The sequence below is a fragment of the Psychrobacter aquaticus CMS 56 genome (assembly GCF_000471625.1).
GTDB lineage: Bacteria > Pseudomonadota > Gammaproteobacteria > Pseudomonadales > Moraxellaceae > Psychrobacter > Psychrobacter aquaticus.
In genome coordinates this window covers 288357-346027 of record NZ_AUSW01000034.1, presented here as the reverse complement: position 1 = coordinate 346027, position 57671 = coordinate 288357, and the positions used below count along the sequence as shown (strand labels likewise).

The 57671-nt window shown below is 42.5% G+C and carries 50 protein-coding genes and 2 tRNA genes (1 of these 52 only partly in view); 42 read left to right on the top strand and 10 right to left on the bottom strand.

All coding sequences use genetic code 11. The features are described 5' to 3' along the window. The 27 genes from M917_RS11035 to M917_RS10910 form a co-directional block, all read left to right on the top strand. Positions 1-807, top strand: partial view of a terminase large subunit gene (locus M917_RS11035; protein ID WP_021814930.1) — the end only. 918 nt of this gene lie to the left of the window's left edge; only the last 807 of its 1725 coding nucleotides appear in the window; the start codon falls outside the window, past its left edge; the stop codon is at positions 805-807. Continuing rightward, on the top strand, positions 804-2063 hold the full coding sequence (locus M917_RS11030) for a phage portal protein (RefSeq protein WP_021814929.1): 1260 nt from the start codon (positions 804-806) through the stop codon (positions 2061-2063). The genes M917_RS11035 and M917_RS11030 overlap by 4 nt, the downstream gene beginning before the upstream one ends. Next, the gene (locus tag M917_RS11025) at positions 2038-2904 is read left to right on the top strand and encodes a head maturation protease, ClpP-related (RefSeq protein WP_021814928.1); all 867 of its coding nucleotides are present in this window, start codon (positions 2038-2040) and stop codon (positions 2902-2904) included. Before M917_RS11030 ends, M917_RS11025 begins: the two co-directional genes overlap by 26 nt. Positions 2905-2979: 75 nt before the next feature. Next, entirely contained in the window at positions 2980-4206 is a 1227-nt protein-coding gene (locus M917_RS11020) for a phage major capsid protein (protein ID WP_021814927.1), read from the top strand. Between the two features lie 125 nt (positions 4207-4331). Beyond that, a complete protein-coding gene (locus M917_RS11015; protein WP_021814926.1) occupies positions 4332-4631 on the top strand; it encodes a hypothetical protein in 300 nt (99 codons plus the stop codon). A gap of 2 nt (positions 4632-4633) precedes the next feature. Then, positions 4634-4942, top strand: a complete 309-nt coding sequence (locus M917_RS11010; protein WP_021814925.1) for a head-tail connector protein — start codon at positions 4634-4636, stop codon at positions 4940-4942. Between the two features lie 30 nt (positions 4943-4972). Then, the gene (locus M917_RS11005) at positions 4973-5215 is read left to right on the top strand and encodes a hypothetical protein (protein ID WP_040642631.1); all 243 of its coding nucleotides are present in this window, start codon (positions 4973-4975) and stop codon (positions 5213-5215) included. A gap of 1 nt (position 5216) precedes the next feature. Beyond that, positions 5217-5573 carry a phage head closure protein gene (locus tag M917_RS11000; RefSeq protein WP_021814923.1) on the top strand — a complete coding sequence of 119 codons (357 nt, stop codon included), beginning with the start codon at positions 5217-5219 and terminating at the stop codon, positions 5571-5573. 2 nt (positions 5574-5575) lie between these two features. After that, positions 5576-6076, top strand: a complete 501-nt coding sequence (locus M917_RS10995; protein WP_021814922.1) for an HK97-gp10 family putative phage morphogenesis protein — start codon at positions 5576-5578, stop codon at positions 6074-6076. A 34-nt stretch (positions 6077-6110) separates the two neighbouring features. Next, positions 6111-6926 carry a hypothetical protein gene (locus M917_RS13750; RefSeq protein WP_021814921.1) on the top strand — a complete coding sequence of 272 codons (816 nt, stop codon included), beginning with the start codon at positions 6111-6113 and terminating at the stop codon, positions 6924-6926. 63 nt (positions 6927-6989) lie between these two features. Beyond that, the gene (locus tag M917_RS10985) at positions 6990-7352 is read left to right on the top strand and encodes a DUF3168 domain-containing protein (protein ID WP_021814920.1); all 363 of its coding nucleotides are present in this window, start codon (positions 6990-6992) and stop codon (positions 7350-7352) included. Between the two features lie 29 nt (positions 7353-7381). Then, positions 7382-7882 (top strand): phage tail tube protein, encoded by a 501-nt coding sequence (locus M917_RS10980; RefSeq protein ID WP_021814919.1) that lies wholly within the window; start codon positions 7382-7384, stop codon positions 7880-7882. Between the two features lie 75 nt (positions 7883-7957). Further along, complete coding sequence (locus tag M917_RS10975) at positions 7958-8308, top strand: phage tail assembly chaperone family protein, TAC (RefSeq protein ID WP_021814918.1); 351 nt, start codon at positions 7958-7960, stop codon at positions 8306-8308. A gap of 14 nt (positions 8309-8322) precedes the next feature. Further along, on the top strand, positions 8323-8595 hold the full coding sequence (locus tag M917_RS10970) for a hypothetical protein (RefSeq protein ID WP_021814917.1): 273 nt from the start codon (positions 8323-8325) through the stop codon (positions 8593-8595). Positions 8596-8661: 66 nt separating this feature from the next. Beyond that, positions 8662-9339, top strand: a complete 678-nt coding sequence (locus tag M917_RS10965; RefSeq protein ID WP_021814916.1) for a hypothetical protein — start codon at positions 8662-8664, stop codon at positions 9337-9339. A gap of 312 nt (positions 9340-9651) precedes the next feature. Next, complete coding sequence (locus tag M917_RS10960) at positions 9652-10380, top strand: BRO-N domain-containing protein (RefSeq protein ID WP_021814915.1); 729 nt, start codon at positions 9652-9654, stop codon at positions 10378-10380. A 154-nt stretch (positions 10381-10534) separates the two neighbouring features. Continuing rightward, positions 10535-11071 (top strand): phage antirepressor N-terminal domain-containing protein, encoded by a 537-nt coding sequence (locus M917_RS10955; RefSeq protein WP_021814914.1) that lies wholly within the window; start codon positions 10535-10537, stop codon positions 11069-11071. A gap of 88 nt (positions 11072-11159) precedes the next feature. Further along, positions 11160-11336 carry a hypothetical protein gene (locus M917_RS14330; RefSeq protein WP_021814913.1) on the top strand — a complete coding sequence of 59 codons (177 nt, stop codon included), beginning with the start codon at positions 11160-11162 and terminating at the stop codon, positions 11334-11336. A gap of 136 nt (positions 11337-11472) precedes the next feature. After that, positions 11473-14628, top strand: a complete 3156-nt coding sequence (locus M917_RS13745) for a lytic transglycosylase domain-containing protein (RefSeq protein ID WP_021814912.1) — start codon at positions 11473-11475, stop codon at positions 14626-14628. Then, a complete protein-coding gene (locus M917_RS10945; protein WP_021814911.1) occupies positions 14625-15107 on the top strand; it encodes a hypothetical protein in 483 nt (160 codons plus the stop codon). Before M917_RS13745 ends, M917_RS10945 begins: the two co-directional genes overlap by 4 nt. Beyond that, positions 15101-15628: a DUF1833 family protein gene (locus tag M917_RS10940; RefSeq protein WP_021814910.1), complete on the top strand. Its 528-nt coding sequence runs from the start codon at positions 15101-15103 to the stop codon at positions 15626-15628. The genes M917_RS10945 and M917_RS10940 overlap by 7 nt, the downstream gene beginning before the upstream one ends. Then, a complete protein-coding gene (locus tag M917_RS10935; RefSeq protein ID WP_040642627.1) occupies positions 15625-15996 on the top strand; it encodes a hypothetical protein in 372 nt (123 codons plus the stop codon). The genes M917_RS10940 and M917_RS10935 overlap by 4 nt, the downstream gene beginning before the upstream one ends. Beyond that, positions 15974-18835, top strand: a complete 2862-nt coding sequence (locus M917_RS10930; RefSeq protein WP_021814908.1) for a host specificity factor TipJ family phage tail protein — start codon at positions 15974-15976, stop codon at positions 18833-18835. Before M917_RS10935 ends, M917_RS10930 begins: the two co-directional genes overlap by 23 nt. A 52-nt stretch (positions 18836-18887) precedes the next feature. After that, on the top strand, positions 18888-21509 hold the full coding sequence (locus M917_RS10925; RefSeq protein WP_021814907.1) for a hypothetical protein: 2622 nt from the start codon (positions 18888-18890) through the stop codon (positions 21507-21509). Positions 21510-21601: 92 nt separating this feature from the next. Then, positions 21602-22048, top strand: a complete 447-nt coding sequence (locus M917_RS10920) for a hypothetical protein (RefSeq protein WP_021814906.1) — start codon at positions 21602-21604, stop codon at positions 22046-22048. Further along, positions 22045-22269, top strand: coding sequence for a hypothetical protein (locus tag M917_RS10915; protein ID WP_021814905.1), 225 nt, complete (start codon positions 22045-22047; stop codon positions 22267-22269). Before M917_RS10920 ends, M917_RS10915 begins: the two co-directional genes overlap by 4 nt. A gap of 65 nt (positions 22270-22334) precedes the next feature. Next, the gene (locus M917_RS10910; RefSeq protein ID WP_040642625.1) at positions 22335-22838 is read left to right on the top strand and encodes a glycoside hydrolase family 108 protein; all 504 of its coding nucleotides are present in this window, start codon (positions 22335-22337) and stop codon (positions 22836-22838) included. Positions 22839-23126: 288 nt separating this feature from the next. Here the strand turns inward: M917_RS10910 and M917_RS14260 are convergent, their stop codons facing one another. The 4 genes from M917_RS14260 to M917_RS10890 are packed head-to-tail and all read right to left on the bottom strand — an operon-like array spanning position 23127 to position 30229. Continuing rightward, positions 23127-23936 (bottom strand): hypothetical protein, encoded by an 810-nt coding sequence (locus tag M917_RS14260; protein WP_021814902.1) that lies wholly within the window; start codon positions 23934-23936, stop codon positions 23127-23129. Positions 23937-23953: 17 nt separating this feature from the next. Then, positions 23954-26473 carry a hypothetical protein gene (locus tag M917_RS10900; protein WP_021814901.1) on the bottom strand — a complete coding sequence of 840 codons (2520 nt, stop codon included), beginning with the start codon at positions 26471-26473 and terminating at the stop codon, positions 23954-23956. Between the two features lies 1 nt (position 26474). Further along, entirely contained in the window at positions 26475-27218 is a 744-nt protein-coding gene (locus tag M917_RS10895; protein ID WP_021814900.1) for a hypothetical protein, read from the bottom strand. 20 nt (positions 27219-27238) lie between these two features. After that, positions 27239-30229: a contractile injection system protein, VgrG/Pvc8 family gene (locus M917_RS10890; protein WP_021814899.1), complete on the bottom strand. Its 2991-nt coding sequence runs from the start codon at positions 30227-30229 to the stop codon at positions 27239-27241. Positions 30230-30440: 211 nt separating this feature from the next. Here M917_RS10890 and M917_RS10885 point away from each other — a divergent pair, with 211 nt between their 5' ends. The 15 genes from M917_RS10885 (at position 30441) to M917_RS10815 (ending at position 51106) form a co-directional block, all read left to right on the top strand. After that, on the top strand, positions 30441-30890 hold the full coding sequence (locus M917_RS10885; RefSeq protein WP_040642622.1) for a hypothetical protein: 450 nt from the start codon (positions 30441-30443) through the stop codon (positions 30888-30890). 60 nt (positions 30891-30950) lie between these two features. Next, positions 30951-31553, top strand: a complete 603-nt coding sequence (locus M917_RS10880; protein WP_021814897.1) for a tetratricopeptide repeat protein — start codon at positions 30951-30953, stop codon at positions 31551-31553. 171 nt (positions 31554-31724) lie between these two features. Continuing rightward, the gene (tssB, locus tag M917_RS10875; RefSeq protein ID WP_021814895.1) at positions 31725-32237 is read left to right on the top strand and encodes a type VI secretion system contractile sheath small subunit; all 513 of its coding nucleotides are present in this window, start codon (positions 31725-31727) and stop codon (positions 32235-32237) included. A 3-nt stretch (positions 32238-32240) separates the two neighbouring features. Further along, positions 32241-33731, top strand: coding sequence for a type VI secretion system contractile sheath large subunit (gene tssC, locus M917_RS10870; RefSeq protein WP_021814894.1), 1491 nt, complete (start codon positions 32241-32243; stop codon positions 33729-33731). A gap of 50 nt (positions 33732-33781) precedes the next feature. After that, complete coding sequence (locus M917_RS10865) at positions 33782-34285, top strand: Hcp family type VI secretion system effector (protein ID WP_021814893.1); 504 nt, start codon at positions 33782-33784, stop codon at positions 34283-34285. 99 nt (positions 34286-34384) lie between these two features. Beyond that, positions 34385-34864 (top strand): type VI secretion system baseplate subunit TssE, encoded by a 480-nt coding sequence (gene tssE, locus M917_RS10860; RefSeq protein ID WP_021814892.1) that lies wholly within the window; start codon positions 34385-34387, stop codon positions 34862-34864. A 52-nt stretch (positions 34865-34916) separates the two neighbouring features. Further along, complete coding sequence (tssF, locus tag M917_RS10855; protein ID WP_021814891.1) at positions 34917-36740, top strand: type VI secretion system baseplate subunit TssF; 1824 nt, start codon at positions 34917-34919, stop codon at positions 36738-36740. Further along, a complete protein-coding gene (tssG, locus tag M917_RS10850) occupies positions 36704-37714 on the top strand; it encodes a type VI secretion system baseplate subunit TssG (RefSeq protein ID WP_021814890.1) in 1011 nt (336 codons plus the stop codon). The genes tssF and tssG overlap by 37 nt, the downstream gene beginning before the upstream one ends. Positions 37715-37804: 90 nt before the next feature. Next, the gene (gene tssH / locus M917_RS10845) at positions 37805-40762 is read left to right on the top strand and encodes a type VI secretion system ATPase TssH (protein WP_021814889.1); all 2958 of its coding nucleotides are present in this window, start codon (positions 37805-37807) and stop codon (positions 40760-40762) included. Further along, positions 40762-41904, top strand: a complete 1143-nt coding sequence (gene tssA, locus M917_RS10840) for a type VI secretion system protein TssA (RefSeq protein ID WP_021814888.1) — start codon at positions 40762-40764, stop codon at positions 41902-41904. Before tssH ends, tssA begins: the two co-directional genes overlap by 1 nt. A 115-nt stretch (positions 41905-42019) precedes the next feature. Beyond that, positions 42020-44713: a contractile injection system protein, VgrG/Pvc8 family gene (locus M917_RS10835; RefSeq protein WP_021814887.1), complete on the top strand. Its 2694-nt coding sequence runs from the start codon at positions 42020-42022 to the stop codon at positions 44711-44713. A gap of 2 nt (positions 44714-44715) precedes the next feature. Then, positions 44716-45588 carry a hypothetical protein gene (locus M917_RS10830; RefSeq protein WP_021814886.1) on the top strand — a complete coding sequence of 291 codons (873 nt, stop codon included), beginning with the start codon at positions 44716-44718 and terminating at the stop codon, positions 45586-45588. After that, on the top strand, positions 45585-48953 hold the full coding sequence (locus M917_RS10825; protein WP_021814885.1) for a toxin VasX: 3369 nt from the start codon (positions 45585-45587) through the stop codon (positions 48951-48953). The genes M917_RS10830 and M917_RS10825 overlap by 4 nt, the downstream gene beginning before the upstream one ends. Before the next feature lie 10 nt (positions 48954-48963). After that, on the top strand, positions 48964-50019 hold the full coding sequence (locus tag M917_RS10820; RefSeq protein WP_021814884.1) for a hypothetical protein: 1056 nt from the start codon (positions 48964-48966) through the stop codon (positions 50017-50019). Between the two features lie 19 nt (positions 50020-50038). Then, the gene (locus tag M917_RS10815) at positions 50039-51106 is read left to right on the top strand and encodes a hypothetical protein (protein ID WP_021814883.1); all 1068 of its coding nucleotides are present in this window, start codon (positions 50039-50041) and stop codon (positions 51104-51106) included. Between the two features lie 226 nt (positions 51107-51332). Here M917_RS10815 and M917_RS10810 read toward each other — a convergent pair. From M917_RS10810 to M917_RS10785, 6 genes are all read right to left on the bottom strand, one after another. After that, a tRNA-Leu gene (locus M917_RS10810) sits at positions 51333-51419 on the bottom strand. Positions 51420-51527: 108 nt separating this feature from the next. After that, positions 51528-51601, bottom strand: a tRNA-Cys gene (locus M917_RS10805). A 317-nt stretch (positions 51602-51918) separates the two neighbouring features. Then, a complete protein-coding gene (gene fdhD / locus M917_RS10800; RefSeq protein ID WP_021814882.1) occupies positions 51919-52953 on the bottom strand; it encodes a formate dehydrogenase accessory sulfurtransferase FdhD in 1035 nt (344 codons plus the stop codon). An 85-nt stretch (positions 52954-53038) separates the two neighbouring features. After that, positions 53039-55396 (bottom strand): FdhF/YdeP family oxidoreductase, encoded by a 2358-nt coding sequence (locus M917_RS10795; protein WP_021814881.1) that lies wholly within the window; start codon positions 55394-55396, stop codon positions 53039-53041. 160 nt (positions 55397-55556) lie between these two features. Next, positions 55557-56351: an ABC transporter ATP-binding protein gene (locus tag M917_RS10790; RefSeq protein ID WP_021814880.1), complete on the bottom strand. Its 795-nt coding sequence runs from the start codon at positions 56349-56351 to the stop codon at positions 55557-55559. Positions 56352-56418: 67 nt separating this feature from the next. Next, complete coding sequence (locus tag M917_RS10785) at positions 56419-57324, bottom strand: ABC transporter permease (RefSeq protein WP_021814879.1); 906 nt, start codon at positions 57322-57324, stop codon at positions 56419-56421. Between the last annotated feature and the right edge of the window lie 347 nt (positions 57325-57671).

The following is a 57671-nucleotide window of genomic DNA, read 5'->3' as shown; positions in this document are numbered from 1 at the left end:
CAGCAAACCAAGGCTATTAATAATGCAAGCCGTCAAAACTCTTTTAAGACCAAGCACCTAAATGTTTGGGTATCTGCAAAATCGGCTTTCTTTAATATGGAACATTGGCGCGCCTGTGCTGATGACAGTTTAAATCTTGATGATTTTTCAACAACACCTTGTGTGATGCCAATTGACTTGGCTTCCAAGATTGATATTGCTGCACGCATCAACTTATTTTATCGCTATGAAGACGATGGGCGACTGCATTACTACTGCATATCGCCATGGTTTTATTTACCAGAAGATACGGTTTATAAGGGCGATGAGAAGCAAGCCATCGAGCGGTACCAGAAGTGGATGAATCAAGGTTTGCTTGAAGTTCATGATGGTGCTGAAAACGACTTGAATGCTATTGCTGATGATCTGGTGGCTGATGCGGGCAACTTCCCATTGACCGAAGTTCCTTATGATGAGTGGGGTGGTTTCCAAGTCGCCGCTACTATTGAAGAGGCGGGTTACGATGCTGTCAAAATACCTAAAACTGTTAAGTCTTTTTCTCCTGCTATGCGTGAATTAGAAGCTGCAATGAAAGGTGGACGGTTTCATCATGATGGCCATCCAGTCTTATCTTGGATGATTGGCAATGTGGTATCGCGTGAGGATGCAAACAACAACGTTTTCCCGCGTAAAGAAACCAAGTACAAAAAGATTGATGGTGCTGTTGCACTGTTAATGGGTATCAGTCGTGCAATGGTGCTGGCTGGTGACAACGGTGCAAATAGCTTAGATAATTTTACAAACAATCCAATTATGGTGGGTTTATGAGAAAGAAAATAGGCCCTATTAGAGCCGCAATATTGGAGTTTATGGGTGTACCGCATCAAATAACAGATTTAACCAGCAGTCAGATACTCAACTTGATGGGTGGTAATAGTACATCAAGTGGAAAGCATGTGACTGTAGACAGCGCATTACAGTTGTCGACGGTATGGGCGTGTACGCGCTTGCTCAGTGAAACAATATCAACGCTACCCATCAAGGTATATCAAAACAATAAGGACGGTAGCCGAACAGTAGCCAAGACTCACCCTTTGCATAAGTTACTTTCGCAAAAGCCGAATGCTGAGTATACACCTAGCCGTTTTATGTTGATGATCATTGCGAGTATCTGCCTATGGGGAAATGCTTATGTTGAAAAGATTTACATTGGTACGCGCTTGGTTTCTCTTGACATTTTATTGCCTCAAACAGTACGTCAAAAGAGATTAGAGAGCGGAGCTCTTGAATACAAAGTTATCAAAAATGGTAAAGAGCGAGTTATATTTGAAGATGCAATGATGCATATTCGTGGCTTTGGTATTGACGGCTTGGCTGGTTTGTCACCAATTGCACAAGGTCGAGAAACCGTTGGTAGCGCAACAGCTGCTGATCAATCTGCAGGTAAGTTTTTTAAAAAGGGCATGCAACCTTCTGGTTTTTTAAGTACTGATATGCAGCTCAAAACTGATCAGCGTGAGCAGATTAGAGACAACGTTACCAAATATGCTTCAAGTGAAAACGCTGGTCGCATCATGGTTCTTGAGTCTGGTATGAAGTATCAGAACATTACGATGAATCCAGAAGCGGCACAGTTGCTACAGACGCGAAGCTTTAATGTTGAAGAGATATGCCGCTTGTTTCGTGTACCGCCATTCATGATTGGCCATATGGATAAGTCATCAAGTTGGGCGTCATCAGTTGATGGTCAATGGCTTCAGTTCTTAACTAATACTTTGCGTCCGATACTAGTCAATATTGAACAAGAGATACGCCGGTGCTTATTAAGTCCTCTTGATGCTGACAATATTACGGTCGAGTTTTCAGTTGAAGGGTTATTAAGAGCGGATAGTGCTGGACGTTCTGCTTACTATAACTCAGCATTAAATAATGGATGGATGAGCCGCAACGAAGTACGACGTCTTGAGAATCTACCGCCTATTGAGGGCGGTGATAAATATACAGTGCAGTCTGCTTTGATTGGGATTGACCAAGTGGGCACAAATTACGGAGCAAAAAATGAACCGACGCAGTCAACTACCTAAGGCGCCAGAACAGAAACATCGTGCACAGGCCCACACAGATGTTACACCCAAAGCGCTTGAGCTGTGGGATGGCACTATTAAAGCCGCGGATACGAGTGAAGACGATAATGTCATCAATATTTTAGATACCATCGGCTATGACTGGTGGACTGATAGCGGTACCACAGCCCAGCGCATTAATGCGGCACTTCGTAGCATAGGGCGTAATAGTGATGTCATCGTCAATATCAATTCACCAGGAGGCGATGTCTTCGAAGGTTTGGCAATTTATAATTTACTACGTGAGCATAAAGGCCGAGTAACTGTCCGAGTTCTTGGAGTGGCTGCTTCAGCAGCCTCGTTCATTGCAATGGCAGCCGATGAGTTGCAGATTGCACGTGCTGGTTTCTTTATGATCCACAACAGTTGGACTATCGCTGGCGGGAACCGTAACGACTTACGCGACATTGCGGACTTCTTAGAGCAAATCGACACTACGATCGCTGATGTTTATCACGTTCGTAGCGGTATTGATGCAGATGAGTTGTCTATTCAAATGGATGCTGAAACATGGATCGGTGGCAAGAAGGCTGTTGAAATGGGATTTGCTGATGGTTATCTCGACTCAGATGTTATTACCAATGACGTAGACAACAAGCACACTTCAAACGCTGTCCGTAAGATTGACCGTATGATGGCCATGCAAGGTATCCCGCGGAGCGAACGCCGTGAATTATTTGCAGAATTAAAACAGGGTACGCCAGACGCTACTCAAAACAGTACGCATGACGCTGCTGACATAAAAAACTTGGTCGAAGATTTGCGCGCTATTGCCGCTAATCCCTACCAGTTGAAAGACTGACCTCAACTCAAACCCAACTTAATTATTACCTCATATTCCACCGTCTGGTGGTTTTTCTGTTTTTGGAGACAGACAATGTCAGATTTAAATATTAAAGCGGAACTTGAAGCTGTCAATAAGCAGCTTAAAATTACCCATGAACAGCTACTACCACAAGCTGAAAAAGCTTTGGAAGAAGCACGTCGACATGGCGAAGTTAGTACAAAAACTAAGAACGCTGCAGATAAAGCATTGACTCTTGCTAACGCATTAGAAGTTAAGCAAAACGCCCTTGAGGCGCAGCTTGGTGATGCTGAGCAGTTGTTCAAGCGTAATGAAAACAACTCTGGTCGTCCATCTGCTAAAACCATTGGACAAACAGTTGCAAGCTTTGAGGGTTTAGCAGAGTTTGCTAAAAATCTACAACATGGCGACAAGTTGCGTATTCCAATACAAGATGCATTAACAACTGCTGATGTGCCTGGTGTTATTGAACCTATGAGATTGCCTGGTATTGATCAGCAGCCTAAACAACGTTTATTCATTCGCGATCTTATCGCACCTGGTACAACCGAGAGCAATGCTTTGTTTTGGGTGCAGCAGACAGGCTTTACTAATGCAGCTGCCATTGTGCCAGAAGGCACTAAGAAGCCTTACAGTGACATTGCGTTTGCAACTAAAATGACGCAAGTTGGCACTATCGCTCATATGTTTAAGGCATCTAAGCAAATTCTTGATGATATGAGTCAGCTCATGTCAACGATTGATGCTGAAATGCGCTTTGGTCTTAAGCAAGAAGAAGAGCGCCAATTGTTATTTGGAAACGGTACCGGTAGTAATTTGACTGGTATCGTGCCACAAGCAACCGCTTTTTCGTCTCCATTCGATCCTGAAGCGCCTGTTACTAATATCGACATCGTTCGCTTGGCAATGTTGCAGGCACGTCTTGCTCGTTTACCAGCAACTGCCACGGTTATGGATTTCTTAGAATGGGCAAAAATTGAACTCACTAAGAATAGCCTTGGTAATTATATTATGGCTAATCCAATGAACCTGGTTGGTAATACGCTATGGAGTTTGCCAGTTGTTGACACAGATGAGCCTGATTTCCGTGGTAAGTTCTTGACTGGCGCATTCGCAAGTGCTGCTCAAATCTTTGACCGTGAAGAAGCAAACGTTATTATCAGTACTGAAAACGATACTGACTTTGAAGACAACATGGTTTCTATCCGTTGCGAAGAGCGCCTTGGCCTAGTCGTCAAGCGTCCTGAGTCGTTCATTTTTGGTGACTTCGCTGCAGCTAAGACTTTGCTGAACGCTTAATCATTTAAAGAAACTTTCTTATTGAAAAAAACAATAAACAAAACTCGTCTAACGGGTTTCGTTTTTTATTAATCCAAAGTTAATTATTTCAGTTAGCTTTGCATTAACAAAAAGGAGTAGTAGCTATGCTTATTCGTACATTGAAATACATGATGGTAGGTCGTACTACCGTCGCAAATGGTAAGACAGTAAAGGTCAATGCTGTAGAAGGCAAAGAACTTGTGGACAAAGGCTATGCTGTCGAGGTTGATAATCTTGATAAAGAAGCTGAAGTTGATGAAAAAAAACCAACTAAAGCTGAATTAGCTAAAGCTGCTAAAGCCGAAAAACAAGCCAAAGCTAAAGCAGATGAAGAAGCAGAAGAGCGTGCGATTGCTGCTGCTGAAGATAAAGATAAAGCGGAAACCGACGGCAAGGCAGATTAATTATGGTGACACTTGAGCAGGTAAAATTTCAATGCCGCATCGAGCATGAAGATGAAGATGCGCTGCTGGCGGGATACATGGCAGCTGCTCGTGATCATATTCAACAACATATTGACCGGACTATTTACGAATTGGCGGTACCAGAAGACGATGAGTATGGTGTGATCGACAATGCTTCTATTGATCAGGCTACCTTACTCATCGTTGGTCACTGGTATGCCCATCGTGAGGCGGTATCTGAATCGTCCATGATTGAAGTGCCAATGGGGGCTAAGGCTCTGCTACAACCTTACCGACGAATGGGAACTTAACAATGACTTGTAAAGGATGCGAGGCACGCCGTGAGTGGATTAAACAAAGAGCCGATGAAGCAAGGGATCGAGCAAAGCGACTTATTGCCAAGCTTAATAAAACTGGTGACCAAGCTGGTCGAACAAAATAGCGTACTAATCCAGCAGTCCAGTGAAAAAGAACAAGTGATATTGCGTTTGATTGAGCAGAATGACGAAATATTAAGCGAGCTCATCGAGCAGCAAGACGACGATGACGAAACAGGGTCTGGCTTTTTAGATATGGATGATTGATATGGCAGTCAATGCAGGCGAGTTAAGACACCGTGTCACTATCCAAAGCTATGTGAAAGGCGGCCGCGATGACGACGGATATGATTTGCCATCCGAGTGGATCGACTACAAAAAGGCATATGCAAAGATCACCCCTCTCTCTACTAAAGACTTGATCAGTGCACAAGCGGCAGACTCTGAAATTACCGCTCGAATGAAAGTGCGATATAGCGCTGGTCTTGATATCGATACGACAATGCGCGTGATTTGGAAGGGTCGACTCTTTGCCATAAGTAGCCAAGGCCTTGATGATAGCGATAGCGGTCTGGAATATACCACGTTTAATCTTTCAGGTGGGGTTGAGCAGTTTAAGGACTAATCATGGCAAACGAAATCACTGGACTTGATGAGGTTCTTGCCAAGATTCGGCAGCTGGGTAAGCCACGCAAAGTTAAAAACGCTGCGACACGCGCATCACGCAAAGCAATGAACATTGTTAAGAAAGACGCTGTGCAAAACGCCAAGGCGCTCGATGACAAACACAGTCCTGAAAAGATTTGGAAAAACATTGTCACTAAGCCTAGTAAAACTAAGGGCGACTTTGTCATGATGAAAGTGGGCGTCAAAGGCGGTGCTAGAAATTACGGTACCAATGCGGACAATAGGCGGGCAGGTCGAATAGGTCGCAGGTATCAAACCCAAGGGGATAAGAAGAACCCCGGTGGTGACACTTTTTACTGGCGTTATTTGGAATATGGGACAGCTACCAACTCAGCCACCCCTTTGTTACGTCCAGCGCTGAATAACAACATAGATGCAGTTCAAGCTGAGTTCAAGCGCTCATTTTTAGAAGAACTGGACAAAGAAATTAGTAAAATGTGAGATAATACAAGGGTTGTATAGCAGAGTAAATATTATGAAAACCTGTACCCGTTGCAAAGAAACGAAATCACTTGAGCATTTCACAAAAGACAAGAATGCAAAAGATGGCTTTGCTATATATTGCAAACCATGCCGTAGCACCATGCGAAAAGAATCATATCCTAGGTATAGAGATAAGGCTGTAGCCAAGTCTAAAGAATACCGCGAAGCGCACCCTGAAAAAGTGGCGTCAGCAAAAAAGCGGTGCTATGAAGCTAAAAAGGATGAATATCTAGCTAAAAGTAAAATGCGTTACATTGAAAATAGAGAGCATACGCTTGAGCAGACGGCAAAATATAGAGCTAAAAATAGAGCTAAAATAAGACAGCGCCATGCTAGGTACTATGCTGAGAATAGAGAGATAATAATAGCCAGACAGGCCGAATATCAAAAACGTGAATCCGAACGGATCAATAAATATTCAAGAGAGTATGTTAAGAAAAGACGAAAAACTGACAAACTTTACGCCTTGCAAACGAATATGCGTGGGCGTTTTAAGTTTGAATTAGCTAAACGTGGTGAAACCAAATGGTTAAAAGTAAATGACTACCTAGGCTGTTCATGGCTTGAGCTTAGAGCGTATCTTGAAGCCCGGTTTACTAATGGCATGAGTTGGGATAATTACGGCGATTGGCACGTTGACCACATTGTGCCACTGGCAATTGCTGAAACTAAAGAGCATTTAATTGAGCTGTGCCATCACACAAACCTGCAGCCATTATGGGAATTTGACAATATATCAAAAGGGGCTAGGCTACCTGATAATATTCCTGAGCACCTAAAACATATCGCTGAGCAGAAAACAGCTTAAAACTTAAAATTAAATCAACGAGCCTTTACTGGAAACAGCAAGGGCTTTTTTAATGGGTGAAATATGAGCTTTTTACCGATATACCGCACACTTAACGCTGATATTGATTTGGCGGCGCTCATTAATGTCGAGAGTAAAGTGTTTGAAGATATTGCGCCACATGACACATCACCGCCATACATCGTCTGGCAAACCATATCAGGACAAGCAAACAATCATTTGGATGAGCCCGCAAATTTTGACGACACGCAGTATCAATTGATGGTTTATGCAACAGATGCAAAGACCGCTTATATTTTACGCGATGCTTGTCGAGCAGCGCTCGAAAAAGAATCTTGGATATCAAATCCATCTATCAGTCTATATGACAGCAAAGCAAAACTTTATGGTCGTGGATTCGATGCAAATTGGATCCTAGAGCGTTAAGAAAACCCACTACTCACAGGAATAGTATTATGGCTAAGATTAAAAAAGGCGTACTGGCGCAAGGCACGAATGTTTGGATTAAACACGGTGAAGATAGTGCGGCGATACTGACTAAGATGGTTTGTATTACTGGTATTGTGCTGGGCGATGACAGTCCAACAGATATCCCTGACACTTGCTTAGAGGAAGAGGATTCAGCAACGTCTACTTATGGGCTGAATACACCGGGCGAAGGATCTATTACGATTAATACTGATCCTGAAAACGCCACTCATATTACTTTGCTGCAGCTTGCTGATGACCGTGAAGGCGTAGAAGTATTCGTTGGTTGGGCTGACGGTAAGATTAGCCCAGAGATTGAGGCTTTGACCGGTGTGGTAACGCTGCCAGAAGGTCGGACTTGGACATCATTTACGGCCCTGCTAAAAAATAGCGCACCAACTTTCGACCCTGATTCACTGGTTAAAAATACTGTATCGATGAAGCGTCAGTCTCGAGCTATCACGGCATACAAGACTGTCACGCCATAAGCCTAAAGCGCTGACAAAATAAACGAACGATGAGCCCCTTAATTGGGGCTTAACTATTTTTAGAGGATTGTAAAGATGGCCAAGTTAAATCTAGCCGATATTAAGTCAGGTAGCCTTGTCTCGCAAGTACGCGATGAAACCGTGGAATTTTTCCACAACGGCGAAGAGTGCAGTGTTGATGTGCGCATCAAGCAGCTACCATTTTTTGAAACTGAGACATTACTGAAGCGTATGCACGATCAAGAAAGCGTAGCTAGTGAGTGGATCAGTAAAGCCTTAGTAGACGACAACGACAAAGTGATGTTTACCAAAAAACAGATAGAAGAAAATTTTGTGCAAGCACTGGCGTCTGCAGTTTTTGATAAAGTGTGGGGCACTGAGAATATAAAAAAGGCGATGCAAGCCAAGAGCAAAAAGGCTTCATAGCAGGTGAAAACGAATTGCTTTTTGAGCTTGCGCTGTCAGGTATCGGCGGAAATACCATTCATCAAGTTAAATCAAATCTGACCATGCTAGAGATTAACCAATGGGCTGAGTATCGCGATATACGTGGCAGTCTAAACATTGGTAGGCGTGTTGAGCAAGCAGCCGCCAATATCATTGCAATGAACATTAACAAAGAGCTTAAATTTGAGGACTGGGTAGAGCCCCTTGAGTTTATGCCGCATGAAGATGATGTTGAGATTGGTTTTGAGGAGCAGTTGACGGATTAAATAATATTGCTAGAGTGTTTCCAATCGGTTATAGTTGACCTTTATTTAACTGTGGCGAACTGTATTATGAAAAAGATACTATTTACATCAATTGTAACGGCTGGCTTTTTGTCTGCCTGCGCGACACCTGCCTACAATTACAAACCCGAAATCAAAGAGATAAGCAAGCCCCCAATCGGACAGGTGACTACTGCGAGCCTTGGCAGTCATATGCTGACGCAGGGAATGATGGTTCAACAAGATGCTATCTATATAGATGACTACTACAATATGTCTGGTAATAAAGTATCACCAGGCTACTTTGCGAAACAAGGTGAAGATGAAAAGTATGAGCAGTATAAAATCTCTAAGGATGTTGACGCTGGCGACGTTACGAAAGGCCTGCTAAAAGACCCACCTGCTTTGTTGGCTATTAGAAAAGAGGACAAAGCTCTTTGCGTCATGACAATTTATAACTATGTCAGCAGTTGTACTACAGACGTTCCGTACCAAAAGACTAATTGGGCGATTGCTAATAAAAACAGCTTTCAACAGACACTACTCTATAACGGCAAGGTAGGTAATAAGATAAATATTGGCTATCGTGAATTTAGCAGCGATACAGCAAGACCGGCTTTTAATAATGATGTTGAATACGACTTATCACAGTCCAAGGAAATTGGGTACAAAGGCGCTTTGATAGATGTCATCGATGCCGACAATAAGCAAATTAAATATAAAGTCACCAAAGGCTTCGATAAATAAAATATGATGATTGAAAATAAACCCACTTGCCAAGGTGGGTTTTTTCATACATAATCATAAACGAGGCGTCGAAACCTCCAATCAAGAAGCGCAATCCACAAGCGTAATCGTGGCTTTTTTATGCCTATGCAAAAGGCAAACTCTCATAATAGCTATCTGTGTCGTTGTGATAAACCACATGTTTCTATGTCGAGAGGGTGGCAGCCATACAATACCTTTCGTGGGGAAAACTGCCCGCCGTTCTTCTTGACGGTTTCGAACCTCTCGGCGCCCTTTATTGGGCAAATTCGAAGAAACAAGAAGGAGTTCATCATGAACGCACTAACCTTTAACGGCACTACTCTTACCACAATTAATAAAGATGACCAAGTTTGGCTGACTTCCAGTGACTTGGCGGCTGCGCTTGGGTATGTAGATTATAAAAGTGTCAACAGAATATTCAGTCGTAACAAAGATGAGTTCGGTACAAATATGACAAAAACTATCGAGGGGGTCAATTTGACCACCTCGTCGAAAACAAAGGGCTTGACGGTAAAAACACGCATATTTTCACTTCGTGGTTGTCATCTGCTCGCTATGTTTGCCCGTACTGATATCGCCAAAGCTTTTAGAGTCTGGGTGCTGGATATATTGGAGCGTGAAGTAAAGACTACATCACATCAACGCACGCCGCTTAGGAAAGCATGTGATCGTCTTGCAGTAGGCAATATGCTTATCAGTGATGCTTATAAGATAGTGACCAGTCATTACAACGTTGAGCACATCGACCAGATACCAGAGTCGAAGCTGCCTGAAGCGGTCGCCTTTGTTTATGATGTGATACTGGCACGGCAGGCAAGCAATGCCAATAACTCAAAGTATATTAACGATATGCACGCTATCGGTAGTCAAAGAGTTGAAGAAACCCGCCACGCTATCGGTGTGATAAAAAAAGCACTGGCATCATTGGATTGCGGTATAGAAGTCATACGCCAGCACAACGAACACCAGTTTAGTGTGTTTGAGAGCTTGAAAAGTGAAACTGCGAGAGAAGTAAGATAATCTAACAAACTAAAAATACTTTAAGAAACCTCAGTCAGCAATGATTGGGGTTTTTTATTATCCGAATTTTACGTTTTAGGGGTTGGCCAATGTTTTCTACCTTGGTTGCCAGCCCCTTCCTATCTCAAGGTAGAAGTCATGAGAGTAGAAACTTATGAGTTATCCAATCAGTATTAGTTTTCATGAAGACCAATTGTCTGTTATCAATCACGAAGGTGAGCCTTACATACCCATGCGCCCAATTGTTGAAAACATGGGGCTGGCTTGGCAGTCACAGCACGAGAAGCTTAAAAGTCGTTTTAGCACCTGCGTCACGGAAATCGTGATGCAGATAGATGGGGATGTTCAGCGACGTGCTTATACTTGTTTGCCGCTACGCAAGCTATTCGGTTGGTTGATGACTATCAGTCCAAACAAGGTTAAACCAGAGATTAAAGATAAGATCATACGCTATCAGAATGAGTGTGATGATGTACTTTGGCAATACTGGACTGGCAAACATCAAAGAATGCAAGATGAGCTTAATAGTGTGCTTATGCAAGAAAATATCTCACAGGCTAAAGGTTCATTTCACGGCAAAGGGCTAAACAGTCGCAAGCAAGAGAAACAGACCAATGAGCGAGCCATAATTTACTTACAAACATTGATACAGCCCCAACTAACGAATTTTGAAAAGCCGCTTATTAATTAAAGCGGCTTTTTTATACCCAAAGCAAAACCCCTAAAGGCAGCAACCTTTAGGGGTTTTTATATTAACCCTTGCGTAATAAGGATTAACAATGAAATTACCGTTTAATTTTAACACATCTAAAACCGACTTAAAAGTAGGAGGCGGTATGAGTCAGAAAGGTGCAGATATAGCAGGAATTATTCTTGCATCGTCAGGGCTTATTGTGGCTCTGGCAGTTGCTGCGGCACTAATTATATTGGCAATTGCTCAATTGAATAGAGCATAAATTGCTGAATTCCGCATTTGAAATGCGTAACCCTGATATTGAAGGGTTAGATTTGAAATCCGACCCTTTGAAATAAATTATTAAATTCAGTGTTTTAAATGCGGAAATATACCACCCAAAATAAGGATTTACCGTCATGGCCTCAACATCACTTGGCACATTAACACTAGATTTGGCAGTACGGCTGAGTGAGTTTACCGACGGCCTAACGCAAGCTGAACGCCAAGCGCGTGATAGTACAAACAATATTAATAGTTCAGTTACTGAAAATCTTGGCAAAGCGGCATTGGCTTTTGGAGCGATGGCAGCAACAGGTGTCGCGGCCGCGGCTGGCGCGTTGATATCATTTACGATGGAATCCGCCAAGGCTGACGCGCAACTAAGTATTATGGCCAATACAGCCAATACAAGCTTAAAAAACTTTCAAGTCTTAAGTTATGCCGCTGCTGGGCTAGGCGTTGAACAAGACGCCCTCGCAGGGATATTGGGCGATGTGCAAGAGAAGTTGGGTGAGTTTAGTGCAACAGGTGGTGGTGGTGCAGCCGATTTCTTTGAAGCCTTACAAAACAATACCAAGATGACAGACGAAGAAATTCGCAACCTTGGCAAGACACTTCAAGGTAAAGACGGCGCAGAGGCCATTCAATTGGTCAAAGATAAAATGGACGCGCTTGGCGCAACATCGCAAGAGCAGCGATTTGTCTTTGAAAGCTTGGCGGGTGACTTGGGTAACTTGATGCCCTTGTTTGCTGATGGCGGCGACATACTAAACAAGTACGGCGTAGAGCTAGAGGCAGCAGGGGTTATTAAGACCGAAGCTGCTATCGAGCAATCAAGAAGATTGACAGCACAAACGCAAGCGGTATCAACTCAATTTGACGGCTTTAAAACACAGCTAGCAGTGCAGATGATGCCAGTATTGAATAATTTAATGGGTTATTTTGTTGAAGGCAAGACTAAAGGTGGTCAGTTTGGCACAACAATGGAGTCTGTGGGTATTATTGCTAAGACGGTAGCGGCTGGCATTGTAGGTGTTGCAGGCGGCATAAAGATTATAATTAGATTGGTTCAAGCATTCGGAGAGCAGGTCGCTAATATCGGCATAACTACAAGTAACTTTTTTGATGCTGAGGGTTTGGTCGCTAAGGCGAGAGTGTTAAAACAAGGCGCTATTGATTATGTGAAGATAGGTGCAAACCTAGGTGGCGACATAATTAGTGAAGTCAAAAATATGCTGACAGCCACTAGCGGTATGTTTGAGTCAAGCACAAAGCCCTTAAATGGTCTGGCTGGTGCATTATATGCAACTAGCGCCGCAACACAGCAGTACACAAGCGGATTAGAAACAAATACGGTTGAGCATGACGCTAACACTAAAGCTATAGAAGCTAGGGAGAAAGCGCTAGCTAAAGCTCAAAAGACAGCGGGCACGGTCAAGCTCGCACCGAACGCAAAGGCACTGGCTAATGCTGAGAAGTACGACTTTGCAGGTTACGAGGCTCAGTACGGCTTACCACAGGGATTGATGACCGGCATACACATGCAGGAATCACACGGCAATACACAAGCAAAAGGACCGGTAACCAAGTATGGCAGAGCGAAAGGCGGCTTTCAGCTTATCGATGCCACCGCTGAGCGTTTTAAGGTGGATAACGCCTACAATATGGAGCAAGCAACAGAGGGTGCTGCTAAGTACTTAAGCTGGCTTTATAAGCGGTTCGACCACGACTTAACCAAAACGATTGCAGCTTACAACACGGGCGAGGGTAATGTAGATAAAAACCCAATGTCCTTAATTCTATCTGACCGCTGGGCTAGAAATAAGAAAACGGGTATCGGTCAGACTAAAGAGTACACCAAAAACGTACTTGCCTACATGAAGTCAGCCACGACCGATACAAGCAAATTAGTTTACGACACCGTGACCAAGCAAGCGCAAGAAGCTCAAAAACTTCAAGAAGAAACCCTAAAGCGTCAAGGTTCGATACAAGTTAAGTACGCTACGGAGCGCGAAAAGATAGACCTTGAGCACACCAATAATATGCTTGAGATTGATGCTTTATATGCTAAAGACTCCGCTGACCACATCAAGTATTCAAACGCAGAAAAAGGGCGTTACGATGAGAAGCGCACAGCAAAAGCAAAATCAATACTTGAAAGTTATATGCAAGATGAGGAAAAGTTGACATACGCGCATAATAAAGAGATTGAGCGCATTAATACTGAGTTTGTTGAAGGTGACCCAACAAGACAGATGCTTATTGACTTGCAAAACGGTGCTTATCAAGAGGATTTAGAGAACTTTAGATGGGCAGCTGGTGCAAAAGCTCGTGAGCAAGACAAGATGTACCAGTCAATTGCTAACAGCATGAAGGCTAACGGCTTGGCGTCTGCTAGCAATGGCTTGGATAGCATGGCACAGCGCACTATGTCGGCAGAGGGTTATGCAGGCTGGCGGTTTGGTCAAGACAAAGACGAATCTTACAAATCGGTTAATGATAATTACAGCAACCGCCAGAAAGATATTAACGCTAAAGATGAGCGTGGCAAAGATTACCTCCTACCAGAACTTGAACGTTTTGAATTACTGGAACTCGCTAAGCAAGAACACATGGACAACATGTGGGCGATGGATCAAGAATACGCGCTTAAACAGCAAACGCTTGATGAGCAGCAATCCGCACAACGCGTCGCTATCCAAGAAAATGCTTTTAGTGCTATGACAAGCGTAGCCGGCATGTTTTTCGGTGAAAATTCAAAGATGCATCACGCTGCGTTTGCCATGGAAAAGGCATTTGCTGTACAAAAAGCATTAATGACAGTGAAAACGACTTACTCAAACACCTTTGATGCGTTATCTGCTATTCCTTTGATCGGACCTTATATCGCTATGCCGGGCGCGGTGGCGGCATCAGCGATACAGATAGCTCAAGCTGCTGGTATTGGCGGTATGGCAGCGCCATCTGTTGCCGGTATCGCCCACGGCGGTTTGGACAATGTGCCAGAGGAAGCAACTTACTTGCTGCAAAAAGATGAGCGTGTGCTGTCCCCTAAGCAAAACAAAGACCTCGTTAAGTTTATGTCTGAAGGTCAAAAGTCTAGCGCCGGCAACATCACCATCAACAACAACTCAAGTGCTCAAGTCACCGCCACAAGAGGTCCTAATGGTGAAGTAACGGTCGACATGGTGGACAAAATGATTGAAAAATCATTCCGCCGTATTGGCCGCGCCAACTCGATCGAAAGCAAAAGTGTCAGGCGCGGTACCACAGCAAAGGTGAATCGTTCATGAATAGTTTTGCATTGCGCCCGCTTCAGCGCGGCTATACACCTGAAGTGGCTAACAACCTGTTAGAACAAGCATTAATGGGTGGCTTTGCCCGTCAGCGCGTCCAGTTTGTCAATAATACACACACTGTCAACCCATCAGTCATGCTCGATGATAAAAGAAAGCAGCAATACTTTTGGGTATTTTGGGATAGCTATCAAGAAAATCCGCGTCCATTTCTTTGGCGTTTGATTGTTGGGGAGACTGAACTTACTACCTACGTTTGCCAGTTTATCGCTGGCTCGTTAAGCGTTGGTGAGCGCGATGGCAAAGTGTACAGCGTGTCATTTGGTTTGCGCTTAAAACCAAATCATACAAGCAGGGAGTTTGATCAATTGATTCTTGATGCTTGGAACGACGGCGACCCTTCAAGACTGAATAACTTAGTTGAAAAGTTGGTCAATGAAGACATGCCAGATGCAAGGGAGGATATTCAATGGTAACAATTGATGATATCACCGATCTGCATCTTGATAGCTCTCCTAGCATCGCATTGCTTGAAACACTAGAAGTTAGCCATAGCTTATGGCCGATACCCATTCGTATCGTAACCAACCATGCTGATGGCATTGAAGCCATGCTCGAGACTGGTGAGACTGTATATTTTGAGTTTGCGCCACTACTTATTAATAACGGTACTACCTCTGACGATCTTGATCAGAGTCTTAATATCACCCTAGGTGACCTGGGTGAAATTGTACCACCGTTGATCAAGCAAATCAGAGCGTCAGACAACGATGAATATCCGCAAGTCATTTATCGCGCTTATGCTTTTGACACCTCATCAATGACGTTTGCTAAAGATAAGCCCATCGATATCAAGAAAGGCTTGTTTGTTGAGCAGATGAGTCGTGATCATCAGGCAACGACGTTTGACGCAAAGACGCCAGACAAGAACACAGTCAAAACAGGCAGACCGTACTCGCCCGATTATTACACCGACTTAAAAGGGCTGCTGGCATGAAAAGCATTGATACTTTACTTGGCCGTAAGTTTGACCGTGATAGTTATCATTGCATCCATTTTTTGATCGAGGCTGGTAAGCATCTGTTTGACTACGATTTCAGCCATTGCTTTTTAGGGTTGACCGGCTCTTTGAATGCCGAACTTAGTCCGTCCAAGGCTGCCATGGAGCAGGGTACTTTAGTTGCTAAACCTAGTGATGGGACCATCGTGCTGATGATGACCTTAGATAACCGCCACCATGTCGGATTGTACTATTGTGGCCGCGTTTTGCATTTATCTGAAATTGGTTCACGCTTTGAGGTTATGCGTAGCATGAAGCGACAATATAAAAAGGTGCGTTTTTATGACGTTAAAGATTTTTCATAATCAGCTTGATGCGAGTGAATGTACTGAGCATAGCTTTACTTGCTTATTAACTGAATGGATGAGAGTACGTGAGCAATACCCAGCAGCACGTTTATATAAAGATAGTATCTGTGTGCAGAATGATGTGACGCCAAAGACTAAGATAGACGCTTGGGCTCTCAAAGATGTAACTGGTGACTATTATGTGCTATGCCATGCACGCGATCCTGTCACTATGGGGATCATTGCTGCTGTCATATCGATTGGTACCGCTGTTTATACTTATATGAACATGCCTGACATGAGTACGCCGCAAGATGTAGCAGGGTCACCAAATAATAGTCTCGCTCAGCGTCAAAACAAACATCGTGTCAATGAGCGTGTGCCTGATATATACGGGAGGCGCAAATCTTTACCGGATGGTATCGCGCCATTTTACCGCTACTATAAAGATAACATTCAGGTGGAGGAGTGCTTGCTCTGTTTTGGTACTGGATCATTTGCAATAGATGAGAATAGTATCAAAGAAGGTGAGACGCCTATCAGCACGATTGAAGGCGCATCAATCAGTATCTACGAGCCGAATCAGTCGCTTATCGATCCTAATCCGCAAATCAAAATAGGCGCAGCGTTTGATACGCTACCACTAGTTACCAAGCAAGTATCTTCAATTGACGGCAAACAAACACTACGCTCACCTAATAGCGGTTATTTAGAATATCGAGGCGTCGTCTTTACTTCGCCAAATACGATACAAGTTCAAGCGGACCAGGGTACGATCGCTAATCTACAATGGGATAACAATGGCAGCTTTATTAGCTTGCTTAAACCCAAGATTGCTCAATTCACCAGCGAGTTTCAGTCGGGCGAAAGGATTATTATTGCCAATGCAGTGTACGGAACGGTTGCTGACAGCGTGATATCTGGCAATACCAATATCGATATTACTGATGGTGTACTGACCATCGCCGCAAAACAAAGCATATCCAACCCGAATGATTATAAAAAAATCCGTATTACATCACTGTTGGTCAGCGACGAAAGTGGCGGTAGTTTGAATTTGGCAGGTGAGTACGTTGTCGATAGTATTGTTAAGTCTGGTAGTGACAACGCATACGTCTATGAGCTGACGCTGGCCACTGGCTACAAAGATATTAACCCAAGCTTTTATATGCTGACGGCAAACACGACGGGCGTTACGTCAGGGGTATTGACAGATCATGAGAATAACGTGGACTTATCGGGCGAATACACCGTATCAAGCGTCACCGATACAAATCTTACGCTAGTTAATCCGGCTGCTGTGAATAGCGACTGGAATAAATTAGGCACTTTAACTCAATCTCAAATAGTTGATTTTCTCTCTAAAACAGTGACCTTTGCGAGCTCAAAAAATAACTTTATTGGCTGGTACTATGCGGGCAGTAAAGATAGCACTGGCTTTATCCTGAACTATCTAGCGCAAAACGGTATATATCAGGGCGATGAGGCACAGCAGGTGGCAATCGAAGTTGAGTATCAGATGGTTGTAGACGGTATCCCAACCGGTCCGATACTTAAGTATGGTGACGTTATGAGCGGTATTGCTAACAACCGCAACCCCATAGGATTAACTATTAAAAGAGATCTGCCTAGCACTGGTCCGTTTAGATTTAGAACGAAGCGCTCTAACGACAATGGCAATGACTCCAGCCTAATTGACGATGTAATTTTCGAAAGCGCATATAGCTGCTACGAGACGAAGCGCTCAGTCTACGAATACGATACTGTCGCGCGTCTGCGTCGTATGGCGATTGGGTCGGGCACTAATGCCAGTGAGCTAAACGCAGTCGTCCACCGCAAGCTAGATACGCCTAACGGCTTTTTACCGACGAGCGATTTTGCTGACATATCAATTGCGATGGCGATTGATACTTATATTGGCCGAATGGATGAATCCGAAGTTGATATCGAGTCTTTTTATGACTTGAGTGATGAGATGGCCGTTTATTTTGGCACTAACAAAGCATGCGAGTTTAATTACACGTTTGATGACAAGCACAGTAGTTATCAAGAGATGATATTTGCAGTCGCTGAAGCAGTGTTTTGTACTGCACGCAGAGAGGGCGGTTTGCATTATTTTAATTTCGAGCGTGAGACGGCTAATAGCTTAGCTTTGTTTAACCATCGCAATGTTGTACCGGAGAGCATGACAGTTACTGAGTTTTTTGGAATCCAAGATAATTATGATGGTGTTGAACTTAAATGGCGTGATCCTGACGATAATTATGGTGAAGCGATTATTAGGTTGCCCGATGATCTGCGTACCAATTATAAGACTATAGATAGCCAAGGCGTGACCAATTACGCACAAGCGCACTTCTTGGCGCACCGGGCATGGAATAAGCTTAGGTATAACCGTAAAGCCATTGAGTTTACCGCCTATGGGGAAGGCGACTTGGTGACACGGATGGATAGAATTGCAGTTGTTGACTCGACGGTGCCAATACTATGTAGCGGGCAAGTAGACCTCCAAGAGAATACGATATTGACTTTAGACTATCCAGCGATTTTGGACGAAAACAAAAGTTACGTCATACATCTGCAGCTTAAAAACAGGACTGTTGATGTTATTGAGATTATCGGGCAGATTGGTCATGATCAAATTGAGCTGGCACGAATACCAATGATGCCGCTGGTAACGGCTGGTGTGACTCATGCAGTATTCAATATCACTGAAGCGACGGACGTTGAAGCCGATGCATACTTGATTGGTGAAAAGTCTGGTCAAGGGCTTTTTGAATCATCTATAAATGCCATGGCTTATGATCAGCGCTATTACTCAAACGACAAAGATCACATAAACGGCTTGATAGCCTAAATTCATTTAAACCAACGCCCTCACTTAGAGGGCTTTTTTTGGAGCTTAGAAAATGGCTATAGAAAATGATGTAAGCAGTATCGTGCAAGAAGTGATTGACGCACGCGTTGATATGCAATCGTTTGAAGAATTTATGAACGCTGCTACTGATGTACTTATTACTAGACGATTGGCTGCTGATGTTAATAGTTTGCAGCACTACTTAGACTATCTAAACGCCATTAAACTTGTTTTTACGCAAGATGCGGGCGATGTAGTGGTTGGTGATAAAACAGTCCAAAGCATATCGCAACTGATTGCCGACTCAATGATTAAGATTGAAAACAGTGGTGGGCGTTTAGCGTACAAAACAGAAGCGTTGATGATTGCGGCTCAATCAAGCATTAATCCGCAGTCGGTTATCGAGATAACAAACGATACCGCTGCAAAAAATGGGGTTTATATTTATGATGGGGTGGCATTTACTAAGTCTGTCTATGACCCTATTGCATCAGCTAATGCTTATACAGATAATAAATTACTTAAAAAAGCAGAAGTTTTTATTACTAAAAACGATATGCTATTAAGCCCAATAGCTGTTGGTTCTATCGGTAGGGTTCTTAATGATAGCGTTTCAGAAGATAACGGATATTATGAACGTATAGCTGAAAACTCAAATGTAGGCGAGGAAATTACTTTAACTAGTATGTCATCTCGTGTTGTTGATACAAATAAGTGGACAACTGCTCGTTCAACCTTTGCGGCTGTTAGTGGTCAAGGGGTTATTACACTAACTGGTGCAGCAAAAGATGGTTTTGCACGTCATACCATTTATCCAGGAGCAAACAGTAAAGTATTAATGAAGGCTCGTGTCAAAGTTGATGCTGGTTGTCAATATATCTGGATTGGACATTCAGGTAGTGGTTATGTGGAAAGTTATGTAATAATTAATAATCCTGTTGCTGATACTTGGATTGATATTAGTGACATCAGAACATCCAATGGCGATGGCACTAACTATTTCAGTCTGATTTTTGGTTATGCTGATGCTGCTACAGCAACTGGCAAAAAGATGACAGTAGATTTTGCCTCTTCTATTAATTTGACTGCCTTATTTCCTGATGGTATTCCATCTAAAGAAAAATTAGATACTGTAATACCTAAAACTCCAGCACCTTATATTGTAAATACTAATGATTTATATGACAATCGTACTTTTTTAGATTGGAACAAAATTGCACAAATTGGTGCTGGTTCAGACGAAGATATTGTTCTTGAACAAAACACATCTTTAAGTCCTATTACCAGTACAGCTAATTGGATAAAAGAACGTGCAACATTAACAGTAGTTAATAGTAAAGCTGTCCTAACATTAGATGGTACTGCTGTAGATGGTTTTGCTAAACATACTTATTATACAGCAGCAGATGGCAACCAAATACTTATCAAAGCTCGTGTAAAAGTAGATAGTGCAGGATGTAAACGGATCCTAATTGGTAACTCTTCTGGCGGATATAATATAGTCAATACACCCGCTGCAAATACTTGGATTGATTTCAGTGAGGTTAGACTACCTAAAAGTGGTAATTTTTTAGAGATATTTATTATCCATGAATATGCAACTCCTGAAATAGCATACGGTAAAGAATTAACAGTAGATTATATTGTAGCTATTGATTTAACCACAGAGTTCCCTGCTGGTGTACCGTCTGCTAGTGTATTGGAAAAAATACTTCCTAAGACAGCACCACCTTATAATATTGGGTTTAAAGAGTTAGCTCTCTATACTTTGTCTATGACAGACGTAACAGGTATTCCTAGTATTGGTGTTGTTAATCCCGATAATGTATTTGAAGCAGGTCTAGACCCTGATAATGGGTTAGATATTGTTAAAACATCGCATGGTATAGAATTGTTTAGTCAAATGTATCCAGCAGATGCTCCGTTAAAAATATCAAACTATGCTCGAAAAACAGGGTATAACTATCCTGAGCGCATTATGGATATGACCTGCGATATCTATAGGGAAGCTTACGGTATGCAGATGAGTATGAACCTAAACAGACCTAATTACCCTGTCACAACTATGCCTGTGAAAGACCATGTTGATAAGAACAGTCTTACTGTTGAGTGGGGTATTGAAGGTTGGTCTATTCATGTATGTCCTCCTCATACGGCTTACGGAAACCGTGCATGGATGAACTTTAAAGTTGGTGGAGGTCGTGCTCGTAGTGATTATAAATCAAGCACACCCGAAGGAGGTAAAGTCCAATTTTTCATCCCTCAGTGGATTGAACGTAGTGGAGGTCGTCCAGGTTCAGGTTGGACAGAAGCCAGCGCTGATGCAGATCATGATGCAACCGTACCTACAATAACTCATATAAATGGTTCTGTAGAGTTCCCTACACCAGAACATATGAACATTGGTTATGGTGATACTAATAAATCTATATGGGATAGGTATGTTAGTCATAGAGGTAAAATCTCTGTTCCTCAGCCAGCTCAAAGTGGTGACTCAATACACTCGCAAGTCTATTCCGTTGTGTCAGGAGTTGATGATACAGGCGAGGGAATACTAAAAGATGTTGCTAAGGTTCAATTCGTCTATACTGATGATGACACAGACTTTGAAGCTAAAATCGTGTTTAGTGTCAAAAACAAGGCAGGTATTTGGGTTGAGAAGTTAGTGCTTTAATACTAATGATAATTAAATAAGAGCCGCCCATTGGGCGGTTTTTTTATTGCAAAAATTTGGAGGATTTATGCGTAAACACAATCGGAGGATTTATGATCAATAAATTATGGGCGTTAACTTGGCGGCTGTTTATCTTGTGCAGCTATCCGCTATTGGTCGCTATGCGTAACGCTAACGCATCAGATAGCGCGGACGGACAGCAAGTCATGACGACCGATACCATTGCACAGCTAGCGCAATCGCACACTACAAGCCTCATTATCGGTGCTTGCATCGTTTGCTGGTGGCTTGGCTCGATTATCGGTGCTTTATATCCTACGCCTGATGATTTGAAAAGTGCTGAGATTAGACCGTGGTTAAGATTGCTTATCTGCTTAACAGGTGGCTTTGCCGCGTTTTTATGGGTGCTCAATAGTGATGGTGTCTTAACACTACTCACACCGCTGTGGGTTGGTGGCGTGGCATTTGTCGCGCCTCATCTTATTCAGATATTGCCAACACTGGTAAAAGCTAGACTGGGGCTGGGAGGTGATAAATGATTGGGTCAATATGGTTAATTATTTGCGGTGTGACCGTGATAGCAGGATTTTTACCAAACAAGCTGATTAACACTAATTGCCGATATATTTATATTGGCAGTCTAATTATTATTTTGGGTGCTTTAGTAGGTTTGTCAGGACGTCCCGTTATCGCAGCAACGATTGTTTTTCTAGGCATTGTTGTATTGTCTTGGGCGGCAATGTATAAGCTCACTGATTGATAAAAACAGCACTAAATACCACCCCTTTTTTGGGGCTTTTTTACATCTAAAATAAGGTAAATATAATGAGCGTATTCGATATTATTTTCGAGCGATTGCAGAAGCATGAGGGTGGTTACGTCAATCATCCAAACGACCCTGGCGGGGAAACTATGTACGGCGTCACTAAAAGAGTGGCAGTTGCACATGGGTACCACGGCTCAATGCGCAACTTGCCAAAAGAAACAGCCAAGCGCATTACCGAGCAATCATATTACAAAGCGATCAAAGGCGATCAGCTGGATAGGCTAATTGCATGGCAACTGACAGATGCCGCTTATAATCATGGCAATAAGCAAGCGGTCAAATTTTTACAGCGTGCGATTGGATTTACAGGCAAAGCTGTAGATGGTTTGATTGGTCCTAAAACATTGGAAGCTGTCGCGGCAATGGACAAGAACGATGTGGTATTATTGTTTAACGCTGAGCGCTTAGAGTTCTTTACTAACTTAAGAATATGGCAAACTTTTGGTAAGGGATGGGCGCGTAGAATTGTTGTAAATCTACGTTATGCAGCAGCAGATAATTAAGCTGTGACATGATTCTTGACAGCCTGCCATCAAACACTATCATATGTAATCACATTGCATAATCGTAAGTCATTGATATTACTAAGAGTGGATTTGATAGCGTGTGATAGTGTTTGATGTAATCGGGTTCAACTCCCGCCATCTCCACCAAACAACGATAAAGGGTAGACCGTCATAGACTGTCTGCCCTTTATTTTGGACGTTTTTTAGGAATTAGGGTTTACATAAAGTTATGGCTAACAGAATGAATGTTAGTATTTTATTTTACAAATAAGAATAGTACAATATCTATTTTAATTGACTTACATCTTGAAAATATATAACTTTTCCACTAGAACATTCATAGTAAAAGTGAAAGCCTACAGCCATATTTTTTTCAAACAATTCGTCAGCTACCTCTTCATATTTTTTTATATAATTTTCGCAATCGACCTTGTAACCATCATTTGTGCGTATAAATTTGATATTTTCATGAGTAGGTATTTGGTTACCTTCTAATAGGCTACCTATTTCTAGCAAACCAGATTGATTAGCTAAAGTATTAAGTTTATTGTTTATGTTAGCATTGTCGTAACTTCCCATATAGTCTGAACCCATGACTTGCTCAATATATTCGATTTCAAAAGTTAAGTCTGCTGCGTTGATTTCTTTCATTTGTGACCAAGAGCCAACGGTGCTGTAATCTTCATCTAAAAACTGTAAACTATAAAGGTAGTAAGTATTATCCTTAAATAATAAGTAGTACGTAGCTTCGTTTGAATCCTGATTTTTAGAAAGAAAATATTTTCCATCAATTTTTTCAGGAGTAAAATTTTTGCAAGTTTTGTCTGAACTACATTTTTTATTAGAAAAGTAAATACCTGTTGGAATACTATTATCTGTATCTGTATCTGTATCTGTATCTGTATCTGTATCTGTATCTGTATCTGTATCTGTATCTGTATCTGTATCTGTATCTGTATCTGATCGAGCAGTATTTGTCTCTAACTTTGAGTTTATGCCATTGCCATTATGGACATCATCTGTAGGAAGCTGAACAGTAGTGTCGCTACAAGCTTGTAAAGTTAACATAACCAATAAGAGTAGGGTTTTCTTCATAAAATATAACTTCTTATCTATTGAGGTATTTCGAGATGAAAAGCTGGTTCAGCTTTGTCTCTTAGAGGAGATATAAAACTTGAAAGCTTACCCTGTTTGAGAGCTGCATCACAAATTTCTTGGAATCTTTTCTTCTTTGCATAAGTATTTAATCCGTTGCTATTTACACCTAAGTCAACGATGTTCTTTTTAGCGTAAGTTTCAAAACTAACACAATGTTTAGATACCCTTAATCCCTTCTTGTCATATTCTAGAATTTTAGAAACCATATTCCTGATGATTTGGTTCTTACCTAATCCTTTTTTAATACCACTTTGGCAAACACGTGTTACTGCAGCACCAGGCGCTGCATATCTAATGACACGGCCCTTAGAGATATTGTTGTACATTGCAGTTGCTTGCTCTTCAGGAGTCCTTAGCGTACTTGTTATTACAACTTTTTTAATACCATATTTTTGAGCTAGCTCTCGTAGAACCATTCTGGTTTTTTCAGTAACTACATCTGACCTTTTAGTCGTAAAACCAATTTCAATATTTGAGTATGTAGGCTTCTTAGCCTTATAAACATACGGCTTATCTCTATCTTTACTCGCAAAAAAGCTATCTTTTTTAACCTCTTTGCCGTCTTCATACACCAGTACTGTTATCTCAACACCTACTAGCGAATCATGTGTTCTACCTCTAGTACCATCATTTCCTGTCACAGAAGTGTTCTTACCATATTTGGTAGACTGAGTAATATATGAAAGCCCCGATAGTGGCTTATTTGTTGCTTCATCAACGAACTTTATGGTAATTTTAGCCTCATCTGAGGCAACCTCAAGCGTCGGCCCTGTTTCTGTCTTTTTTTCAATCTCTGTTACTTTCGGCTTTTCTACTTTGATGACAGGGTTTTGCTCTATTTGAGGTTTTGGTGTGTCATTTGATTCGCTTGTCTCTGGAGTAGTCGATGCTTCTTGACTCAAGGTATCTGAGGCATTGCTGATATTTTCTTCGGTGATGTCTGTTCCTATAATTATAGTCCATTGCTTGGATCCATAGGTAGCGATGGCGGTTGTTTGCGCTCTATTTTGTCCATCGATAAGAGTGAGTTTTTGACCAGCAAGGGCTTTAATAGTACTAATACCTTGGCTGCTTGCTCTTTTTGTAGCAGATTGTCTACCACGATATAGAATTTTAAACTCGTAGTGTGGTATTGGTTGATTCTTTTTATCAACAAATTTGATGCCGAAGATGAGAACAGGAACTTTTAAAACTTTGGTTTGCCCGTTTAAATCACCAGTAATGGGGAATGCCATGCTGTAAATAGATTGTTTCTTTCCATCGTCGTCATCAAGATAGACGCCGATAGATTGACTGATATCAGCTTTTATACCTGATTCAATGCCTGAGCTATCAGTTTTATGTGGTTTTATATTATTTTTATATTCGAGATAATAAGTTGTATTTGGTATGGGTTTTCCTGTGTCGCCTTCGACTAGCTTTATATTGAAAGTGACTTCGTCAATGATATTACTATCGATAGTGCCTTCGTTTGGGTGATCTGAACTACTTGGTTTATCATTATTGGTACTACTATCACTACTCTCTTGAGTGGTATTCACTTTTTTATGTTCTGATAGTACGGACGAATAGTTGTGTTTACCTAGGTATGCTATTTCATACCCTTGTATCTGATCAGCGTTCTGAATAATAGTCTCAACGAGAGTGCCATCAATTTTTAACTGAATTTTGGCTTCTGGATGTCTGACTATTACTGGTAAATTGCCTTCTTTATCTGTTTTATGAGTAACCACTACTTTACCCACATTAAATTTACCCTTAAATTCAGAGCTAATTTCAACTTCTTTGTTAGGAATACCGTCTTTCTTAGCATCTAAAATCTTTACGTATATTTTTCTTTTACAACAAGTCTGGACATCATAATAAGCGAATTGACTCATGTACTTAGCGACACTGGTACCATTGCCATCAACTTTGTTGATTCTACCATTTGTAGTCAAAAATTTTTTGACGGCTCCTGAACCTTTCAAATGTATAGCGGCTATCACACCTGACTCAGTTACTTCAAAGGGAGGAGAACCTTTTGCTTCTGTAATAGTCCTTCCATAAAATTCGTTTAAATTTTTACTTCTTGAGTATCTGCATAATCGATTAATCCATTCATTAATCGCCTGCATTTGTATTTTACCACTATGTCTGAAAACATTAAGGGAGGTAGCACCAAACTTACCAGTCCAATAGTTGCCATTCTTTCCCCAATCCTGAGTTGTTGTATTTTTAGTTCCATCAAAGCGATAACATCCCACATCCTGTAAAGCTTCTTCTGAAAACTGGAAGAGCCCCACATAATTCCAAGGATTTAATATACTAACAGCCTTTGGGTTATCAACCTTAGTACCTTCTTTATTGTTCCCAATATAAGTATAAGAATAACGCAAGTCAGATCCTGACTCCTGTCTAGAAACAGCTCCAATATACCCGTTCCTATCAGGAGTATAAGTAACCCCTTTAACTGGTTTTATTAAGTGACTCATATTATTTTTCCTCTATTGCTGATCGCTTTCTACAAGCATTAGGAGCATAGCTATAATCTAGAGGGCATTGTACATCGATATATTTTTGTAATAGTTCTTTAGTACGTTGATCCTTACCTGTTATGTTATTTTTAATAAACGAACAACCATCATAGAGCATCCCTGTCATTTCATAGTTTTTGGGGTCAAAAATATAGAACACTTGACCTATAGCACATTTACTATCAAAGCAAATTTCATTAAATACATACTTTTTATCAGTATTTATATCTTGTATGTATACTCCTTCTTGCTGTGATCCCATGGCATAAAGCTCCTTATTAGTAAGATCAATAGGACTGACAAGTTTAGAAATCATTTTTTGAAATGCTTTGTCATATTTACTATCGTAATTAGAGTTAATACCCTCTACGGTTGGTAATTTCTCATTCACTAACTCAAAAGGGTATGTGGTGAATTTCCCATCGCCATACTCATAATCTACATACCGAAAAGGAACTTCATTGATTACCAGTTCTTTATTTAGTTTATCGGTATAACTTATTGAATCTGAAGTATATGCTTGCTCTGAAGGTTCGTTCTCTTCATCTTGTGAAGGAGCGATCATTTTGAGCTGAACGCGAGGTATGCTATCTATATAACTTTGATAATCTTCTTCGTTTGTGGTTTGAGCTACACTGACGAATGGTGTCGTGAAGAGGAATATTGAAAAAAAGCATAGATTTTTATCTTTAAATAAGTACATAAATTATCCTATTAAGAAGTTTAACAGCCAAAGTCGTCTTCATCATGTGCATGATTATCACCACAATCTTCAAATAGATCTTCAATAGAGCAATGATCGCTCTTTATCTGATTTGATACGTCAATAGCTTTAATCTCTCCTTTATGGTTCACGTTGCCAATAAGTTCTAACTCAACTTTCTCAGCTTTATCCCCAAACACTCTTAATGTCTGACCCTCTTCGTCAAGCTTCCCTTCAATTTCTGTGCCTCTTGTATGATTGATAAGCTTATAGCTAATGCCTTGGTCTATGAGGTCTTGAGGAATAAGTTTTTTGAGATCAAACGCCTTACTAAATAACCCAGAAGTTGGTAAAGCAATCACTGGCGCGTTAACTTTACCTCCACTCAATAATTCCTTCTTCACCGCCTGAACTTTAATCGTTCCTGGGCACACTAGCTTAATTCCGCTGTCATCTATAGTGATAGAAGCACCCGCGCCTGTTTGTAGCTTAATCCGCTTTGGACTCGACACATTCACTTGTCCTGACTCACTACCAATCTTCATACCTTGCTGACTGTGTAATTGCAGCTCACCACCTTGCGCCTGAATACCGAGAGGTTCTCTGTTGGCACTGATATGTAGTCCTGATAAGTTGGCTTGACCACCAACTCCAGAGAGTGAATCAATACGGTCTGCCGTCAGCATATAATTGCCTGCCACCACATCCGACTGCGTGCTGCCGGCTTGCCTCACAATGGTCTTTGCTGTCCAAAGGGTATTGCTACTTGATGCGAGAATACTGTCTTTGCTGACCAGTAGCACATCGGGCGCACCTAAGACTTCTGTATTTAGGGTTTCGTCTATCACTTGGGCTGTGGTCTTAAAAGCATCTATCGATTGGCAAGCACTATTAAGTGCTTGTGTTGATTGCAGATGTGCCTGTTTAGCGTCTGTAAAGGTTTCACTCAGTCCAGCACCCAGTTTAAGCTGCTGTTGTCCTGCGTCATTGACCCATGCCGACTCATGTTCTGATTGGCTGTGATGGACACCAAAAGTAGAGAGCAGCACACCTGTTTCTCCAGTAATTTGTAGTCCATGATCGGTTGCGACATTGATTCCTTGACCGCTATCACTTGATTGATGATTGCTAAAGCGATGACGTAACACACCGAGTTCTAATACGTTTTCATTAACTGAGAAGGCGGCAATATCTGTGATAGTTGGATTCTGGACATTGGCATGTGACTCAGTATTCACCGTCCACTGGAGTCCGACTTTGTTTGGCGTATCATCAAAGCTTAATGTCACCTCAGAGTCTGAGCTGAGTCCATACTGAGCAATACCTGATAGCCAGCCACTGTGTGTATCATCATCACTGATTTGCGAGTGACCCAAACCATTGCCATGCCACCGTGGCGATGATCCGCCTTGTAGATTGTGCCGATTGGACAGCCCAGAATCACGAGTAGTGACATCTTTGTCATCAGCATCACCCATACCAATACCGTCATACAGGGATCGGCTAATCACCGGACTGTCGATATCACCGTACCAGTGGCTAAGCAGAACCGACTGTCCGAGACGCGGAGCAAACTGCCAACCGTGGGTTGCACCTGAGGACAATTGTAATGAACGCAGGGGTGGGGTGGTGCCATCGTCATGATCACTGATACCAGACCAAACAGGGGTGGTGATGGTTTGTTGTAGAGAGTCATCGGTGATTCGGGATGCATAGCTGGGGGAGGTAGACGAGCTTGCATTACCTGTACGGGCTTGAGTCAGACCTGTATAGCTACTGCTGACAAAGGCTGAGGTACTAGGATATGGGCAGTAAGGGGTTGATACATCTAATAGAGTGGCTGATATCCAAACGCCAGTGTTACGAGCAATGTCGTAGGCGTATTCAGGTATAAAAGTAGCATTGGTGTTCTTTATATGGCATTGGGTGTAAGGTACTGTCTGGTCTAACCATTCTTTGATAAATACTTGATGATGATAAGAGACGCTATCGTTATCGGGTTCGATACCGATCATTGTCGTGGCTATACAATGAGTAGATAGGCTACCAATGGATGGTAAATTATGGATGCTCACTGGACTGCCGCTCATCAGGCCACGCATGGCACCACTGGCGTGATAGGTTTCGCGTTGACAGTTATTGGCTTGAATCCACTGTTCAGCAAGCTTGGTGGCAGCTTCGTCACTGCTCACCCGAGAAGGGGCAGCGAGTAACACTGTGGTGTCATCCATCGCTAAGGGCGACTCGTCTACCGCTTGACCTTCATAGATGGTATCAGTTGCTAAACCGTCTGCCTGTACTCTCACCGTACGACTACCAAGTTGCTTCGTATTCATTTGTAGCGTACTGACACTGTCTTGACCTGACTGCATCGAAGATTGGGCATAGCTGTAGTTCAGTGGTAGTCGTTCAATCTCATCCAAACCACTCATCAGCCACCACGTGCCAAGCTCATCAATAGAATCACCTGATACCCACAAGGTAGATACCCCAATATCTGCGAGCAGTCCAGTGATAAAGTCATAGTCACTGACGTCCAACTGGGTCCGCATAGGTAATGGCATGGATAAGCAATCTGATGACAACAAGGTTTCAGACACCTGCCATTTCATATCATAATCGCCAAGGATAGTGGCCATGATATCGAGAGTAGATTGGTTGAGAAAATTGCGAGTATGTATGGACTGCGTCAATTGCCAATCAGGACTGACAATATCTAAAGCGTAGAAATGCATTGCTCCATCTGAATGCTGGTAATTAATCTCTTTAATGAGTCCTGTACGGTGCGTAGGTGTGCGATTGGCTGATAGCGTAGTTAAACATAGGGGCGATCCTATTAATGATAAACAAGCGTTCGAGTCTAAAAAAATATAACCAAACACTAGTATGTCAATTTTTTCGATTTGATTAATACCACTTAACCCAGAAAATGCGACAGGGTAAAAGATATTTTTACCTAGATTATGGGTGTGAACGGTCATTTTATGTAGACGATTGGTCTGAGAAGGCATAAGGGAGCTACCGTTACTGCTTGTTTTATACCAAGAAAATGGCTTGAGTAGGAGTTTTTCTAAATTATTTACTAAGAAAATTATAGAGTTTATTGAAATATCGTCAAGTATATGTATAATCAATCCAATGAATTTTACATACTTAGCAGACTTTAGTTAGAATTTTTCTTCTTTCAATATTTTTTATGTTTTTAGTGATGACACTGTATTTATGAATCCTATTTATCGCACTAAACTTAAGACAGTAGGTTTGCTAACGGTCGTGCTCAACGTGGCTTCGTTGATAACGGGTTGCAGCACGACTGCCGAGGGAAACAAACCAAATACAATAAGCCAGACCACGGTCAAACAATTGAGTGAGCCGTCACTCACGTATCTGTCTGGTGCCGCTAATCAACGCAGTCCTGCAACGTGGATGACTATCGCTGAAGATAACTATAAAGCAAAGCGCTATGCACGGGCATTAAGAGCCGCTAACGAAGCTCTGAGTATGGATAATCAAATGGTAGAAGCGCGGCAGATTGCCATGCTTTCAGCAGTTAAGGTGATGGAGAGCAATATTGACGCTTATCACGATAATGCATTAATGAATGATAGTGATAAGGCAACGTTCAAAGAAACATTGACCAATATCACAACCTCAATTAATACATCTAATTAAAAAATTTTAAGTAGATAGATGTGTTTACTTCATACTAATAATGGCGAGCACCGACTTACGATGACCAGTATCAAAAGCAGTATCAAGGCCAGTTTTAAGCTACCTAAAGCACTCTTGGCGGGTCTGTTTATCATGGGCTCAGTGATGAGTACAGCGCATAGTGAGCTTGTAATTCAAGAAAAAGATCCAGATTCTAGCATCGTCAATCAATTTGCTGCGCTCAAAAACGCTGACACCCAATCACCGCAACTTCAGCAATTAATTGTAGAGTTAAATCAAAGACTGGCTAGCAATCCAAAGGATTCTCTAGCATGGGAGATCTTGGCACAGATTTACTCTGACCATGGTTATCATGCTTACGCTGTCTATGCAGCCAGTGAGGCAATTGATCTGGGTCAAAGCACTTCTGAGCTGAAAAAGATACTACTAAACAGCAGTGCTATTGTCTCTCAAAGCCAATTGCAATCCGACTATTTGACGGATGAGGTTGATGCGGCATTTTTGAAAGAATATCAGTACGCGCTAAGTAAAATATATGGTGACATTTATGGTTTTAATTACGATGAGTCTTTGCCGAAGCCGCCAGCGCCCGTTGTCAAACCTAGAAGTGCTAAAACAAAAAGCAAATCAAAAGCTCAGCGTCGTACGTTTGTAAAAAAATAAACGACTCCTACTAAAAGAAAAGCAGTCGCAAAACAACCGTCACGACCAGCGCCAAAAGCCAAGTCTGTGCGCCAACCGACCAAACCTTCATCCCCCAGAAACAACAACGGCAAATCCACTGATCCATTCAGTATATTGCGTTGAAACTAGACATTGCTGAGGTAACTTATTATGGCAAATCAAGACAGTGTGCAGAAGAAAATTGCAAAAGTACGCGCCCCTCGGGTGCATCTTACCTATGATGTCGAAGTTGGTGATTCGATAGAAACAAAGGAAATCCCTTTTGTTGTTGGCGTACTAGGAGAGTTCTCAGGAGACTCTAAGCTGGAACAACCACGCTTTAAAGACAAAAAGTTCGTCGAAGTGGATTTGGATACTTTTGACGAGGTGATGTCCGGTCTTGCGCCGCGTGCGAACTTCCGTGTTAGTAACGATTTAAGTGATAAAGGTGGCGAGTTTGCAGTTGATTTGGCGTTCAATAGTATCGATGATTTTCGTCCAGAAGCGGTGGCTAATCAGATTGAGCCGTTAAAACAATTAGTACAAGCGCGCGATCGTTTAGCGGATTTACGCAACAAGATATCAGCCAATGAAAAGCTTGAAGACTTGTTGGACGATGTACTCAAAAACACAGAACAAGTTAAAAAAATGGCAGAACAAAACCAAACTGATGGTGAGGATTAAACGATGAACGCCCAAGCCCAGCAGAATATAGTAGCGGACTCGTCAAATAGCGAAAGTTATGATTTGCTCGAAGAAATCGTTAATAAGAGTAACGTTGCTAAATCCGATGACGAAAAAAATCGCGCGAAGTCACAAATCGCTGAGCTGGCTAATGAGGTCATGCAAGGTACAGTGACGTTATCAGATAACTTAGCCGCATCCATTGACGCCCGTATTGCACAGATCGACGCGCTCATATCTAAGCAATTGACGACAGTCATGCACGCACCTGAGTTTCAGAAACTGGAGTCTAGTTGGCGCGGTCTGCATTATCTATGTAGCCAAACGCCATCAGAGTCCATGCTGAAAATACGCATGATGAATACCACTAAGCATGAGCTTACCAAAGACTTTCAGTCTTCAATAGATTTTGATCAAAGCACATTGTTCAAAAAAATCTACGAAGAAGAGTTTGGTAGCTTCGGTGGTGAGCCATATGCTGCCATTGTTGGTGATTTTGAATTTACTCGCCAAAATTCTGATATGTACCTGCTTGAGCAATTGTCTCATGTCGCTGCTGCTGCTCACGCACCTTTTGTATCGGCCGCATCCGCTGAGATGTTTGGACTGGATTCGTTTACTGACATTGGTCGCCCTCGCGACCTATCAAAGATATTTGAAACGGCTGAATACATACGTTGGCGTGCGTTTAGACAGTCAGAAGATGCCCGCTACGTTGCGCTTACTGTTCCTAGTTTCCTAGGGCGTCTGCCTTATGATCCTAAAGACGGAACCGTGGTTGAAGGCTTTAATTTTACCGAAGAAGTTTCTGGCAATGATCACAGCGATTATCTATGGGTCAATGCTGCTTATGCTTTTGCTTCGCGTTTGACCTCAGCTTTTTCTGATTATCGTTGGTGTGCTGCCATTCGCGGTGTTGAAGGAGGTGGTTTGGTAGAGAACTTGCCTGTCCATACTTTTAAGACGGATGAAGGGGATTTGGCGCTCAAGTGTCCAACTGAGATATCTATTACTGATCGCCGCGAAAAAGAGTTAAGTGACTTGGGTTTTATTCCATTAGTTCATTGCAAAAATACCAATTATGCTGCCTTCTTTGGGGCGCAATCAGTGCAAAAAGCCAAAACATATCAAAATGATGATGCCAATGCCAATGCGGTGCTATCGACCCAGTTGCAATACATCATGGCGGTCTCGCGTATTGCTCATTATCTAAAAGCAATGATGCGCGACAAGGTTGGTAGTTTCTTAGCACCTGGCAATGTTGAATCATTTTTGAATGACTGGATTTCTCGTTATGTCTTGCTAGATGACGGAGCCTCACAAGAAGCAAAAGCCCAGTACCCACTGCGTGAAGCTTCTGTACAAGTTGTAGAAGTACCGGGTAAGCCTGGTGTCTACAAGTCAGTGGTTTTCTTAAGACCACACTTTCAACTTGACGAATTGTCTGTTTCTTTGCGTCTGGTCACTCAACTGCCGCAGGCTAGCAACAGCTGATCGTTTATTAAAATCAAACGTTAAATCTCCTAAAAGAAGGTATGTGATATATGAAAGATATTTATATTCAGTTCCGTGGTAAATACAAAATTGATGGCGAGTCTCGTGATAGCGAGCATAAAGGCTGGCTTGAAGTAAATACATGGGATCACTTAATTCGTCAGCCAAAGTCCGCGACAGCAAGTAGCGTTGGCGGCCATACTTCTGAGCGTTGTGAACATTCTGATATGACGTTTATGAAAGATTTGGACTCGACTAGCCCGAAGCTATGGGAAGCGTGTTCTGCTGGCTACACTTTTGATGAAATTCAAATTGATTTTTATCGTGCCAACGGTGATAAGCGTGTTAAATATCTTGAAATAAAGCTTAAACATGCCCTTATCGCTAGTGTTGAGCCTACTGTACGTTCAGAAGGCGTACCAATCGAAAAAGTTGGTATCAAGTATGCCGCAGTTGAGTGGACTTATACGCAGCAAGACATCGATGGTACTGCTAAAGGCGCAGTCACTAAGAAATGGTCGCTAGCCAACAACACTGCTACATATACCGCTTAAGGTAGGTCGTCTCAGGTGTTGTCTATTCATTGTGCCAAGAAAGAAAGGTTTATATCTAGGCCTTTCTTTTTTACTTTTTAAATGGGAGTGACTGTATCAATGAACTACGCTGCTAAAGAAGTGGGGTTTCGCCCGAACTTGTTTGAACAGCTATTTGATGAGCAGCCTCGTCATTTAGCGCATGAGCTCGTTGTTCGTCGTCTTAATATTGATGAATTAAAGTCTTCGGTCGCGCAAGATTTGGAGTCTTTGTTAAATACACGCTGTGTGGTGTCTAACAAGCTGCAATCTTATCAACATGTGCGCTCATCAATATTGAATTTTGGCATATTAGATTTTGTAGGGCTAAGCAGTGCCAATCCTGCTGACTGTGACTATATTTGCCGACAAATCGCACGAACCGTAGAGCAACAAGACACACGATTAAAAAACGTTCGAGTATCGTTAGATATTGGAGCCGTTGATGTCAATCAGCTTTGTTTCTCTATTGAAGCTTTGCTGAAGGTTTACCCAGCCCAAGAGTTGGTCAGTTTCGATGCGTTCTTTGAGCCAAGCTCTCAACGTTACTTAATAAAATAACCAATATCGCCGCTCAAATTGCACAGTTCAGCGATAACTATATTGAGGCATCATGGACAGTCTACTTCCTTATTTTGAGCATGAGCTTAGCCTGTTTAATAAACAGTCAAAAGAATTTGCCAAAAAATATCCCAAAATAGCCAATCGACTATTGATGGGACACGATACGGTAGATGACCCGCATATTGAGCGGTTGATACAGGCTTTTTCGCTGATCAGTGCACGTATTAATAAAAAGCTGGATGATTCTTATGCTGATTTTACAGAGTCTTTATTGGAAGTCGTCTATCCCGACTATTTAAAGCCTTTTCCCTCTGTTTCTATCGCGCAGTTCAATCTGGGCGTACAGGGTAATGCGATGAGTGAATCGGTTTTAGTTCCCAAACAAAGTGTGTTTACCACCCAAAAAATAAATGGTACGCCTTGCCAATTTCAATCAACCCAAGACGTTGCCTTGCTACCGCTACAGATAGATAGCGTCAGCTTTGAGACACGCCAAGAAGTGTATGACAATCAGCACGGATTGCTCAATGGCTGCATCAGTATTAAGTTTAAAGGTCTTAATCCCAGTTTTGATTATCAAGCGTTATTGAGTCATTCACTAGATTTGTATATAGACGAAGATGCTAGCCAAGGCACCAGTTTATGGGACTTACTATGGTGTGATGTTAAACAAACCCATATTTATGGCAGACAAGTCAATAAGGTAGCGGGTAGTCCGTTTGAGATTATAGGATTTAACCCTGAGCAGCAAATACTCCCTAGCCATCGGGTGAGCAACGCTGCCTCTGCTTTATTAAAAGAGTACTTTTATTTTCCAGAGAAATTTAACTTTTTACGCCTGAATCTTGGGTCTACTTGCCCTGATTTAAAAATTGACAGTAGTGGTTTTGAGATTCGATGCTATTTTAAATTTGATAAAAAAAACAGCATTCGCTTAAAAAACCTACAGCAGTTAAGTAGCCGTAGTATCAAGCTGTTTTGCACGCCTGTCGTAAACCTATTCAAGGCTGCAGCCAAGCCGATTCAAGTGACCCATCGTTCTATCTATTATGATTTGGTGCCTGATACCCGTGCACTTTTTCAACATGAAATTTATGAAGTCAACAAAGTCATCGAGTCCAAACAGAGTGAGAATCGTTTGATACAGCGTGAGTATCATCCATTTTATGCGCTCAATCACTATGAGCAGCAAGATGACGGCCGTTATTATCATATCAAACGTGATAAAGATATGGCTGAGTTTAAGCAGGGTTTTGAATATCAGATTATGTTTGTCGAAAAGAACCGTGAAAACTTGTCCGGTGCGGTGAGCATGAGCGCTTCTTTACTATGTACCAATAGAGATTTGCCTGCACAAGTGGTGTTTGGTCAAAGTCGCGGTGATCTGTTTAGTGAAGGAATGACGGGTTTTAGTAGTCTGTCATTATTAAAGCAGCCAACCAGAACAGCACGGTTTGAGTACACTGGTGAAGAGCGCTGGCGATTAATATCACTGCTCAGTTTGAATTTTTTATCGCTTGCTTCCCAAGATGCCGAGCTGATGAAGGAGTATTTGTCGCTGTATGACATTACGCAATCTGCCGCTAACAAACTATTGGTTGAAGGTATCGTCTCTGTCGCGACCAGTATTGAAGCTAGGCGTATCCAGCGCTTGCCGCAACCGGGATTTGTGCGTGGCACTGTGATTGATATTCAAATTAATCAAAAGAATTTTGCAGGAGTCAGTATCCGCCAGTTTGCTCATTTGTTGGCTTATGTTTTTGGCTATCACGCCAGCCTAAATAGCTTTGTCGAAGTTGCCATCAGTAATGCCGTAACCAAAGAGGAGATATATAGATGTCAGCCACGCAGTGGTCTCAGTCCTCTTATTTAACCGATCTAATCGCTGCGCCGCAAACTTATGAGCTATTGCAAGCGCTACGTTTGGTTCATTATGAAATCAATATGGGCAATGCGCCTATTGAGATACGTTACCGTGCCTCTTTGTCCTTGGCTTATCCGCAGGCTGAAATTGAGTCAATGTCACTAATTGTCCAAGACAGTATGGATGGCAATGCTGATCAGACACGCCTTAGACAAATAGAAGTTTACCCTGCGGTTATCGGACTGACGGGTCCATTGTCTGCCTTGCCAGCGATGTATACCGATCATCTGGCATCGAGAGTACATCACGCAAAAGACAAAGCAGCACCTGCATTTTTAGATTTATTTAATCATCGTTTGACGGACTTGTATGTGCAGGCAAGCTGGTTTTATAACCTGCCATTACAGTATGAGTTGAACCATAAAAAAGACAGCTACCTGCTGAGCCTGCGAGCATTGGCACGGCAGCCTAAGAAACTAACAGTAATCGATAGCTTGATTGCCTATGCGGGCATGATTGCTCCTGGGCGTCTGACCGCCGATCAATTGGCACATGTGTTGTCACACTTTTTGGACAGCACGGTCAGTGTTGAGCAGTTCGTACCTGAGTGGTTTGATTTGCCAGCAAGTGAGCAAACAGCGCTCGGTGGTCAGCATGCTGCCCTTGGACTATCAGCGTTTTGCGGTGCGCGTGTCGTGCAGTTCGACAGCAAGATTAGAATCGTATTTCATCAGCTAGATGCCAAACGTTATCTTAGATTGTTACCTGCAGGCGATATGTACCAAGTCATTATCGACTTCATTCGTAAATGGTGCGGGGTGTGTTTGGCGGTTGAAATGCAGTTGGAATTGGATAAGCAATATATTACGCCTCTGTCACTATCTGAAAGTAATTTTGGTGGTTTGGGGCAGGGTGGTTTTTTGGTATCGCAGCCTACTACTGCGCATCATGACGATACCCGTTATGCGCTCCCTATTCAGTAAAACGATCATTGTTCAAATAACACAGAGTTTTATATACAAAGCCTATAAATATAATTTTGAATTGAATAAGAATGCTAAAGGAAGAGAGTTATGAGTCAGTTAAAAGCTGTGATTACCCGCTTGAGTCCGAGTTGCCGACAGTGTTTGCAGCAGGCCGCTAGGCTCTGTATTGATAAAGGACATCGCGAAGTAGATACCATCCATTTGCTGCATGAAATTATTGCCACCCCGCATAATGACGTCGCTCAAATATTAAAAGTAAATAAGATCAATCAGCCGTCATTATTGGCAGAAATCACGGACTTATTAGGGACGTTTGGTCAGGCAATAGGTGCCACCCCAGTATTTAGTGAGCGTTTGATGGCATTGCTTGAAGATGCTTGGGAGCTGGCAAGCAGTCAGTATGGGCAAAATGCTTATAAAAACCAACCGTTAGAAATCCGATCTGGACATATCGTGTTGGTGCTTTTAACTCATGAGCGTTACCAGTCTTTGCTCAATATCCTTCCTGAGCCACTACAGTATATTGATCTCTTTACGCTAAAAGACGATTACCAGCGTCAATGCCGTGGTAGCACCGAAGGCAGTAATTTCGTTAACAGTAATGAAAGTGTCAATAAAAACAAGAAGACTAAGACAGACCGCACGAACGATTGCGAATCTTTAGATACAGAACAAGCAGCTGCCAAGCCAACCCCTGCATTGGATAAATATACCTATGACTTAACGGCTAAAGCTGATGCCGATCAAATAGATCCAGTCATTGGTCGTGAGTTTGAAATTCACCAACTTATCGATATTCTGATTCGCCGTCGCCAGAACAACCCTATTTTGACAGGCGAGGCAGGCGTGGGTAAGACTGCCGTGGTCGAAGGTTTGGCACAAAAGATAGTGGCAGGTCAGGTGCCCGATCAGCTCAAAGAGGTGACGATACGTAGTCTCGATATGGGACTATTGCAGGCAGGCGCAAGTGTTAAAGGCGAGTTTGAAAATCGCTTAAAGCAAGTCATTGAAGAAGTGCAAGCCTCAGTCAAGCCGATTATTTTATTCATCGATGAGGCACACACCCTTATTGGTGCTGGTGGGCAAGCAGGCCAAAATGATGCAGCTAACTTGCTCAAGCCTGCGCTGGCTCGCGGTGAGCTGCGAACGATTGCTGCCACGACTTGGTCAGAATATAAAAAGTACTTCGAAAAAGACGCTGCATTGTCGCGCCGCTTCCAAGTGGTCAAGGTCGACGAGCCTGATATCGATACCGCAGTAGCGATGATTCGTGGTTTGAGTGCCAAAATGCAGTCACATTTTGGCATATTGATAGAGGATGATGCCTTGCAAGCAGCCGTTGAGCTATCAGCACGTTATATCAGTGACAGGCAGCTACCCGATAAAGCGGTAAGTGTCTTAGATACTGCTGCCGCCCGTGTGAGCTTATCAAAGACGGCCATGCCCAATCAACTAGATAAACTAAAGGCCAAAGGCGTACAGTTAGAGCAGCATATCAACAATCTCAGTCAGCAGCTTGAACGTATTGGCGGCGTTAATGAAAAAGAAAAGGTGAGCCAGCAAATTGCCGTGCTTGATGAGCAGCGTCAGTTCAATCAACAGAACATTACTGATATGACCGCTCGCTGGCAAGAGCAACGCCAACTGAATGATCAGCTAGATATGATCAATCAGCAGTTAAATGGTGAGCTGGAGGCCTCCGATACACTGAGTGCAAAGGAGCGCTTAGACAAACAAGCAGAATATCAAAATGTTGAACAAACACTCAAACAAGTACAAGAGGCGCATCGACTCATTCATGCGGTACTGGATCGGCAGGTTATCAAGCAAATTATCTCGGATTGGACAGGTATTCCACTTACCGATATGGTAGGGAATGAAAAAAACCACATATTGAATTTAGCGGATACCTTGCAAGCACGGGTTATTGGACAAGACCATGCTATCGCCGCTATCGTCAAGCGTATTCACACCGCCAAAGCACACCTAGATGATCCCAACCGTCCGCAAGGTGTGTTTATGCTCGTAGGGCCAAGCGGTGTCGGTAAGACAGAAACCGCATTGGCGCTGTCCGAAGTACTGTATGGAGGTGAGCGTAATCTCATCACCATTAATTTGTCCGAATATCAAGAAGCCCATAGCGTCGCGTCCTTGAAAGGCTCACCACCCGGCTATGTTGGCTATGGTGAGGGCGGCGTGTTAACAGAAGCTGTCCGTCGTCGCCCTTATAGCGTGATCTTACTTGACGAAGTAGAAAAAGCGCATCCAGATGTATTGGATCTGTTTTATCAGGTATTTGACAAAGGGGTGATGGAAGACAGTGAAGGGCGCTTAATCGACTTCAAAAACACCCTTATCCTATTGACCAGTAATATTGCTTCATCGCAGATTATGCAGCAGTGTATCAACACCGATCCTGATAACACTGATTTTAGTTTGCCGGATAGTGACAGCCTGAAACAGGCCATTAATCCACATCTGTATAAAGCTTTTAAACCCGCGTTTTTAGGTCGTCTAACGGTAATTCCTTACTATCCGCTAACCGATGATGCGCTCGCAGAAATCATTCGCCTTAAGCTGGATAAAATCACTGGTCGTATTCGTGACAATTACGACGTACCTTGTGTGATTGATCCTGAAGTGATTGAACTGATTTTATCTCGTTGTCATGAAGTTGATTCAGGTGCTCGTAATGCCGATGCCATTATCAGCCAGACATTATTGCCGCAGCTGGCAGGTCAGCTACTTTCTCATGATGACAGTCACAGTGTACTAAAGAAAATTACCGTATTCGTGGATGAGGACGATAATTTCGCTTATCGTTTGGATCGTGATCCCATTGTGGCACTCAATCAAATGGCGCAGTCCAGTGAAACCAACGTGAAAAGCAATCTTACAAGTCATGTAGAAAATAGTCTTGAAGAAGTGAATCAAACAGCAAAAAAACAGGCATCCACTAAAAATAAAAGCCGCAAAAAAGTGAGCAACGAGACGTCAACAAAAAAAATCACTAGTAAAAAAGCTATTGAGGAGGAGTCACTATAATGAGTACTGATAACTCCTTAATGATCAATATTGATACGCTTATTGCTCCTATTAACGGTAGCCATCATGGCGTGGGTGAAGACCTCATCTTTGACCCGCGTATCGATGCCATCGTTGCTGCTCGTCAAGAAGATGATCCATTATTGGCGCAAGGTAATTGGGTCACTGAGTTAAAAGTCGCTGATTGGGATTTTGTAAAAAATCAGTGTGCAGATTTGCTCGGTCATACTAGTAAAGATATGAAGCTGGCACTGTGGTACGTCGATGCGTTAAGTCATACCGATCATTTGGCTGGTATCAGTCATGGGCTTAGCCTGCTACAGGCGCTCAATGATGAATATTGGCTTACCATGTATCCACCGCTAGATGGTGAAGAAGACAGTATGGATATCAGAGCAGGGCTGTTGTCATGGTTTGTCAAAGCGCTCACTGATGATCTCAAACAATTGCCGCTTGCAGATACGAAGACAGGAAATTATAACTACAATTACTATCTAACCGCTCGTGATCATGATAAGCAGCGCCAGCAAAATCCTGATGGTGAAACGTCTAGTCAGTTAACCCTTAATGACTATAACCAAGCCATAAAGAACAGTAGCGAGTTATGGCAACAAGCGTTAATGAAAAATCTCAGTACAGTCACTGAACAGTGGCAAACACTCACCGATCAGCTAAACAATCTCATGGGCATGGATGCCCCCGTTTTTGCGCCAGTGACGGATCTGTTGTCAGCAATTCATCAACATTTGCGTCCATTGATACCAGAGCAGATTGATCAGGTAAATAATAAAGGACAAGATGCTGCAACCAATATTACGGCTGATGAAAATGTGTCGTTGGAGAGTAATGGACAAGTTGCTCATTCAGTAAACGTGACTTCAACCAGCTTTAATCCCAGCAACCGTGATCATCAAAGCAACCGTCGGCAAGCCCTCAAATTATTGGGTCAAATTCAAGACTACTTTGCGACCAATGAGCCGCACAGTCCAGTGACTTTTTTGTTGGGCCGAGCGATTGATTGGGCAGATATGCCATTGGATCAATGGTTGACTCACATCATCAAAAATGAAGACCAATTAGCGACGCTCTCTGACATGATCGGTATTCAGCCCAAACGAGAGCTATCTGACGATGGTTATTAATCAGTGTGCTGCTTACATTGTCAGTGAGTAGCCAATCCAGCATATGTTTATTTTTATATTCTTCATCTAGCGATTTTAATATTTAAACCTTTGGGCGGATAGGAAAGGGCTTATCATGGTATGGACTCAAACAAAGCGGCACTTGCAGATCAATAGTGCTCATCCTGATATTGCCACTAGTTTGATTCAGCAAGCTGATATCATCGAGAGCTTATTGGGTATGCCGCTACCAGACAGTGTTTGGGCTACGCCTGCACTCATGCCCGCGCCCAATGCCTATCCAAGCAATTATCATCAAGACCAACGAACTCAAAGCTATGCTGATCGTCAGCTTGCTCTGTATTGCGGCTACCGTATTAGCATTACCTTGTTGCATCTGCAGGCAGGACTTAATATAAAAGATTGGCTAGGGCAGAGTCTCGCGATTCATTGGCGCACTGGTGATGCTGTGCTGGCACATCAAATTCGTCACGGTATCATCACTGAAGCAGTCGCCCTTGGTAGCAATAGTGGCATGGCGGCTTACCGTATCATCTGTGAGCCGGCTTTAAGTCAGCTACGCCTATCTAGTCACAACCGTCGCCACCATCATCTTAGCCTTAATGAGCTTATTACTGACATCATAAGCCTTTATGAGATGGACATTGAGATTGACGAACGTTTGAGCGACTATCATATTCAGCATAGCGTGCAGTACAATCAAACGGACTTAGCCTATTTAACGCAGTATCTTACGTTGTATGGCATAACAGGCTATTACCGTCATGAAGCAGACAAGCATACTCTAGTATTACTTCCCCATGATTGTGAGGACTTGCGTCCAGACACGAGTGATATCCATAGCACGCTCAGTCAGAATACGGCCAATCTTGCTGACAGACAAGACCGTATCACTGCCATTCGTCCACGTATTACCCAGCATATCCAACAAACCGACCTACATCGTTATGACAATCGGTTATTGAGTACCTATGGTGGCAGTAGCACTAGCGAACAGTCTATCGATTCAAGCAGTCCAAACAGTCACAACCGCTTTTTGCATAGCCATACTCATTTTGATGATAAAGGTCTCGATCAACTTGCTACGCGCTATCAAAAGAATGCTCAGCAGCTAGCCAATCTAGGTAGCATCACAGGTAACATCCGGCATCTCTCTTTGCCAAGCGCTCACTATATCGATGGCAACCCTTACGTGACTGAGCCAATAAGTCTGGCTTCTATTCATCAACGTATTAACAATCATATTCCTACCGATTGGCTGGGCATAGCGCCCTTTGATCCGATGACTCTACAGCCTTATTTAAAAAAGGATAGTGATGACGACACTGTCCATCATATTACTGCTTGCTACCTGCCATTTCCACATCATCACCATATTCCCTTTGGTGGACAACTGACAAACCTTGGGCAACCGCATCCTAGTCTCACTGGTCTAATGAGTGCCAGTATTATCGATACTGCTAGTGGCAGCGCTATTGATACTGATCGTAATCATCGTGCCCACATTCGCTATCACTGGCAACAAGACGACGATCAACAAGATGGTGCGCATTGGATACCTATTGCCAGCCACTTCGTTGCCGACCACATGGGACAAACCTATCCGCTGCGTCACGGACAGCACGTGCTTATTGACTTTATCGGCGGTGATATCAATCACCCCATCATCATCGGTAGCACCCACAACGGTCGAGGCAATCGTGATGCCCAGCACAATAGCAGCGTCAGCGACACAGATGCCCTTGATGCCACCAGTCCCACTTGGTTTATCAACCAAAGTCATGCCCATCCTATAGACGGCATCAAAACCCAAAGTATTGACTCAAGCCGAACAGGGGACGCCAGCAAAGACAGCTTAACCAATGGTTATAACCAGCTCATGTTTGACGGCCATCCTGATAGTCCACAAATCAATCTCTATAGCACAAGCTACCAAAGCAGCCTCACAATAGGCCAGCTGTATCAGCACACCGACCATGCGCGCGGTCAAGCGCGGGGACAAGGTATTAGTATAGAGACTGGGGCAGCCGCCAATATACAAGGCAGTACAGGCATCCACATTAGTAGCCGTACCAGCCCCCAGCACATGAGTCATGACAGCCACAGCAAACTACAAACGGCCGATCAGCATCAACAAGCATACGAGCAACTCGCCAATACCCATCAACCAGTAGGATTGGACGGTAGCGCCAATGACAAACCAAATGGTAGCCAAAACCAAGAAGACGCTCAAACGCCATTTATCAAGTTTAGTAAAGACACCAATGATGCTGCGCTGAGCGAGTCTGGACAATGGCAACAACCCCATCTGCTTATCGACTCTCAGCGTCATCTCGCACTGTTAAGTGGACAACACAGTCAGCATACCAGTACTCAAAGCACCCGTAGTCATGCCACAGACAGTACCCATTATCATAGCCAAACCCAAATGAATCAACTGGTTGCAGGCGATATCCATTACTACTCAAACAAAGCACAAACCCATACCGCCGCTCATGGTGATGTGACCATACAAGCGCATCAAAGCGAGATGCGACTGGATAGCGAACAAGTACTGCGTATCCATAGCCGCGACAGTGTTGAGATCATTGCGCCTGACACGTTGACACTAAAAGCCGCTGGCAGTGGTATTGAGATATCGGGCGGTAATGTGACGTTTATCACACCGAAGCAAGTAGGCTATAAGGCGAGTAAGGTGGATTGGGGCAGTGGGGATGGTGGTAGTCCAACGATTACTGTGCCTCAAGACGAGCTTGCTGACTGTGTTGCTAAAACGGCTAGCACGGGTAAAAAAGGCGGAGCCGTCTAAATATGTTATTACCACAAGTAGAATATCTTGATGATATTCAAGCCACGAAACAGTATCAAAAGCAGCTTGAAGCTGTGTATCAACGCATTTCTGATAATCACTATCAGCAGCTCACTGTGCTCATTGATCTAAATACGTATGGGACAGAAATATTTAACGTCCTTGACTGCGGCGTAGATTTGCCATTTGAGCGTATAAAACGCATTCATCATACCTTCAACGATGACTTAGCTCTTGTTGACATTCAGTTAGGTGACAGTACTGGTCAGCGCATACTAGAGCAGCTATTGGCACTAGCACTATATGAGAATATTAATGATATAGCAGGTAATCCGCATTCACGTAGCATTTGTTTATGGCTGTTCAACCATCGAATTACTGAAACGATAAAACATAGTCTATATCTGATAGGTCAAGCGTATGGATTGGGGACAAATAAGCGCCGCTATCTGCGCTACTGGGATCCGAGAGTAATACAGTTGTTGGACTATTTATGGACAGCGCCACAAAAGCTGCAAATTTACCAGTTGGGGCTCTCTCATATTTATTATGTTGATTGGAATAACAAAATGAAGGTACTAACGTTGCCGATACCCAATAAGGTATATCCGTCTAATATTGAAGCAGCATTGGAGCAGCTCAGACCTTTACCCTTTAGATTTAATCAGCAGCAGTGGCAACTGCTTGAGCAAACAGAGTGGATAAATATGATATTTCGGCAACTGAAAGAACAAATAGTGATCAACGCTCAATCTTATGAAATTGTCATGAGCCAAGCATTATTGATTGCCAAGCGTAAAATGACGCAGCAGCAGGCGGTTAATAATATTATTGAGGGTTTGGAGCAGCCTAGAAGCCAGGGAGTAACGGGATGAGTAATGATTTAAGCTTTATGGATAGATTGACAAGTAATCATAAAAGTTCCCAAGATAAAAAGAAAGCTGAGCCTGTAGTATTAGAGCTAGAATATGAAATCCCTACGGATGACCCATCAGTTTTACTAGATACCATCATAGTAACGGCTACCAAGAAATGCGATTATGAATGTGGAAAAACGGGTATTCCGATATTACCTGTGGTGCTGAGTAAAACAGATTATAAAGTAGCGACCCAAGATGAGCGGTATTTTGCCCACGAGATTGCCTCTATACCATCTACTCATACTGCTGTTGCGAGCCTACCAAATCATGCTTATCTTTATTGTTATATAGAAGATAGTGAAGGGTATAATTTTGATGAGTATTACACAGGTGCAGACGGGGCATTAAAACGTACTAAATTATATATTGACAAAGATTTTAAAGAAAGACCCAGCCAATCTGGACAAATAGACGTACAAAATATCGATGAGTCTGACAGTGACAGTTCTGACGAAGAGGTACAGCCATTTAACTGTGATAGAAAAGAACATAGTACGTTAGAGAGTAAATATATCACTTTGCTTCAAGGGGATACGGCATGGTTAATGGTGAGTCATGCCAAGTTAAGCAAATCTACATTAAAAAAATACGTGGAAGATGAAGGATTACGAAATAAACGTATGCAAAAGTTTGTCACTGATGAGCTTACAGGTAATAAACATACCGTCAATATGAGCACTAATGAAGTCGGCTACATAAAAAGCTTTTCTCAACGTAAGCAGCTTGCTCAAGGTGGAGATATTAACGAAAAAATTAATGTATTAGAGAAAAATGGAGATAGTGATGTATTAGGAAGTGTAAGAACCGCGTCATCGCTGTATCAAAGTATGCAAAGAAGTATTGCAGAAGACGATGAGGATCTTGCTTTAGAAATTAAACCTATGATGGTTGCCCTACCTGATCCAGTAGGTGAAGTCATTGCAGCAGCGGAGAAACGAAATTATTTACTTAAGAAACTAGACGATTCTCAAAAAGATAAAGGTAAAATTCGAGAACAAGTCAATGCCATCATCATCGATAATATTAAAAGTAGTATAGAGGCAAATACTAAAGAACGTATTGGATACGATGACAATGTAAAATTCTCAGCAGCGACAGCAACTAAAATAATAGAAAGTAATAATCAAATAAAAAATGAAAATTATAAAAATATCTATAAATATATTAATGAATCAAAATTTAAAGCTGTCTTAGAGAGTGCGAAAAAAAATCGTCAAGATAAAGCTGCTATTGCAACAGCACGGCAAACATTTATAGATGCTATTACACGTTCTGAGTTTGCTTTTGTCATGCGTGAAGACTTCCTTGAAAATGATGAAGACAGTCACTCAGGCTATGCTCAAATTATTGCCGAAGCCACTCAAGGTATTGGTATTGATGAAAGAAATATCGGCATACCAGACTCGATATGGGCGGATTATGAACCAGAGAAAATAGAAGGTATGACGGCCAAGAAAGAGTTTGAACAATCACTACTGCCGTGTATTTCAGGTCAACAGTCTATTGAAGACAATTGGTTAATGAAGGCGTTGATTGGTCTCAATAAAGAAGATATTAATAGATTAGAAAATCCACCAGCCTATGAAAACCTAGCGCGTGCTAGTGACTTTATTGGTACGACGACAAGCTGGGTGGTGGCATTCAAAGTACAAAAACAAAAGCAACAAATCACTGCTAAAATCAATATGGATATTGAGCAACTTAATAAACTTGCCAATCATAAGGCTCAAATTGTCCAAACGATGAGTAGCAACATGAGCCATATTAAAGATAATAACAAGCTATTACATAAGCTTGATTTATGGCAAAGAGCGAGTGTATATCAATCTACAGGTTTTAAACTGGCGCAAAAATTTTTGAAACATAGCCCAGAGGCCATACTTAAATGGAGTGAGCAGCGTCTCAGCCGTTCTGTTAATAACGCCAAACCGCATCAAACGCTATTGCCAGCTAGTATTGATAATAGAGTCGTTAGTAATGCCTCCTCAGTCCAAGCTCCGATTGCTTTCGATCTAGTAAACTCACATGGCGTAGACCAAAAAGCATTAGATATCTTTGATCAGGCAGCTGCTGGTGATGAGCATGCCCGCACTGTGGTGACCATGTATACCACCGAAGAGTCAGCGCGTACAACTCAAACCATCAATCAGGATATGGATAAACAAGCTGCCAATCTAAACAGAGCATTAGATCCCATCAATGGCGAGTATCAAAAGCTTGAGCGCAGCTCAGCGGGCAAAGCGGCATTGATATCAGCGGGTATAGCTTTGTTTCAACTACGTAGTGTTTGGATGGGCAAGAGCACGCTTAGCAGTATGGCACGCCGAGGCGACCGCGCGGGTCTTGAATTCATGACAGGTTATGCCAGTACCTCTCTTGCTTTAACGAGTGCCAGCCTTGATGTCGCTAATGCGGGACTACAGATGAAAGCGGCACGCAGTGCATGGGTCACAAGGCTGAGTCTGAGCGTTGGTGTACTTGGTGCTGTGGGTGCTGGGTTTGAGGTGTATAGTTTATCAATTACTCGTAAACGTTTGGAAGAAAGCAGTAGTCGAAATTCAGTGATAGCAGTTGGGGTAGCTCAAGGTGCAGCAGTAACAGCAGGTATCTCAGGTGCAGCGATTGCATTAGGTTTTACTATGCCATGGCTAGTAGGTATTATGGCAGTCGCTTGGGGCGTCAGTCTAATCGCTCAATGGGTGGCGTTTCGATATGATAAAGGTCATATTCTACCTGTTCACTATTGGTTAGATGCTGGCGTCTTTGGTAATAAAGCTATGTTAAATAGCGAATATCCCAATAATCCTTTTAATATACAGGCAATGAGTAGCCTTGAGCAAGATATGCACGCTTACTCTCTAGCTTTAACTGAGATACAAGTTAACCCACAATTTGCGACAAACACTGCTAATTTTAGACAAACATTATCGGGGCAAATAGAAATAACGTTAAGTCAGTGGAACGATAATAGTGAGCTTGTCGTAGAGTTTATCGGTATCGGCAGTCGAGAGCTAGGACTAGATAGAAAATCCTTCAATATAGAGACGCTTAAACGACAAAACCAAGTCATTGAAACCTCAAAAGGACTAAAGGTCGTATTAGACATTCCCAAGACCAGTCACTTTCAAGCGCAGTATTTAGGCTCATATAGGGAAGGGACGCGAGATCCCAATAAGGAACACGATATGCAAGAAGCTAGAGAGATAGCACAAGCCAATGCTGGTCGTGAAGTTGATAAACTTAGAGCCGTTGTGAAGTATGCGCTCAACCCAAGTATGAATCCATATTACCAACTACGTACAAGCGTCACAAGTCAATAAGGATAACAACATGCAATTACGCGACGACTTCGCCAAACATATTAGTGAGCTTCACAATCCTATTGACCGTCCTTATACCGCTAGTATAGACAAAAGCTTATTAAAGAACACTGAAGATATTGAACATCTTAACAAAGAAATTCACGACGTCAATCCTGATTACTTAACATTCCTACCCGCATACTTTTGGGTGTTTTATTTTGCGATTGGCTGGGTCTATTTCTCAGTATTTTTCTTCATAATTAGTTTAATTGCCGATATAAACTATTTTTATTTAAATGATTGGTCTATTGTAAATGTTTTTGTAACACTTTTTATATTTGTACCATCATGCACACCATTAGTACTTCTCCTCTATCAACTCATCAGAAAGCACTTCATTCGCACCCAATACTACTTTTTAAAAACAGAGCAAAAGATAGCCTACTACTACCGTCCACTCTGGAAGTTTAGACAGTCCTACGAGCTTAAGATAGTAGATTATAAAGACATACGCCCAGACTTGCATCAGGACCCATACAATCGAGCTTACACACCGCTCAATCTCTACGTCGCTGATCCTGAAACAGGCGATATTACCCATCATCTAAAGCTAGAAGATTATAGAGTCAATCCACGCGTACAATGGGCATTTATCCGCACTTATATGGAAAGCCCAGCGGATGATTTGCCAATAGACAATGAAATCTGCCAAGCTTATCCAGTTGATACTAGTGGTTCACTATTTGCCTGTGCCGATATTATCTACCGTAAAAACGGCATACTGTCTAGCGATCATTCTGGCGGTGGTCAGATCATGGTCTTTATAATAGGCTCAATAATAGCTTTAGGTAATCTATTTCAGGCCAATCATTACCAATGTACCAAGCGAGCCATTTTACATCCTGACGTTCAAAAGCTTTTAACCTGGGATGGACAAAACACCCCCTATCCAATACAGCCCATAACTGATGAATCCAAATTAGCTTTTGAAGGTGGAAATTGGGAAGTTAATGTCAGATGGGTGTGTATCATACTTATTAACGTTGGCTTCTTTGTATGGGCGGTAATGGCTTATAATAGTTGATGGAAATTGAGACAAGCCAATGATTGAAGACAAGTACAGTGAATTTGCTCAACATGTTAATGAGCTACAAGAAGTTCTTGAAAGTCCGTACAGTAGCGAGATAAATAAAGGTTTATTAGAAGAAGGAGAAGACATTGAGCATCTTAACAAAGAGATTGCCAACATTAATCCTGATTATATGACTTTCTTACCTAGCTACTTTTGGTATTGGTATTTCTGCATAGGCTGGGTTTATTTTTCTACATTTTGGCTAGGTAACTATTTTTTGCAAGATATTGGAGAAGTTGTATTTATAAATGGTAATTTTGACTTATTTGATATAATACTTACTTTTTTCTGGCTACTTGTGTTTGGTACTCCTCTTTTCTTACTCTTCTATCAATTTATCAGAAAGCATCCGTACCGCATTCAATACTACTTTCTAAAAAAAGAGCAGAAGTTAGTGTATTACTATCGTCCCTCATTACAGTTTTTTAAACCCTTTGAATTAAAGATAGTAGACTACAAAGATATCATTCCCGAAATACATACCATCAAACAAAATACTGCTTATACGCCGCTAAATCTATATATCGCAGATCCTAATACAGGAGAGATTACTCATCATATTAAACCGCATGATGTCAGTGTTGACCCTCGTGTACATTGGGCATTTATCCGCACCTATATGGAAAGTGATGCCAAAGATCTACCAATAGACCCTCAATTCTGTGAAGCTTATCCTTCTGATACCAGTAAATCACTGTTTGCTTGTAGCGATATTGTCTTTCGCAAATACGGTATTCTCAATACGCAACATTCAGGCGCTGGCGGCATCGTTATGCTTATAATCAGCTCAATATATGAGCTTGGTTACTTATTACAAGGCAATAACTACCAGTGTACTGAACAAGCCATATTACATCCTGATGTTAAGAAATTACTGACATGGGATGGAAAAGATAATCCTTATCCCATTCAGCCTATTACTCCCGAAGCAGAGAAAGCTTTTCAAGGTAAGAGTTGGCAAGTAAATATCAGATGGATAATGGTGACATTAATTAACATAAGTTTGTTTGCGTGGGCGGTGGTGGCTTATAATAGTTAAACCAGTATTTTTAAAGGAAGGATTGATAAAATCTAGATCAAGCTATTTGATTAGGATTTTCTAAACGAGGTTCTACTGTATTGAGGTTATAGCATTTTATTCTACGGTATGTAATCTTAGTAGAATCTAGGATAAATACTGTGACAAATTCTAGAACGCCAGATACAACAAAGCCCCTGATATCAGGGGCTTTAGCTGTTCTATAAGATAGTATAGGACTATGTAATGGTACCCGGAGCCGGACTTGAACCGGCACGCTATTGCTAGCGAGGGATTTTAAATCCCTTGTGTCTACCAATTTCACCACCCGGGCAAAACTTGTATTATCTATAAAGTATAGTACTTGCTAGATAAGTGCTCGCTATTATAATCGGTTATACTAATAATGCAAGCTAAAATTAACGTAAAACTAATAAATAATTGGAGGCTGGAGTCGGAATCGAACCGGCGTTAACGGAGTTGCAGTCCGCTGCATGACCACTCTGCCATCCAGCCAATCAAGGTGGCCTATATTAGCAAAAATATAGCAAATTACAAGTTATTTTTTGATTAAAAATAACTTATTTACTGGCTTGTGTATGTTTGGCCGTAATTTGTACTCATTTAAGGCCTAGATAGTCTTTATAGGTCCATCTTAAGCAGTCGTCTAGTCTGGTTTGATACCAACCCCAAAAGCTACGGCTAACCGTGTAAAACTCGTTCAGCTTACGATTCGGAGTACTTGCACTCGTTTTGCTTGTTACTCTGATTTTAGGGATTGATATAAGTTTCATGTCTACAAATGATAGGTATCAAAAATATAGTGCAGCTACTTAGGAGTCTGAGTAACCCGAATAATAAGTCACTCTATCATGACGTAAAAATCCGGCCAATCCCAATCCATAACGCTCAGCTATACGCACCGCTGTACTGGTTGGTGCAGACATGCCAACGAGCCAAGGTATATGCCCACGAATGGATTTTTGTACCAGCTCAATTGACAGACGCGATGTCATTAGGACACACTCGACTTCTATTTTTTGTCGCAGTTGCCAGCCAATCAGTTTATCAAGGGCGTTATGACGTCCCACATCCTCAAACAGACATAGCCGTTGATTTTGCATCGTTGCTGCCGCATGCACCGCACCAGTTAATTGATGGGTATGTTGTAAAGCGTCGACCTCTTGACGCATGTTTAATAAATAATCAAGACTGGGAATTGTGGATTTTTTCTTTGAGCCATGTTTGTACTCGGTCGCTATGCTGCTTTGCGAATAACTACTAAGATCGGGTAGGGCTTGTGTTAACCCAGTGATACCGCACATGCCGCAGCCTGTACGTCCAGCTAGCTGACGTTTTTGTGCTTGAATACGCTGGTGACAGCGCTGGTTTAGTATCAGCTCCACCACATAAATATCGTAGTCTTGCAACTGCTGGGATATTTTCTCAAACTCTTCTGAGTCAATATTTTCATTATCCAAGTCTTGTGTAAAACTTCGATAACTTGCGATATCTGTCAGCTGGTTAACTTCCCAATCAAGTAGCTCGTGACTATGATGAATCAGACCTTCGCTAAACAAAAAGCCAACGGCTAAATACTCTAACTGATGAGGGCTGGCCATCAGTACAGCATAGTGAATACCATTGATGACGATAGCAATGGCAGCTTCTACTGCCAAACTAACAGGCTGGTAATCAATGTGAGTCTGAGCAATAACCTGAGGTTTATTTGATAAATAGGCGTGCTTTTGTGATAAATGGGTGCGCGAAAGCGGCGTGATAGCGGTTTCTGCGGCCTCTGGATTTTTATTTGATAAGAATCGCTGATCAAATTGATCGTCTTCTTTAATGTGAGTATGAGCCATCATAAAAACAAACTATCGTGTCTAATTAGCCGCATTATTTTTTATCTGCCTTGCAAGTAGGGTTATGACTGAATACGTCGCTCATCACTTACGATACGGGCTCAGCCATGCCAGCATCTACATCTACTCTTTGCAAAAAGACCGTTGTAGATTTATATGCTGGTATATGGGAGTTAGGTGCATGCGTGTCTAAGTCAAATAAATCATTACACTCAGGGTAGTAAGCTGCAACAGCATTTGATGCAATGTCCATCTCAGTGAGTACCAGTGGACCCAGTTGCCGCGGCTGATCCGAGCTGTTTTTGTTGGCGTGGCGGGTGACCATCACAGGATCGCCTTTTTGCCAACCTAAGCGACTGATTTCATCTGGATGCATAAACAAAACATCTCGGCGATTGGTTTGGCGATAGCGGTCGTTATAGCCAAAAATCATGGTGTTAAATTGGTCATGGCTACGAACGCTGGTTAACTGCCAAATCTTTTGCGTGTTATGTTGAGAGCCATCATTGTTGTCAATATCTTTCGCATGATCTTTAAACGATAAAGTGGCCTCTGTCATCTGCGCCGCGACATAGGTAATCGAGTACTGTGGCACCTCAAATTGGGCTTTACCACTGTCAGTGTTCCATACGCGATGGCGCGCTGGGTGATATAGGTGAAAGCCGCGTTCTGTAGCACGAATACGTTGGTTGAAATTCTCAAATCCATCAATCGCCTGAGCGATATAGTCACGAACGATATCAAAATCTTCACTCATTGCTTGCCAAGGAATTGAAGAACCAGATCCGAACACATAAGTTGCTATGTCTGCGACAATTTGTGCTTCAGACTTTAGCATGTCACTAACAGGTTTAAGTTTACCTTGAGTCGGCACAATCTGACACATAGAGTCTTCGATGGTCGCAAACTGCTCACCTTTGGCAGTGACTATGCGTTCGGTACGACCTAAGCAAGGGAAAATTAAATTATTGGCACTCGGATATAACATGGTTTCATTGAGCTTGGTGCCGACAAAAATATTGAGCTGTGTCGTGGTTAAGGCTTGCTGAATGGCACTGGTATCAGGTGCGGCAACCGCATAATTCCCACCCATACTCATAAAGACTTTTAACTTTCCAGCTATCAGTGCTTTTGCACCTGTCACAACGTCATAGCCGTGCTCCTGCGGCATCGGACGTTTAAAAACACGTTCAAGGCTGTCCAGTAATTTTTGTGCAGGACGTTCATGGATGCCCATAGTACGGTCACCCTGCACATTGGAGTGCCCGCGCACTGGGGAGGCGCCTGCACCATCAATGCCAATCATACCCATTAGTAGTAGTAAATTGGCAATCATCGCCACATTATCATCGCCTTGCACATGCTGGGTGATACCCATGCCCCATGTACAAATCGTCGCTGGGCTGTCGGCAACCAGTTTGGCAATAGCAATGATTTGCTCTTGACTGATACCAGAGCCTCGCTCCACATCTGTCCATGACTGCTGACGAAGCCACACGTCGAGCGCCTCATATCCTAAAGTATGCTCATGAATAAAGTGCTGATTCATTCTCTTGTTTTTAGTCAACCACTTAGCGATACCTGTTAATAATGCTGCATCGCCACCGATTTGAATTTGAATGACCTCATCGACCATATCATCGCTTTGACCTGCTACCATATGGGAAGGTTTTTGCGGATTCTTAAATTTACGTAAACCTTGTTCACGCATAGGGTTGATCGATATAATGCAACACCCTTGCTGGTGAGCATGGGCGAGCATTTCAAGCATACGCGGGTGATTGGTTGCAGGATTTTGCCCAAACATCAATATCAGTTTGGCCTGTTCAAAATCTTCTAGCCTCACCGTGGCTTTGCCAACACCCAACTGTTTACCCAACATCACTGAGGTTGGCTCATGACACATGTTAGAACAATCTGGCAAATTATTAGTACCAAAGCAGCGCACAAATAACTGATACATAAAGGCAGGCTCGTTGGTGACTCGGCCTGAGGTATAAAATAACGCTTCATCTGGCGAATCAAGCTGCCCTAGCTGTTCAGCGATACATTGATAAGCCGCTTCCCAAGAGATTGGTAAATAGCGGTCTTGCGCCGCGTCATAATATACTGGCTCTGATAGACGACCGCTGTGCTCAAGCTCGTAGCCTGACCATTGTTGTAGCTCAGTGACAGTATGTCTTGCAAAAAATGCCGCATCTGCCTTTTTTGTCATGGTTTCACTCGCAACCACTTTGATACCATTTTCGCAGACGTCTATCGCCTTATGTGACTTATGATCGGGCCATGCGCAGCCTGGGCAGTCAAATCCACCTTGGGGTTGATTGCTTTTTAGCACACTTACGCTGCCGCGCAAAAAAGTCTGATAGTCCATTAGCTTACGAGCAGAGGAGATCAGTGCTGGCCAACCAGCCGCAGGGTGGCTATAAACAGGAATTTTACGCATGACGAATCTCATAGATAAGCTGGATAGGTAAAGTCTCACATATAACGACTATATAATGAAGCGCATAAACTTTATAGGATCATTAACCATAGATAACAAAAAAACCCTCAAGAAACGTGAATTTTCTTGAAGGTTTATGAGCGGGTATTTTTATTTTAAGTTAGCTTAAGATCAAACTATCATCTTCGACTTTTTCACCACGCGTTTGCTCAAACATATCAAGCAAGTCGTGTACCGTCATGCCTTGACGTTTGTCTCCTGCAACATCTAGGACGACTTGACCTTGGTGTAGCATAACGGTACGCGTACCATGTGCCAAGGCCTGCTGCATTGAATGCGTCACCATCATGGTAGTGAGCTTATTGTCCGTAACAATTTTGTCCGTCAACTCCAAAACAAAAGCGGCGGTTTTGGGATCAAGCGCAGCCGTATGCTCATCAAGCAAGAGAATCTTAGAGGGCTGTAATGAGGCCATCAGCAAACTCACAGCCTGACGCTGGCCACCTGATAACAGCCCCATACGGTCGGTCAACCGATTTTCTAGCCCTAGTTTTAAGACAGATAGCTTTTCGCGGAACAAGTCACGATTGTTCGGATTCAGGGCAAATTTGAGACCACGCTTACCACCACGCTTATAAGCAAGCGCCATATTTTCCTCGATGGTGAGTGCTTCACAAGTCCCAGCCATCGGGTCTTGGAACACACGAGCTACCCAATGGGCGCGTTGATGCGCCGTTTTTTTGGTGACATCAATGCCATTTAACAAAATTGAGCCGCTATCGACGCGTGTGGTGCCACTAACTGCATTTAAAAAGGTTGATTTGCCTGCACCATTGGTACCGATGACAGTGACAAATTCACCATCGGCGATATTGAGATTGATACCACGTAGGGCAGGGTTTTCGATGGGCGTACCTGGATTAAAGGTCAACCGTAAATCTGTGGCTTGCATCATAATAGTTATTCCTTATGTTTGCCTCAAGCTTAGCGAGTACAGTCGCTGTTTACGCCGCTTTTATTCGTTAACGTTGAGATCGTAATTTGCGGCTTAAAAGCTCATTTTTGGCTTTGGGCAATACCAAGGCCAATACCACGAGCAGCGCTGTTATCAAGTTCAAATCCTGCGGGCCAAAGCCGATACTGCGTAACGTATCGCTTGACAGAGCCACCTGAATAAATAACTTGTATAGTACGGCACCGACGACCACTGCAAAAGTAATCAGCCAAATCCGCTTGGCAGGAATGATGGTTTCACCGATGATGACCGCTGCCAAACCAATGACAATTGTACCAATACCAATTGAGATATCGGCGCCGCCTTGCGTCTGTACAAACAATGCACCTGCTAAAGCAATCAAACCGTTAGAGATCGCCATACCGATGATAGTCATCCATGAGGTGTTGATGCCTTGTGCCTGTGCCATACGTAGGTTCGAGCCAGTTGCTCGCATGGACAAACCAGTTTCGGTACTATAAAACCAGTTCAAAAATAACATGGCAAATAGTACGACCATGCCAATGATTAGACAGCGCATCCAATAGCCGTTGCCATCAGTCACCAAGGTACTAAATACCGTGGTTTCACCCAACAGCGGCAAGTTTGGCGCACCCATGATACGTAGATTGATAGAATACAAGGCGACCATCACCAAAATGCTGGCAAGTAATTGCAAAATGCCAAGCTTGACATGCAACCACGCAGTGACGATACCAGCGACTGAGCCTGCCAACATACCAAAGGCGCAAGCTAGCCATGGGTTGATACCAGCAATAATAGAAATACCAGCGACGGCGCCGCCTAACGGAAAGCTGCCGTCAGCGGTCAAGTCCGGAAAGTCGAGGGTACGAAATGAGATCAGCACACCGAGTGCGACTAGGCCATAAATCAGACCACTTTCAAGCGCACCAAAAAAAGCAATTAAGGACATAAGAGATCAGTAAGTCATAACCAAGCGTTTAGCAAATAACACTATAGGTGTTAATTCATTAAATAAGGCTGCATACATAAGCGTTACCTTATTTACGATTCTATAAGTCTATTTTAGCTAAACAGCTAAGCGGTGAATTTAACAGATTAAGCAATCTGCGGTTAGGGTAAACCAAAACATATCACGATAAAGAACTAACATGGGCTACCTTGGCTCAATAATTTGACTCAAGATATGGCAAATTTAGAAACGGCGTAAATACTTTATACTGAATAAGCACTTTATAAGCAATGAGCTAGGGCATGTCCTCAATTCAATCGATTATCCTCTAAATGGGCTAAATTTTG

Bases quoted from the DNA above. Each gene is read 5' to 3' on its own strand.
- M917_RS11030 (WP_021814929.1), top strand. From the start codon at position 804: ATGAGAAAGAAAATAGGCCCTATTAGAGCCGCAATATTGGAGTTTATG.
- M917_RS11025 (WP_021814928.1), top strand. From the start codon at position 2,038: ATGAACCGACGCAGTCAACTACCTAAGGCGCCAGAACAGAAACATCGT.
- M917_RS11020 (WP_021814927.1), top strand. From the start codon at position 2,980: ATGTCAGATTTAAATATTAAAGCGGAACTTGAAGCTGTCAATAAGCAG.
- M917_RS11015 (WP_021814926.1), top strand. From the start codon at position 4,332: ATGCTTATTCGTACATTGAAATACATGATGGTAGGTCGTACTACCGTC.
- M917_RS11010 (WP_021814925.1), top strand. From the start codon at position 4,634: ATGGTGACACTTGAGCAGGTAAAATTTCAATGCCGCATCGAGCATGAA.
- M917_RS11000 (WP_021814923.1), top strand. From the start codon at position 5,217: ATGGCAGTCAATGCAGGCGAGTTAAGACACCGTGTCACTATCCAAAGC.
- M917_RS10995 (WP_021814922.1), top strand. From the start codon at position 5,576: ATGGCAAACGAAATCACTGGACTTGATGAGGTTCTTGCCAAGATTCGG.
- M917_RS13750 (WP_021814921.1), top strand. From the start codon at position 6,111: ATGAAAACCTGTACCCGTTGCAAAGAAACGAAATCACTTGAGCATTTC.
- M917_RS10985 (WP_021814920.1), top strand. From the start codon at position 6,990: ATGAGCTTTTTACCGATATACCGCACACTTAACGCTGATATTGATTTG.
- M917_RS10980 (WP_021814919.1), top strand. From the start codon at position 7,382: ATGGCTAAGATTAAAAAAGGCGTACTGGCGCAAGGCACGAATGTTTGG.
- M917_RS10975 (WP_021814918.1), top strand. From the start codon at position 7,958: ATGGCCAAGTTAAATCTAGCCGATATTAAGTCAGGTAGCCTTGTCTCG.
- M917_RS10965 (WP_021814916.1), top strand. From the start codon at position 8,662: ATGAAAAAGATACTATTTACATCAATTGTAACGGCTGGCTTTTTGTCT.
- M917_RS10960 (WP_021814915.1), top strand. From the start codon at position 9,652: ATGAACGCACTAACCTTTAACGGCACTACTCTTACCACAATTAATAAA.
- M917_RS10955 (WP_021814914.1), top strand. From the start codon at position 10,535: ATGAGTTATCCAATCAGTATTAGTTTTCATGAAGACCAATTGTCTGTT.
- M917_RS14330 (WP_021814913.1), top strand. From the start codon at position 11,160: ATGAAATTACCGTTTAATTTTAACACATCTAAAACCGACTTAAAAGTA.
- M917_RS13745 (WP_021814912.1), top strand. From the start codon at position 11,473: ATGGCCTCAACATCACTTGGCACATTAACACTAGATTTGGCAGTACGG.
- M917_RS10945 (WP_021814911.1), top strand. From the start codon at position 14,625: ATGAATAGTTTTGCATTGCGCCCGCTTCAGCGCGGCTATACACCTGAA.
- M917_RS10940 (WP_021814910.1), top strand. From the start codon at position 15,101: ATGGTAACAATTGATGATATCACCGATCTGCATCTTGATAGCTCTCCT.
- M917_RS10935 (WP_040642627.1), top strand. From the start codon at position 15,625: ATGAAAAGCATTGATACTTTACTTGGCCGTAAGTTTGACCGTGATAGT.
- M917_RS10930 (WP_021814908.1), top strand. From the start codon at position 15,974: ATGACGTTAAAGATTTTTCATAATCAGCTTGATGCGAGTGAATGTACT.
- M917_RS10925 (WP_021814907.1), top strand. From the start codon at position 18,888: ATGGCTATAGAAAATGATGTAAGCAGTATCGTGCAAGAAGTGATTGAC.
- M917_RS10920 (WP_021814906.1), top strand. From the start codon at position 21,602: ATGATCAATAAATTATGGGCGTTAACTTGGCGGCTGTTTATCTTGTGC.
- M917_RS10915 (WP_021814905.1), top strand. From the start codon at position 22,045: ATGATTGGGTCAATATGGTTAATTATTTGCGGTGTGACCGTGATAGCA.
- M917_RS10910 (WP_040642625.1), top strand. From the start codon at position 22,335: ATGAGCGTATTCGATATTATTTTCGAGCGATTGCAGAAGCATGAGGGT.
- M917_RS14260 (WP_021814902.1), bottom strand. From the start codon at position 23,936: ATGAAGAAAACCCTACTCTTATTGGTTATGTTAACTTTACAAGCTTGT.
- M917_RS10900 (WP_021814901.1), bottom strand. From the start codon at position 26,473: ATGAGTCACTTAATAAAACCAGTTAAAGGGGTTACTTATACTCCTGAT.
- M917_RS10895 (WP_021814900.1), bottom strand. From the start codon at position 27,218: ATGTACTTATTTAAAGATAAAAATCTATGCTTTTTTTCAATATTCCTC.
- M917_RS10890 (WP_021814899.1), bottom strand. From the start codon at position 30,229: ATGCCTTCTCAGACCAATCGTCTACATAAAATGACCGTTCACACCCAT.
- M917_RS10885 (WP_040642622.1), top strand. From the start codon at position 30,441: ATGAATCCTATTTATCGCACTAAACTTAAGACAGTAGGTTTGCTAACG.
- M917_RS10880 (WP_021814897.1), top strand. From the start codon at position 30,951: ATGACCAGTATCAAAAGCAGTATCAAGGCCAGTTTTAAGCTACCTAAA.
- tssB (WP_021814895.1), top strand. From the start codon at position 31,725: ATGGCAAATCAAGACAGTGTGCAGAAGAAAATTGCAAAAGTACGCGCC.
- tssC (WP_021814894.1), top strand. From the start codon at position 32,241: ATGAACGCCCAAGCCCAGCAGAATATAGTAGCGGACTCGTCAAATAGC.
- M917_RS10865 (WP_021814893.1), top strand. From the start codon at position 33,782: ATGAAAGATATTTATATTCAGTTCCGTGGTAAATACAAAATTGATGGC.
- tssE (WP_021814892.1), top strand. From the start codon at position 34,385: ATGAACTACGCTGCTAAAGAAGTGGGGTTTCGCCCGAACTTGTTTGAA.
- tssF (WP_021814891.1), top strand. From the start codon at position 34,917: ATGGACAGTCTACTTCCTTATTTTGAGCATGAGCTTAGCCTGTTTAAT.
- tssG (WP_021814890.1), top strand. From the start codon at position 36,704: ATGTCAGCCACGCAGTGGTCTCAGTCCTCTTATTTAACCGATCTAATC.
- tssH (WP_021814889.1), top strand. From the start codon at position 37,805: ATGAGTCAGTTAAAAGCTGTGATTACCCGCTTGAGTCCGAGTTGCCGA.
- tssA (WP_021814888.1), top strand. From the start codon at position 40,762: ATGAGTACTGATAACTCCTTAATGATCAATATTGATACGCTTATTGCT.
- M917_RS10835 (WP_021814887.1), top strand. From the start codon at position 42,020: ATGGTATGGACTCAAACAAAGCGGCACTTGCAGATCAATAGTGCTCAT.
- M917_RS10830 (WP_021814886.1), top strand. From the start codon at position 44,716: ATGTTATTACCACAAGTAGAATATCTTGATGATATTCAAGCCACGAAA.
- M917_RS10825 (WP_021814885.1), top strand. From the start codon at position 45,585: ATGAGTAATGATTTAAGCTTTATGGATAGATTGACAAGTAATCATAAA.
- M917_RS10820 (WP_021814884.1), top strand. From the start codon at position 48,964: ATGCAATTACGCGACGACTTCGCCAAACATATTAGTGAGCTTCACAAT.
- M917_RS10815 (WP_021814883.1), top strand. From the start codon at position 50,039: ATGATTGAAGACAAGTACAGTGAATTTGCTCAACATGTTAATGAGCTA.
- fdhD (WP_021814882.1), bottom strand. From the start codon at position 52,953: ATGATGGCTCATACTCACATTAAAGAAGACGATCAATTTGATCAGCGA.
- M917_RS10795 (WP_021814881.1), bottom strand. From the start codon at position 55,396: ATGCGTAAAATTCCTGTTTATAGCCACCCTGCGGCTGGTTGGCCAGCA.
- M917_RS10790 (WP_021814880.1), bottom strand. From the start codon at position 56,351: ATGATGCAAGCCACAGATTTACGGTTGACCTTTAATCCAGGTACGCCC.
- M917_RS10785 (WP_021814879.1), bottom strand. From the start codon at position 57,324: ATGTCCTTAATTGCTTTTTTTGGTGCGCTTGAAAGTGGTCTGATTTAT.